Here is a 41,150-nt window from a genome sequence, read left to right as displayed (position 1 = left end):
GCCGGACGTCACGCGGGACGAGGCTTGGCTCGAAGCTCGAGACGACGCAGTGCGGCACGCCGAGCGCTACATGCGCGCCGGCTACCACAAGCAGATCTGCAACCGGCTCCTCGCCCCGTTCCTGCACATCGACGTGGTGCTGACCACGACGAACCTCTCGAACTGGGACGCGCTCCGCGACGACCCGGCGGCCGAGCCCCACATCCGCGACCTCGCGGTCGCGATGAAGGAAGCGCTGATCGAGCCTACGCAGCTGGAACGAGGCGAGTGGCACCTTCCGTACATTTCGGACGACGAGCGTGGCCCTGATCCCTCCGGCTTCGACTGGGCCGTGTTGAGGGCCTGCTCCGTCACCCGGTGCGCCCAGGTCAGCTACGTGCCGTTCCATGAGGCCCGGCTCACTATCGCCGAGGAAGTCGCCCGGCACGACGCGCTGATCGCCGCGCGCCCGATGCATGCCAGCCCGTGCGAGCACCAGGCCACGCCCGACACCAAGCTGCCGGACGGCAGCTGGGCTCACCCCGAGCTGGCGGGGAACCTCGGGCCGGGCTGGATCCAGTACCGCAAGACCCTACCCGGAGAGAGAGCATGACCACCGAAATCGACCGTGAAGCCGAGGAGGCCGACGTCGTGATGCCGACCGCGGAGAACGCCCCGCCGGCGCTCTTCCGCCCGCGCAACGGGATCACCACCACCGACGTGCTGGAGATCGCGCTGATGTACCTCCTCCAGCTCACCGGCAACCCGGGCACCTTCCCGCCCGGCGCCCTGCGGCACCAGCCGATGGATGCGGCTCGCGTCGCCATGCTTTCCCCCGAGGCTCAGCGTCACATGAGCCATATCCAGCAGGAGGCCACCAATGGCTGAGAAGAAGCTTACCCAACTCTCGGTGCCCAGTGTCGAGTACCTCCAGGGCGGCATGCCGATGTCGACCTTCACGAAGGGCGCCGATCTCTTCGAGAAGGTCCGCGTCGGCGAGCACGTCGAGGTCGTTCTCGACGACGGCACCAAGCGCCCGGCCCGGGTGCAGATGGTTCAGGTCGACGCCCTGATCAACCTCGTCACCGGCTACGGCGCCCAGGCCGCCATGAACCAGGGCCGTCCCTACTCGGCGCTCGCGGTCGTGCAGGGCCTCACCGACGCAGCGGCCGGCTCCGGCCCGCTCGACGTGACCAAGATCTACACGATGGTGCAGGTCCAGCTCGAGCCCGAGATCCCCACGATCGTCTGAGCCCCGAAAAAGAAGCCGCCGACTCTTGCTGTCGGCGGCTTCTCAAGGTACGAAACGTACCATGAAAAAGAACACCGGCAAGCCAACGGAGGCCCTGTTCGAGAGCAGCATCAACGCGCTCGGGAAACAGGGTTACTTCTACCGCATCAAGGACGCCGCCGCGATCAAGGGCCTCACGGGTTCGGTCGGTGCTGGCGTCGATGCAACGCCAGCCGACTACATCTGCGCCGTGCGCGGCAAGACGTTCTTCGCCGAGGTGAAGAGCACGCAGCACGACACGCTCTTCGAGTTCAAGCTCCTGAAGAAGGGGCAGAATGCCCACGGCGCTCAGATCGTAGCGGCCGGGGGCGCATACTGGGTGTTCATCCATCGAATGAGCACCGGCGACTGGTACTGCGTCTCGATGGCGTGGATCAGGCTGCACGAAAGCAAGACTGACCGGAAGTCCATGGCCTGGACTGAGATGGGAGAGTTCAAGTGTTCGACGGAGCTGACCCCCGCGGGAAGCCGCCCACAGTGGCCGTGACGGAGATCGTCCAAGTGGGTCCGCACGAGATCCCTGTCGAGACCGAACACCGGACGGCGTTCATGCCCCAGCCTGGCGCGCCGATGTTCGACTACATGATCGACGTCGAGACCACCGGGACGAACCCGGAGGAGAACGCGATCATTCAGATCGCCGCGGTTCGCTTCAACCGGCACACAAAGGAGATCGACCATCGGTTCTTCGATCGCGCCCTCACCGTGCCGGAGGGGCGCTACTGGTCGGAGAGCACCCGGGACTGGTGGATGGGCCAGCCGGACGTGCTGCGTGGCATCCTTTCGCGGGCCGAGCCGTCCGCGATCGTGATCAAGGCCTTCTGGGACTGGGTCGCCGAAGGTTCGAGCCTCTGCCCTCGAGCATTCTGGGGCAAGCCAACGACCTTCGACTATAACTTCATCGCGTCGTACTTCCGCCAGTACGGTCTGATGCAGCCGTTTCACTATCGCGAGGCGATCGACCTGAACAGCTATCTGCTGGGCCGTGGTCACGAGAACCGTCGCGACTTCTGGAAGACCATCGAGCCGGTCGGTGACGCGCACAACGCGCTGCACGACTGCCTCTATCAGATCCGGGCGATCTTCGCGTCATGAGCACCAAACCCGTCATTCTCGGTGACCCTCATCTCGGGCGCCGCTTCACCAAGGGCGTGCCGGTCGAGCGCCGGGGCCAACGCGAGCAGCTAGTGCGCGAGGACTTCGTCCGCCGCCTCGACCCGAAGGGAGCGTCCACGCACATCTGCCTCGGCGACCTCTTCGACAAGCCGCAGGTCGACTACGACACCCTGCTGTTCGCCGCCCAGGCCTACATGGCGGCGGCCTACGCGAACCCGCGCACCATCTTCTACCTCCTGCAGGGCAACCACGACGACAGCCGGGACCTCGCCGAGGTGACGGCCTGGGACGTGTTCGGGCAGTTGGTGCGCGGCGTCCAGAACGTGCGGTGCGTAATCGAGCCGGTCGCGGTGGCCGGCGTTGGCTTGCTGCTTCCCTGGCACCCGACCAAGAGCGCATCCGATCAGCTGGAGGTTGCCGCCAACATGGCGGGTGCCTTCAACAGGATGGGGATCAGTGTCGGGATCACCACCGCCTATGGTCACTGGGACGTCGATCCCCGGTCGCCCAGCCACAACCTGATCCCGACCAAGGAGCTGGCGGCCCTCGGTATCACCAAGGCCTACACCGGGCACGTCCATCTGCCCTCCACCTTCAAACGGGATGGTGTCGAGGTGGAGGTCGTGGGGAGCATGCAGCCCTACGCGCAGGGTGAGGACGGTGGCCAGTGTGCTGGCTCTGTCCAGTATCGGACATTCTGCATCAACGGCCTCGAGGACTTGCTGGTCGACGATCCGCAAGCGCTCAGCAATGTCTGCGTCCGCCTCCAGCTCCAGCCGGGCGAGCAGTTCGAGGGCGAAGTCCCGGACTGTCTATCTTTCGACATTCAGCGCGTGCGCCCGGTCGAGGAAGAGCCCGCCGGTGAGGTCTCCCTGGACGGCTTCGACACCACGGCCGCCGCGCGCGCCGCGCTCGACGAGCACGACATCATCCCGGAGGTCCGGGATCAGATCGACCAGCGCTGGAGGGAGACCTTCGGTGCAGAAGGGTAAGTTCTTCCTCACCGGGCTCGGACTTCTCATGCAAGGCGTGAAGTTCACGCCCGAAGAGAACGCTGTCCTCCATTGGCTCTGTGCAGCAGCCTCCGAGAGCGATGCTGTCTTCTGGGATCAGACCCGCGCTGTCGAGCCAGGGAGCCTCCGTTGGCATGCCCTGGAAGGACTGAAGAATACCTTCCGTCGTCTCGAAAAGCATCACATTCTGCAGGCCCACTATGATCGAGCAGCTCAGTTTCACGGTTAGGTTCCCGCCGACCGACCACTACCCGCTCGGCCGCGCGTTCGATCGCACCTTCGACTTCTCGAAGGGCATGACGGCGATCACCGGCCCGAACGAGAACGGCAAGACCCTCACGCTCGAGATGATCGAGTTCCTGCTGTTCGGCTCGGCCGCGCTGCGCGGCGCTGCCGCCGACTACAAGCACCTCAAGGCCTCCGGTCTGATTACCATCCGAGGGCACCGCTACTCGATCTCCCGCACGGTCAAGAACGCGGCGCTGGCGAGTGACCACAATGGCGAGACGCTCGCGGTCGGCACCAAGCCGGTGAACGCGCGCATCCTCCAGATCCTCGGCTATGGCCTCGACGTCTTTCGCGTCGCCAACGTCGCCAACCAGGGCGACGCCGAGCGGCTCTCGAAGATGAAGCCGACCGAACGCAAGGCGATGGTCGACCGCCTGATCGGCGCCGACGCGATCGAAGAGATCGCCCGTTGGTGCGGCGAGCAGGCGCTCGGTGTCTCGCGCGAGATCGCCGGCCTGGAGTCGGGCCTGGGCGCTGAGCCGGTGCGCCCTGTGAAGCCGGAGGGCTACCAGCCGGCGGACGAGCTGCGCAAGGAGATCGCGAACCTGCGCACGATGCGCGAGACCATCGTGCAAGGCGAGGCCTTCCTGGCCAATGAGCCGGTCGTGCCTGTAGTCGGCCCGGCGCTCACCGAGGTCCCGCTCGCGACGTTGGAGAAGGCCGACCAGATCCTCGGGCTGCGCACCTACGACTTCGACCTTGCCGAGGCCGAGGCCGGCTACGTCGCCTACGACCAGTGGTGTAGCCGGCAGCGGTTCGTCGAGCGCTACTTCCCCCAACCCACCGTGACGCAGGATCAGGTCGACCAGCAGAACCGGCGCAACGGCCTTGCGCGTGACCGCCAGCGGCTTCGGCAAAGCCCGGAGATCGTCTGCCCTTGTGGCAAGCCTTTCACGACGGCCGACGCCGAGATCGCTCGGATCGAGGCCGAGCTGGCCGGGATCCCGCAGCTCGAAGGCTACGCCCAGCCTGACCTCGACCGGGAGGAAAAAGCGATCCGTACCTGGAGCCTGGAGTCGGTGCGGGTCGAGTGGGAACGTCTGAAGGATGTTCCTGCTGTCCCCCGTCCGTCTCGCGAGCTGTCCGAGGCGAAGGGCGCCGTCCACGTCTCCGAGGTCGCTGCTGCGCTGAAAGAGCTGGGGCTCGCTGGCCGGAGTCGTGAGGACGTCCAGGCACTCGCCACGCAGGTTCGCCAGCGGGATGCCCTCCTGGCCGCTCAGGCCGAGGCACAGGCCCGGTTGACGACCTGGGCGGTGCAGGCCCGTGCGACGCGCGCCGCGCTCTCCCTGGCGCGCCGTGGAGCGCCTCCCGGCCGCCTCGAGGCGGCAGAGCAGCTCCTTACCGCCGTGAGCGTCTACGACACCCAGCAGGCCGCCTACGAGCGCGCCTTTACGGACTGGGCGCAGGGCCGTGATCGGCTCACCGATCTCCGGCGCGAGGAGGACAGCTGGCGCCAGGGCAAGATGGCTCTCAACGAGGTGCGCCAGGAGACCAAGACCTACCTCGCGCCTGCGCTCAGCCGGGTCGCCTCGCACATGCTCTCGCAGATGACGGGTGGTGCCCGCGGCCGGATCGCCGTGGACGAGGACTTCGAGATCCAAGTCGACGGCCAGCCGCTGAACACCCTGTCGGGATCCGGGAAGGTCTGCGCGAACCTCGCCGTCCGCCTGGGGCTCGGGCGCATTCTGACCAACGGCGTCTTCCCGGTCTTCATGGGCGACGAGATGGACGCGTCCATGGACGCCGACAGGGCAGGGCACCTCCACGACGCGCTCACTGCGCTCGACGGCAAGCTCCATCAGATCCTGGTCATCACCCACAAGACCCCGGTCTGCCCGCGGGTCATCAAGCTGGAGAACTGACGTGGTCGAGCAGCAGCTGCGCAGCCTTGGGCTGCGCCTCCGGGCGCCGGAGCGCCCACCAGAACTGCCGGACGATGTCCGAACGCCAACCGGGCGCCCGCCGGCCGCGCGGGTGGGGTGGGAAGGCCGCCTGATGGCCCAGAAGCCGGTGGGCGAGCCCTGGGAGGCCAAGCACCGCGCCGCCGTCAGCCTCGCGCGCCAGCGCTACGACGCCGGCACCCACTACATGGCGACCCACGTCACCAAGGACGGGTGGCAGCAGCTCTATTCCTGGCCCCGGCAGACCCCCGCCGCGCCCCAGGCGTACTTCAATCGCCCGGGGGTCGCGTGATGATGCACCGGTCTCCCCCGATCGCCGCGTGCCCGTATCCCGGCCCGCAGGTCTATTTCGGCTCCGGCCGGCGCATCGACGCCTATCACTTCGAGGCCAGCGACCTGCCGCCGCCGCTGATCGGGCGCGGCCTCGCACGCCTGGCCCGCTTCGGGGGCGCCGGCGAGCGCTCGGTGAGCGTCGCGCAGCACAGCCTGCTCCTCTCCCACGTCGTCGGCTCGTGCCGACACCGGCAGCGCGCGGCTCTGATGCACGACGTGCCTGAGCTGTGGACCGGCGAGATCCCTCGCCCCATCAAGAACCTCTGCCCGGGCATCCAGGCGGCCGACGCCTGCTCGATGCACCGGCTCGGTGAGGTCTTCGGCATCCCGTCCTGGGCCTTCGAGGCCATCAAGGACTTCGACAGCCGCATCTCCTACGACGAGCGGCTCTTCATGTTCGAGCACCTGGATGCGGCCGACCGCGCGGTCGCCGAGGAGAACAAGCTCGGCATCCACATCGTCCCGGTCACCGACGACGTGGCCGCGGCGTCGTGGGTGCGCCGCTTCTACCAACTCTTCAGGGAGGGTTTCACTGATGCCGCGCCCACGGCCAATTAGTCCGCTTTCGCCCGACTACTTATAGAAGGATACTTCTATGACTGAAGACTGGATCACGCGAGAACGGCCACCCAAAGCCGTGCCCGAAGCCACTGGTACGGAACGTACCACGCTGGCGCAGGATGGCGGGATGCTCCGCTTCAATAGCGGCAAGCTGCGCATGTCGCTCGTGCCGGCGAGCCTCGGTCGCTACACCGCCGCCGCCCTCGGCTACGGCGCAATCAAGTATTCCGCGAACAACTGGCGCCGCGGCGGCAGTTGGACCTCCGGCTACGAGAGCCTTCAAAGGCATCTCGATGCGTGGAGAGAAGGCGAAGACATCGATGACGAAAGCGGTCTTCCTCACCTAGCCCAGATCGCTTTCGGCGTGATGCTTCTAATCGAGTTCTACGACAAGGGAATTGGCACCGATGACCGCTTCCGATACCAAGGACAGCCTGAAGGATCACTGCAGCCCGGCCGGGTACTCGCATTTCGTGAGCCGCCTCGCCGCGAACAAGCCGGACACGACGTTGGTGCCGGCGAGGGTGATGCGGGCGGTGCTGACCCGAGCGCTGGCTGACGCCAAGCTGATCGATGACGCCAAGAAGGCCCTGATGTACGGCAAGGACCGGCCAGTCATCGCCGGCTTTCGGGCCGAGGTCGAGCGCACCCGGGAGCTGCATGCCGGTTCGGACTACTCGCAGGCGGACCTCGAGACCGGCCTCGCTCGCATCCACGCCGCCCTCGGCATGCGGACCGAGGCCGACGAGATCCTTCAGCAGGAGCTGGACATCCTCTGTGGCAAGCCCGTGAAGCCGGCCGACCAGGCCGACGAGCTGGGCGACCTGCTCTGGTACGGCCAACTCTACCTGAACGCGACCGGCTGGTCGCTGCTCGGAGTGGTGCAGCGGAACGTCGCGAAGCTGATCGAGCGCTTCAAGGGCCTCTCCTACACCACGGAGGGGGCCGTGAACCGGGACAAGTCGGCCGAGGCGCAGGCGCAGGAGGCGGTGTCGTGAAGCTCTCGAACCAACAGAGGGTCAAGGAGCTGATCTTCGAGCGTACCCGATTGCGGGAGAGCATCCAGGATGCTCTTTCCGACGAGGACATCAAGATCGAGATCCGGGGCCGCCCGGCGCAGGGGGTCCTACGAGAGCGCATTCGCGCTGCCCTCACCGAGATGTGGCAGGAGGACCTCCGCGAGAACACCGAGCGCTTGAAATCGCTTGGTGTCGAGGCGGATGACGGTCCCGTTCACAAGCCGAACAAGACCCGGCTCCCGTCCCTGGACGAGTGAGCGAGGCCCCGGTTATCCGTGCGTGATGAACCTCGTCATCTTCTTCGCGGTGCTGGGCGCTTGGTGGGGTGTCTGCCTCTACACCGAAGGGCAGTCCTGGGCCTTCGGCGGCCTGAGCTGGCTGCTGACGATCCCCGTCTTCATGATCGCAGGCTTCACGCTCGGACGCCAAGGCCTACCCTCGATCTTGGGGCTCTACGCGGCCGGCTGCGTGCTCAGTGCTTTGGTGCTCCTGCGGGGCAGGGACACGACCTGGACGCTTCGGGAGGTCCTGATCTGCGCGGCGCCCAACCTGGCGTTCGCGGCGCTGATGGACGGCGCCGTGACAGGTTGACCCGCGCCTAGAGGTCGGCGAGGTTGCCGGCCATGAGCGAACAATCTGAACAGCCTGAACAGACCCGCGAGGAGTGGCGAGCTTGGTTCCAACCGCTTTATGACGACATCAAGGAGCGGGCGGAGCGCGAAGGTCGGACCCCGGAAGAGGTCGCTCCCGAGGCTGTCACTCACATGATGCTTCATGCGGCGAAACCGATCGCCGTCGTCCACGGCCTGATCATCCTCGGCATGCTGCCGATCAAGCTGCCGGACGACTTCAAGCGATGAGCACCGCCGACGTCATCCCGTTCCGGGGCAGCAAGCCGCTGCCTGTCCGCCCCGGAGTCGACGCGCATCCGCTGCCCTGGGTCTACAGCAACGGCTTCATCTGGGACGCGAACCGACGCGTCGTCGGCTCGACGGTTCAGAAGGAGATGGCCGAGTGGATCGTGCGGAGCGTCAACGCCTCACACGGCCACGACACGCCTAGCCCAGAGCCTGGTTCAGGACCGGCTTGAGAACGCCGGCGCAGGCGTCCCACCCAGCGTCCTTCAGGTGAAGCCCGTCGCCGCTGTCGAAGATCGACTTGATCGAGGGCGGCGACCCGCCGTCTGAGATCAGGAGGTCGAAGTCCGCGATCAGCACGCCGTTGTCCCGGAGACCGCGTAGCTGGTTGTTCAGCCACTGCCGGGGTGCATCCTGGAGAGCTGTCCGCCCGTTGATGGGGAACGAGGTCCAGACGATCGGGATCGCGCCGGCTTCACGGCAGGCCTGCAGTAGCCGAAGGCAGTTCGCCCAGCCGTTGCGGGCCAGATCCATGGTGGTCGGGGCGTCGTTCGGGCTGAAGGCCGGGAACACGACCACCGAGGGATTGAAACGGCGGATGTCCCCGATCCCGCGATCGACGAACTGCTGCGTCGTCTGGGCGGAATAGCCCGAGTTGATGTGCGCGACAGGGCGATTGGCCCGGCTCAGCGCCGCCGTCGCGATGTGCAGGAAGTTCTTGCGCCCCGAAGTCGACTGGTTGCCTTCTGTCTCGCTGTCGCCGATCCCGAGCACGACCTGAACCATCTTGGGGCCGAGAAACTCGACACCCGCGATGTAGCAGCGGATGACCTCGGACATCGTAGCGGTCGGGTTCGCGGCCCCCGTCTGGTCGTTACCGCCGTCAAAGAGATCGATGATGCGACCGAGGTTGACGGCCGGATCATCCCAGACATCTTTGTCGACTTCGTTGTAGAGCGTCGTCGTGCCGGCGATGTAGGTACGAACCTGCAGCAATGGTCGAAAGGCGCCGTCTGCTCGAGGGCGCGACGCGACCTTCACCCAGTCCGTCCAGGCCTTGGTATCGTTGGCGGCCGTGCCCGCCGGGATCACCAGCGGAAGCGCGGTGCCCGTCAGCTCGCCGGGCTTGCTGTCCGCGCCGCCCGCGTTGGCGTAGGCCGGGAGCATCGGCAGGTTGGCGCCGGCCTCGTCCACGCAGGCCAGCGTCGCCATGCTGGCCGAGGCCTGGAGCGTGGTCTTGTCGATGGTGATCGAGGCACCGGTCTGGTTGGCGTAGAGGACGCGCGCCCAGGCGAAATCACTCTCGGCCGCCACCCAGGTCAGCCCGGTGCGGGGGCCGGTGAAGCCCGAACCACCACGGTTCAGGATGCGCTGGCCGAAGCGGCTGCGTGCAGGGGCGAAGTTGCGGATCTGCCGAGCGGTGATCGGGACGAGCTTGGCCATCTCAGGCTCCGGTCTTGACGATCACCGCGGCGCCGCTCGCCGAGCGCGCGTAGATGTCTCCGAGAGGGAGGCCGGCGGGGAAGTCCTCGCCACCGAGAATGGCCTCTCCGTAGGGGAGGGAGTTGCTCGGCGCCGGATCGCCGGCCGGGACGGAGACCCACTCGACGTCAAAGACGCTGGCGCTGCCGGGCATGCCGATCCGCAGGGCGCGCGTCGACTTGGTGACCGTGGCGACCTTGGTCCAGTTCGGCATGAGGACGTCTGCGTAGACCGTGGTGAGGGCGACCGGGTCGCGCAGGATGACGACGGCGTCGGCCCAAGAGCCGTCATCCAGGCGAACACCGGCCTGAACACGATCGAGACCCATCCCGGCGCTTCCAGAGAAGAGCCCCTTGTCGTACTTCGTCAGGCTCATCGCTGGCTCCACGAGTAGAGATCCGCCACATATAGCGACGAATGCTGTCGGATTAAGATCGAACTACTTCTTGCCAACGCTGGCGGATTTGACGCCGATCCGCGCGAAGGTCTCGGGCGGATCTTCTCGCACCGTGTCTTCAGCGAAGCTGAAGTTGAGCGTCCAGCTCTCGGCCTCAGACGGCTGGATGTAGTCGAGCCACGAGCACCAGCTGTAGGCCTTCGAGTACATGACTGCCGGCCCGAGCGTGGCGGCGGGATCGGTGGGGATGGGAAGCAGGTACTTGTCGCCGCCCAAGGGTCCGAAATCCTCCTCGAACGTTTGCTTGACCGGCATCCGTTGTCCGCTCGAGGTACGAATGACGCGCTTGACGACGACGTCGCACTGGTCCTTTCGATCGGCGTGTTGAGCCAGCATGATCGCCTCACCAGGCTTGACCACCGGAGTGAGGTTCACGCGCTCGATGATCGAGAGAGGATAGCCCTTGTTCTGGATCTTCGACCCGAGCCAGCCGCCGCAACCACCCACGGTCAAGATGAAGGTGGCGACAGCGAACTTGGTGATCCAGTGCTTCATGACTTGAACACCTTGAGAGCATTTGTGACCCAACCCCAGATCTTCTGAAGTTGATCGCCGGCAACAACGACTGCTGCGAGCCCCGCGAAGAAGGACGCCACCGACCATTTCAGCACCCTCCATAGAACCGCGATGACGCTGACAGCTTTGAGTGCAGCGCGAACCCGGGCAAAGTCTTCCGGCTCAAGGCGGACGAGGATATGAAGGCCGGTCTTCAAATTCTCGACTTGAGCCTCATCCATTCGGTACAGGATCTCTTGAAGATCCATGTGTAGATCCGAGAACTCGATGATGCGGGGTTGATTGCCCCGGGCATCGAAGGCGCCGTGTGACAGCAGCTCGCTGTCCCGATCACGCTGATGAAGCGGGACATCAGGCATGCTGCCGCGCCGAAAGCGCAGCTGCTTCACCGGCCTGCTCCTACTTCTTGATGACCTTTCCGGGGACCAAGACGGCCGGCGGCGGGCGCTGAACGACCCCAGCGAGCTTCTCCTTGGTCTGCTGCCAGGCAGTGACGCCGGCCACAGCGCCAGCCGGGATCAGCACGCCCGTAAGGGCGCCGCCGACGCTCACCAGGTGGGTGAGGGCGGTGGGGTCCTTCGTGACGATCGTGTTGACCGCGGCGGCCACGCAGCAAAGCCCGTAGCTCAGCGTGACGGCACCGACGCAGTACATGTTGAAGGGCCGCGCCCAGCGCTGGAACCGATCGCCCGCCGTGACCTCGGCGCGCAGCGACAGGTTCGCCTGCTCGATCTGAACCTGACGGGTCTTCTCGGCCAGCTCCTCGAGGCGCTCCCGATTATCCTGCTCGAAGGTGCGCGCTGCTTCCTGCGCACCCGGCTCCTGCAGCTTGGAGGACACGCTCTCAGGCGTCGGGTCCGCACCGATGGCATCGGCCAGCGATCCGATCAGCTGGCCGGCGAGCGCGCCCGGCAGACCGCCGATGACGGTACCGAGGACCGGTGCGCCGATCTTCATGAGCTGGCCGGCGACCGGCCCCCAATTCACCGAAGAGAAGTCGAGGTTCATGGCTCAGACCTTCAGTGCCTCGGCCTGGAAGGCCTGAGCGCGCTCCCCGTGGGCGCGGATGAAATGGAGGGCGATCAGCACCGCCACGGCGACGACGGCCACGGCGAGCCCGATCTGCAGCCAGTCGGTGCCCTGCGAGGCGACGGCGCCACCCGTGGCGGTCGTACCGGTCGCAGCGACGGTGCCCTGCTTGACCTTGGTCTGGGACAGCCCGGCCTCGGCCTGCAGCTGCTTGGCGACGAGCACCGGACTCGCGCCGGCGGCAGCGAGCGCCATCTTGATCGCGGCGGCCTCGATCTTCGAGACGCGAGCGAGCCAGCCCTTGCCGAACGTCTTGAACGTCGACAGCCCCTGGTAGAAGGCGCGGCGCTTGCCCGAGATCGCCTTGATGCGGGCGACAGCCTCGATCACGGCCTCGGTGGCCTTGCGAAAGGTGTTCGCCCGCCCGGGGCCGGAGTTCACCGAGACGTCGAAGATCGGCAGGTCCACGCCATCGGGCAGGAGCTGACACCCGGCCTGGTCCCAGTAGCGAGACCGATAGATCTCCGCGGCCTGGGCCTTGGTCAGGTTCTTGATGTCGAGGTCCGGGAAGGAGTTGGCCGCGATGCCGAACTTGGTACCCTTCAGGGTCCCCTTGCCGACCTTGCCCCCGGTCCAGTTGCCCGGATCCTTCGGGTTCGCCGTGTAGCCGCCTTCGCCCTCGAAGATGTAGGGGAGACAGCGCTCGAGGCGCTCAGCACTGGACGCGGGCATCGAGCTTCTCCGGGGGCGTCTCGCCGTAGACGGCGCGGTAGTCGTCCCGGATAAACTGAAGAAGATACTCGCTGATCGAGAGCTTCTTCAGCTTCGCCATAGCCGCAACACGCAGTCGATCCGACTGCGTGCCGTAGGTCATGATGGCTTTCCCGCGGGGCATGCCCAGATATAGGCGCCCCTACTAGCAGCCGATAGACTTCCCCTATCTCTTATGGGAAGAGTTCTGGCACTGGATCAGTCCGACGCTACGAACCGATCCTCGATCTGTTCTTCCGTTGTGATCGTGTTGTTCAGGATGTCGGACTTGACATCCTTGAAGACCGCGAAGGCGGCTGCGACGTGCGCGCCGAGGGCGCGGCCCAGCGCAACGATCTCAGCCGCTCCCAGCTCTTGCGAGGTCCCATCGCGGAACTGCCAGGTGGTCCGGTAGGTCGGGTCGAGCTGCGCGCTCATCACCGAGCCCATGATGAGGGTTTTTGCCCGATCGTCGGTGTAGACCGGGTGTCCGTCCCAAACCGTGCCGCCCGTCTCGCGGCGCCAGCGAAGATCCTCGGCGATTGCGATGAGCCGGGCCTGCTCGTCCTCGGGCGTATGAACCTCGACGGCATAGCGCGCGTCGTGGAACCCTGGTGCCCGAACCACCACCGCGTGCAGCCCAGAGCCGAGCACGGTGCCGGCGGCGGGCTCGCAGACGGCACCGGCAGGGGCGCCGGCCGGCAGGGCCACAGTGTAGGGGGCGGCGAGCGCCAGGTCGGCCGGCACCGGGAAGGGCATCGGCTCGCGCAGGGCGAGCCCGCCGCCGGGCGTCACCCACAGCCGCTCGATGGTGTCCGGCAGAGCACCCTGCCACTCCAGGTGAGGAACCCCCCGCTGCGTGAGAACAGTCTTGAGTCCCTCGACGTTGACGGTCTCGGCAGTGCCAACGATGGCTCGGGTCACGTTGTCATAGGATACGATCATCTTAGATGTCCATCACGAGCAAGTAGGCCGTACCGGTGAAGCCGTTCACAACAACAGTCATGTTGCTTGTCCCGGTCACAATGTAGAAGCCGTAGTTGACGACGCGACCCGCACCGAAGCGATTGTATTGCCCGAAGCAGGGTGCCGCGATGATCTCTCCGGTGTTGAAGAGGGTCTTTCCGTCCTGCACGACGCTCTGGGTGAGCCGGAGCGCCGCGAACACGATGGGGGTGACGCCAAACGTCGTGCCGTAGGATACGGTGTAGCTGTTCGTCGACAGACCGGGTGCGCTGACGGCCTGCTCGAAGTACAGCCCCTGTCCGTCGTCATAGACGCCGGAGAACATCACGTCCGGGTCGAGGACGTCGCTGATGCGGCCCGTGTTGGCCCCCTTCTGGACGCGGAAGAAGTCGGGGCCGTTCATGTCGAGGAACATCAGCCGGACAGCCTCTTGCGAAAGATCAGGTATGGTACTGTGGTCAGTGTGGCACTCACGACCTTGACCTCTACGAATAGATGGTCAGTATAGGAGACGACGGTGTATGTTGTTCCATCGTTTGTCACCACGCTGGTCGTGATCCCGAACCAGAAATCCGGGGCTGTTGCCTGCGTAGGGAACCAGACATTACTCTGGTAGGTGTTGATGGCGCCGGCCTGATTGACCAGAGTCATCGTCGCCTGACCACGCTGGATGATCTGGTTGTTGCGTGCTCCGAGCGACAGCAGGAGGTCTCGTTCCGAGGCTGTGTCGACATCATAGCCCGGCCGCGAGACCCGGATGAAGCCGGGCCGTATGATGACGCGCTTGGCCATCAGAGAAGCAGGACCATGTAGCGGAGCAGGAAGCCCGTCGAGGAGGGCGTCTGGCTGTTCAGGATCAGGAACTGAGCCGGGTTGCCGTCGACGAAGCGGTTGAAGAACTCGGTGTAGGCGAAGGCGTTGCCGGCGCCGTCGTTTTGCGTCCCGTAGAGGTTGTTCTGCCGCTCCTGCGTCGCGTTGTTCATCGGTCGATAGACGAGGGCCGGCGTGCCTCCGAGGCTGGCGAGGGACCCCGGCAGGTAGATCGGCGTGTTCGACGCGGTCTGCCCGCTGGCGAGCGTGCGGAACGGCCGGCGGCCCGCGAAGCTGGAGGAGAACAGGAACTTGGTGCGATCGGTGCGATCGTCGTTGACGCAGTCGTAGCCTGGCTTCGCAATCCAGAAGCCGGTCTCACCCGTCGCCGGGTGCCGCCCGCAGAGAAGACGCATCGTCATGGCGTCAGTCCCAGATGGCGAGGTAGCGGGCGTTGAAGTCGATCACGAACTTGCTATCACCCGAGCGCGCCCGACCCGCCGTGACCTCACCGAGGTCGACGGTGAAGGCCGAGAGCTGATTGACCGAGATCTTGTTCGCCGAGAGCGTGCCGACCTGCGCGTCGCCAATGGTCGCGGCCGCCATATAGACGCCGATGTTGCCAGAGTTGAGCTTCGCCATCTGGCCGCCGCCCGGCGACCAGGGGCTCAGCTCGGCCTGGTTCGGCAGCGCGACGCCGAGGTGGGGCTGGGTGAAGAAAAGATAGGGACTTCCCTGTCCATTGGCGTAGGCCTCTATCTGGATGCGAACGAACACCGTGCCGCCGGGCGCCAGAGCGAAGCAGCCCACACGCTTGTAGCCTGTCAGGTCGCTGCCGTTACTGTCATTGTTGACGACGTTGCTCGACGCCACCGTCGTGAGAGCGTTTCCGTTACCGTCCATGAACGCGATGACGACGCGAGCGCTGCAGCGATGAGGGTTCAGCCAGGCAGAAGCTTCCCAACGTTGGTTCGGCGTGGCCGGGTAGTAAATCCGACCATCGGCCCGGTTGGCATAAACGATGTAGACGGCGCCGTTGTCGCCGTTGGCGCCCCCGAGCCAGTAGGTGTGCCCGTTCGAGAGCGCGTAGGACGCACTCAGGTCGATGCCATAACCTGCGATGGTCGTGTTCGAGTAGTTCAGCCAGCCGGCCGTGCCGAGGTCGAACGTGGCGTTGTCGAGGACATTGGCGCTGCCGCCCGAGGCCAGCAGACCCGTGCCGGGAACGCCGATGCCCGCACCCCCGAGGCCCGTCGTGTCCATCACGATCTGGTTCTGCGCATTGCGGAAAATTGCGCCGTAGACGTTGCTTCCGTTGCCGCTCAACTCGCCCATCGCCACCCGGTTCACACCGTTGGTGTCGTAGACCATCAGGCGAGGACCGTTGGAGTTCTGAAGGTACATCCGGTCGTTGCCAATGTAGACGATCGCAGCCGTGATGGTGCCCGATGCGATCTTCTCGGCAACCAGGGAGCCGGCTGCGATCCGGTCGCCCTGGATCGAGTTCGCCTGCATGTGCTGCGTCTGGATCTGGTTCGCGGCAATCTGCGCAGCCGTGATCGACAAAGTCGTGATCTTGGTACCATCGATCACCGTGCCGCCGTAGAAGACGGCAAGACCCGTCGCACTCCCGGTGCTGGCCATGAGGACGAGGTCGGGGTTGGACAGGTAGCTCGGGTAGCTGTTAGTGTCGGCGGCAATGAAGACGCCTGCACCCTTCTGCCAGAAAATGTAGTAGAACCCGCCGCCCGTAGGCACACTACCAGCGCTAATCTGCGAGCTGGCGACCACACCACTATCGTTTATGTAGAGAACGTACCCAGCGGTCCACTGGATAGTGTTGGTCAGGTTCCCGTTGCCATCTCGTCCCATCTGGAACTCGATGCCGACGACGCTAATACCCCGAGCGCCAATCTGGATACTGTTGGTCCGGATCGAGTTCGCCTCGATAGCGCCACCGTTGATCTTGGTCGTGTCCGTGCCACCAAGCCAGGAGGAAAGCCGCGTCGCGCCCGAAACCGTGATGTTGGCCGCGGTCAGCACGCTCGCGTCGAGCATGCCGACCTTGATCGAGCCAGCGACAATAATCGCAGCATCGATGGTCCCCGCCGTGAAGCGGTCGGTCGTCATGCTGCCCGCGATGATGCGGTTGGCGTTGAGCGAGCCGGTGAAGAGGTTGGCGCCGTCGATCGCTGTGACGGTGGGGTCGACGTAGGGGCTCAGCTCGGTTTGGCCGGTACGAGCCCCCGCCCACATGATCGCCGAGACGAAGACGATGGGATTGACTGTTCCGTCCGCGATCAGGCGGAAGCTCGGCTTCGCGTAGACAGCGTTGGAGGGCGCAACAGCGATCAGGCCGACGCGCTGGAACGTCGAGATAGGGCCGCCCGTCGACTGATTATTGTAGACCGTCGCGCTGGCGGGCTGCGAGATGAAGTTCTGGCTGGCGTCAAGCCAAGAGATGTAGCAGAGCGCAGAGGACCGATGCGCGGAGACGGCGGCCGAGAACTCGTAGGTCTGGCCTCCCGTAACGCTGTAGAAGGTGTTGTTGCCGTTCCCGTCGATGCGATAGCAGTCCGCATCCATCACCTGACCGGAGGACGGTGTGCCAGTCGCATAGAGCTGCAGCTGCTTCGGGAGACCATCAGGCCCCCAGACGGACGGGCCAACCTGGACCCCGGTCGGGATCGTGATTGTCTTGTAGGCCACGGCGAAGCCGCGCATGCCCTGCGCGAGGTCACCGTTGAAGAACTGGTTGGCCGACTGGATGGCGAGCTTGGAAGCGGTGACTGCGCCCGCATCGAGCTGAGCGGCCTTGACGGCTCCGGCGGCGATAGCTCCCGCGAGGATTGAGTTTGCCCTGAGGTCGGCGCCGTCGACCTCTCTCGTCCAACCTAAGGTGCTGAAGCGGTAGAGCTTGCTGTCCGCGGTCAGGTAGGCCTGCCGACCGACGAAGTTGCCTGTCGTGGGGAGCACAGACACCGTCTCGACGAGCGCCAGGCTCGATGCGACCTTCGTCTGATCGATGATCCCGGCGCCGATCTGAGCGCCGACCAAGGCCACCGAGGTGGCGCTGACGGGTCCCGTGATAGAGGTCGAGCCGACCTTCGAGCTGTTGAACGGACGGACCCAGTAGAACTTGGTCCCGGTCGTCGACAGCGGATCCTGATAGGTCGTGTCGCGCGGGCTGAGCGTCGCGATCCGCGTCGCGTTGGCGAACACGTTCGAGGTGCCGGCGTAGACCTCGAGATAGCTCAGGTCGTTGTCCGTGGGATTGCTCCAGGACAGGTAGGCACGCTCGAAGCCCCCGACCGCCACGAGCCCCGTGATTGCTCCGGGCGGGGCCGTGTTGGCGGCCGAGGTGATCTCCGCGGTTGCCGACCACCCGGAGGCAGCGAAGCCGTCCTGGTTCACGGCACGCAGCTGAGCCTGGTAGACCGTACCCGGCAGAAGGTTGCGCTTCGTGATCGCCAGGCCGGCGCCCACGTTCTCGGCAGGCCCCCAGTTGCCGGTTGCCGTCTCTCGGAAGCGGACCTCGAAACGTCCGAAGTTCGTCGAGGGGCTTGCTGCCCAGGTCGCCGTGACCGAGGCCGAGACTTTGCCATCCACGCTCTTGTCGAGCGTGGTGCTGAGGCTCGGTGCGTCTGGAATGATGGGCGCGACGGTATCGATCAGGTCCGTGCCAATGCTGATCGACTTCTCGGCCGAGATATTGAGCCCTGACTTGCCGTAGCTGTCGTAAAGGGCCACCCGGACGTAGTAGGTCTTGCCCTTCTCGCCCTTGATGAAGACCGGGTTCAGCTCGCCGTCATAGGCAGGCACCTTCTGGAGCGGGTCGTAGCCGGAGGCCTGCTCCATCCAGACCAGGGCGCCTGCGATGTCGGTGGTCAGGGCAGGGCGCTCGTAGGAGACCACGACACTGAGCCCAGCCGGCTGGAGGTCGGGCACGACGGCAGGGGGAGCCGGCTTATTGACCGCGAGGGTGACCGGCTCGGAGAACGAGCCCGTCATGTCGATCGAGCGAACGCGAACCGTGAACGCGCGCAGGGCGACGCCGCCGTTCGAGGCCTTGTTCTGGGCGAGGGTGTAGGAGAAGACGAGCTGCCCCTCGACGCGCTCGGTGTAGAGCACGGCGCCGGCGCCGTTCAGCACCTCGACGATGTACTTGATGACGAGCGGGTCTTCCGCTGCCTCCCAGGTGAACTGGGGGTTGATGGCGTAGAAGAGCGGTGCAGCCGGCTCGTTCACGAGCCGAAGGTTCTTCGGCGGCGCGACCGATCGGATCGAAGTCGTGCTGGCGACGACGTAGCTCACCGTGACCGGCGGGCTCTCGGTCACGTTATCGAGGCCGACTGCGACGATGGACAAGATGTAGGTGCCGGCGGCCGGAGACTCGATCCGGTAGAGCGTGTCGCTGGGCTCGGCGACGAGGCTCATCGGCCCCTGATTGAAGGACTGGTAGACCCGGTAACCGCGGTTGAGCTTGGTCTCGGTCGGGTTCCAGGTGGCGAGCAGGTTGTAGCGTCCGTCCGCAGTGATCTCCGGCACGATCTGGGCGCCGGTGACCGGGTAGACATAGCGGGAGAGGGGGCCGGTCTGGAGCGCTACGAGATCGCGCAGCTCCACCGTTCCGTCCACGAAGGCCCACTTCAGGCGATTGACCTCGATCGCCGTGATCTCGATCTGGTCGGGCTCGTCCTTGTCCTGCGTGATGGAGACGATGCGGAACGGCTTGGGGGCACCGATCGAGAAGACGGCGTACTCGGGCAGCGGCTCCGAGAGGGCCTGCGAGAGCTGCAGCTGGCTCTGCAGGCCAGGGGTCGCCACCGTGAGCGGGTATGTGACGACCTTCAGACCCCCATTCCCGTTCGAGAGGGTGAACTGGATCGAGTAGGAAACCCCCGCCTCGAGATAGATCTGGTCGCGCAGCGGCAGGACCGAGGTCCCGGTTGGCAGCGCCGCCGAGTTCTTGACCCGGCCGGAGATGACGTTGGTCGACTGATCGTCGGCGATGAGGATGACTTGGAAGGGCAGCAGGTAGCGGCCCATCCGGTTCGTCTTGAAGGAGACGATGATCTTTTCGGTCAGCGACGTGGCGAGCCGCAGCCGGCCGCGCTTCACGGCCTCCTCGGGATCGCGACAGCCGACCGCGACGAACTCCTCGGCGTTGCGGCCGTTCACATCGATCGTGTTCTGGTCGTAGACCCGGACACGATCCTCTCGGTAGTTCAGGCCCGGGTTTTTGAACGAGACCTTGAAATCGTTCTTCCGCTCGGCCGCGTCGGTGAAGGAGTAGGAGAACGACCCCTCGACTGTGTTCTCGGGCGCGAAGATCGCCTGCGCGACCTGGTCATCCGCGTCCCAGATCACAGTCGAGTATCCGTCGCCGCGGTCGACGTATCGACCGCCGGCGATGCCGACGATGTAGTTGATCAGCTCGTTGGTGGAACGAGGGTCCTGGATATACTCGTTGAACCGAAAGCCGTGGGCCGAGCAGTGCTTGCCGAACTCATAGAAGTCCCACTGATCGGGGACCTCGGGGTAGTAGGCGTTCTTCCCGTACCGAGAGTTCTTGATGAAGTTGTAGGCGTGCCAGGAGGGGTTGTTGGTGTAGGCGATCTTGAATGTGCCGTCCCAGATCCCCGGGAACTCCGAGAGGTTCGTCGTCTCGTTGAAGACGTGGTTCGACGGCACCGGGACACGGATACCCCGATAGACGCCGGTGAAGTCGGGGACCTGCGTGAAGGTGTCGGTGGCCTTGATCGTCAACCAGGCAAGGGCGAGATCCGGGAACGACACGACGTCTCGCTTCACCTCCTGGATGCTCTCGAAGGTGATGTTGCGGACGACGGTCTTGTCCGAGACCGGGCTGATGCGGGTCAGGCGGACGTCATAGGGCTCGTTGATCCGCGCGACCGGGATCCGATAGTCTTTGGGGTAGGGCGACCGAGTCAGACCGGCGATCTGGATCACGCCCGGGGCCGCGATGGCCGGCGTGTCGAACTGCTTGGTCGAGACCCACGACGTGTCGTTGAAGGCGTAGACCTGCTCGCCGGACTGCGGCGTGAGCAGGAAGTCGCCCACGCCTAAGGTTCCCGGCGGCGGCGCGGTGCCGCTGGGGCTATACCAAGCGGTCCGCGAAGCGCCGTCGTAGTCGGTCCAGGTCCAGATCGCGTACCCGCTGCGGCTCCCGGAGGCCAAACCGTTCGGGACCTGCCAGGACGTGCCGTTCCAGATGCGCGGGCTCCAGGGCGTGAGGTCCGACAGGAACCACATCGCACCGGTTGCCTTGGGCACGGGCTGCGTGGCGGTACCAGGCGAGACGTAGGTCTCCCGGTAGCTGTCGTTGATCACCGTGCCCGGGGTCGACGCACCCGGACGATAGTTCGAGGCACCCGACGTGTTCTCGACGGGGGGAGGGGGCTGGTTGTCGAAGGGGATCTGCCAGGTCGAGGCCGAGCGCGGCTTGATCTCGATCTTGAACTCGACACCGGTCGGGAACTCGCCGCCTTCCGCCGAGAGCGACAGCAGCTGCTGCACGACGATGCGAATGTCGATGTAGTCGATCTGGGTCTTGTCGCCCTGCGTGACGATCGCCTGCCCAGCGGTGCGCAGCTCCAAGCCGACGTTCTTCGACGACGACAATCCGCCGAGGTTGAGCCGGATGCTGTCGGCCGGGTTCGTGCCGCGCAGCATGCGCAGCTCGAAGTTCGAGATGTTCGGGGTGTTGCTGCCCTTGTCGAGCAGAGGGACGTCGCCGACGTAGAAGCTCGCCGCCCCATCCACGAAGCCGTCGATCGGCCCCTCCGAGATCGCGAGCAACAGCTCGACGGTGTCGGTCGCGAACAGGGTGTCGTCGTGCCGCGTCGCCTTTCGGCTCGTCGTGGTCGAGCCCTTGCGCCCCTTCAAGCCGAGAGCCATCAGACGACTCCGGTGTCGACGGCGTCGATCTGGAAGGACAAGTAGTGGCCACCCACACGGTCCTGGCCACAGAGGATCGGAATACGCGTGCCGATCTCGACCGTGTTCTTGGGAGCGCCGAGATAGTGGTTCTTCTTCTCGGGGGCGTCCTTGTTGTCGCGCTTCGGCGTGTTGAACATCTGCAGGATGCCCCCCAGCACCATCAAGATACCGAGCTTCAAGAGGATCGGACCGAGCACGGGGCCGGTCACGAAGCTCGCCGCCACGAGCACAGCCCCGATGATGATCTGAAAGAAGCCACCGTTCTTGCCGCCGTTGAGCTGCGGGAAGATGTGGAGGTCCTGCGGACCGCCGGGCGAGATCAGCTCCTCGACGGTCTCGAGCCCCGCGACCTTGACCCGAAGGGGGCCGGTGATCGCGTTCCCGCCGAAGCCCGGGATCTGACGAGAGATCGCCTTCAGGGCTTCGGCGGGGGTGGCAGCATGGATCTCAAGGATCCCCGGATGAATGCTCTTCAGCGCGCCGTGAAGGTGGATACGTCGCAGCACGAAGCACTCGCCCTTGCTCTACGACGTAGCAAGCAACGCCGTCCGAGCCGACGATATAGTGCTGCAGGTGGGGGTAATTCAAGAATGAGACAAGATCATCCCGGGTGAGATTACAGTCTGTCCCGGTATGGGTGTGCCAGGATGCAGTCACAACATCTTCGTACTTCATAAGATCTTCGCCGGAGATGTCGAAACCATCGGCCGGCTCGTGGCACATGTTCTTCACCTCGACGATCTTGTCGTCCACGACGAAGCCGCAGCGCTCCGGGGCCAGTAGATCGTCCTCGTAGAGCACGAGAAGGTCCGCGATCAGGTCAGACATCGAGAGTCCCCTGTCTCGCGTCCTCGATCATGTCCCGGATCCGCTGAGGGACCAGTTCCATGGCGTCGATCTCGGTCTCCTGCAGGAACTTGGTGCCGTCGACCTGCGGGTGCCGCAGGACAGCAACCGTCGTGTCTCGCCACAGCGGCCGGCTGTACGGCTCGATCTGCGAGAGCGCACCCAGGAAGTGATGGAGGATCTGGCCGCGCGGCAGTAGGATGGCGCCATGGTTCGCCACCTCGGACCGGATGGCCATCAGGATCACGTCGCCGGGGAGCCAGTCCTGCGGGCGGCCATGGACAAGGCCGAAGCCGGCCCAGGCGTAGTGGTCGAGATAGAGATTGAGGCTCTTGCCGTGCGCGTCCTTGTCCCACCAGCTGTCCGGCCGGGCGAGGTCAGGCACGTCGATGCCGAAGTTCATTGCGTAGAAGCGGCGCATCAGCGAGTAGCAGTCGTTGACGCCGTGCTCGAACTCGAGCCCGAGAAGACCATCCGTCTTGATCATGGCAGGGATGTAGGTACGAAACGTACCGCTTCACAGGGTCACGAACGGGAAGCCGTCGCCGGGCGTGAACATGCGGGCCGGGATGAGCTGGTCAGGGACATCCGAGAGGGCACGCAGCTCGAAGCTGATCGACTGCCCGGAGATGAGGTCCATGACGCGGCCGATGAACCAGATCTCGTTGTTGGCGATCGGAAGCCCTCGCTCGACGTGATCGCGCAGGACCGTAAACTTCTGCAGGATCGCGCTATCGAAGCGGCCGGCGAAGGCAGCGTCGTTGAAGATGCCCAGCGGGTTGACGAGCTGAAGGGTCGGTCGATTACGCTCTTCCTCGGACGAGCGGGTGAAGCCCGACATCTGGCAGGGCAGGTGGTCCCACACCTTCCCGTTCCAGGTCGTCGTCTGTCCCTGCGGTCCATCGCGAAAGCGGATCACCGCCGTCGCGCCGTTCGGCACGTTCTTGAGGGCGATCTCGAAGAAGACGACCTCGCCGTCCGCTGTGAGCTTGAGGCCCTCGTCGACATGGGAGCTGGGAACGGGCATGTCAGGCGTCCAAGTACATCAGCTCGAGATCGAAGGGTTCGACTTGGTGCAGGCGGTAAGAGGTGCCGGCGACGGTCATGCCGCCAATCTCTCCCGGCGACGTCTTGATGGTCTTCGGCATGATCAGTGGCTTCGTGAACCGAACGATGACGTTCCCCTTCGTGGCGTGGGGATAGGTGAACGGCTCGTACATCCTCACCTTCTTGTAGAAGGTCTCCAGGGCATAGATGTTGAGCTGTGGGAAGACGGTCTTGTTGGGACCATCGCCGGCATTGAGCTGCCACACGAACATGCTGGGAAAGTTCAGGTGAACGAGGACCTCGTCCGGTCCAGGGGGCTTCGCCGCGAAGCGGTAGCCGCGCCCGAGCTTCAACGACGAGCTACCCGGGTACTCGTCGTTGGGGGTGTGGTAGGGGAAGTCGAAAATGTCGGAGACAGCCATTTCAGCCTCGCGTGGCCACGCTCTTGACCAGCTCCTTCAGAGCCCCGCCCTTGCGGATGTTGTTGCCGACCATGTGGACGATGTCCTTCTCGCTCGGCGGCGGGACCTGCTCGGGGGGAACGACGTAGACATTGGCGCTCGCCGAGGCGCCGCCCAGGCGCCTTGAGGTGTCGATCGGCGGCGCCCGGCTCACCATGGTGTTGCCCAGGGCATTCATCTGCTCGAGTTTGTCGCGGCCGATCGCGTCGACCGCCGACTTCCGCAGCATGAACTCGCCGGGCATGGCGTAGACCATCTTGCTGTCTCGGTTCGCCAGCGCGGCGTCGGAGACCGGCACCGTGCCGCCGCCGGCGCGCCGGATCACGCCACCGAGGGCGGCGGCCTGGGTGCCTCCGAAGAGCGACGAGAAGAAGCTCGTGATGCTGCCGCCGCTGCCTCCGCTCAACCCCTCGCCGCCGAAAATCGAGCGGAAGATGCTGTTCGTCAGGCTCTTCGAGATCGACGACATCAGGCCGCCGAGAATGTCGGTCGCAAACTTCTTCAGCGCATCGCCGGCCTTCATCGATCCGTTGAACAGGTTCGTCCAGAGGTTGTCGAAGGAGTTGCCGATGACCGTCAGGCTCTCTTCGATGCGCTTCTGAGCCTCGACCATAGGGTCGACGAGCCGACCCTGAAAATCGACGATCCCACGGCTCTTCATGAAGGAGTCGACGGCGCCGGTGCCCGCCTCGCCGAGCGTGCGCTCGGTGCGCGCCTGCTGACGAGCGAGGTTGTTGGTGGGCTCGAGCCGCTTCTGCTGCTCGGTGACGTCGCGCAGGCGCTCCCGGATCGCGAGGGTGTCGCGATCGGTGTCAAGGCCGACCGCCTTCATTTGCTTGAGGGTCTCCTCAAGCGCGATGATCTTGGCCTGGTTGGCGGCGTACTCGCCCTCCAGCTCCTTGCGCTTCTGGAGGGTGTTGATCTCGTCGTTGAGCTGGTTGATGCGCTCCGTGTTACCGGCACGAGCGATGTTCTCGGGGCGCTCGAACTCCTTGCGAGCAGCGATGAGCTGCTCGAGCCGGTCCGTGATCTCCTTCAAGCTCGCCTTGCCGGCGGTCTCGGCCTGGTTCAGGCCCTGCTGGGAGTAGAGGTCGGCGAAGCGTCGGCGCGTCGCGGCACGAGCCGTCTCGCGGTCCTCGTCGCTGCCGCGATCCGGCTGGTTCTCGTCGCGCTGGCGGGCATTCTGAAAGAGCTGGCCCAGGGTCGTGAAGGCGTCGCGGTTCGCGTCGATGACACGGGCGGGATCCTGGACCCGCTTCGCCAGGGTCAGCTGGGTGTCGTACTGCTCGCTCAGCGCCCGATCCTGCTTGCGCAGGTCCGCCAGCATGCGCTCGCGGTTCGCCTTCTCCTCGGCGCGCGCGTTGGCCTGCCGGCGGTTCTCGAAGTCCTCCGCGGTCCGGTCATCGGCCGTCTGCTGCCGGCGGGCAGTCTCCGTCGCCCGGCTCGTGGGGGAGGGGTTCCCGACAGTGGTCTCGGCGTTTCGGTACTTGCGCAGGATGTACTGGACGAACTCTTCCGCGGTGATGTCGGAGCGGAAGTCCTTGCCCATGTTCCCCCGGACGGCATCGAGCCCACGGATGTCCGTGGCCAACCGATCGCCGCCGCGCAGCAGGCTCAGGGCGCCGCCGGCGCCCTGCTGATGCATGAGGTAGAGCTCCTCGTTCGTCGCCTCCCTGCCCATGTTCGAGCGGAAGGTCCCGGCGTTGCGCTGAGTGAACTCCTGGAAGGCGCGCATCTGCGCCTCGAAGCCGACATCCACATTGCGGGTGCCGTACATACGCTCCCAGGTCGAGGGCAGGAACTGGAAGAGCCCGGTGGCGCCGGCCGATGAGCGGCGCTCGCCCGAGATCACCCGAGGATCATAGCCGCCGGTCTCGATCTGCCCATTCGCTAGGGCATAGCGGATGCGCTCCTCGCTGACGCCCTGCCCCCGGAGGGTGTCGACGATCCGCTGCTGGGTCGAGCCGCCCCGATAGGTCGTGCCGGGGACGACGTCCGGGATGCGGATGTCGCCCTTCTGAACCTGGAGAGCGTTGATGCTTTTGCCGATCGCAGCGACCTCGCCGAGGAGACGGTTGATCTCCTGCACGGCCGCGCGCATCTGCTCTGGGGTCGAGCGAACGTCGTCCCGAACCTTCTCCAAGCCCTTGATCTGGTTCTCGATCAGGCTCTTCCGGTCCTGCTCGCCCTCGATCTTGTAGTTGAGGATCTGGTCCTGGAGCCGCTTGTGGATCTCGCCGTAGGTGACCGTCAGCTGGTCGAGCTTCGCCTTGCCCTCACGCTGGATCTCGTCACGCCGGGCGCGTAGCTCGGGGTTCTTGTTGACGATCTCCTCGGGCGTGTTGCCCTGCTCGATCTGGAAGATCTGCTCGCGGGCCGCATTGATCTCGCGCTGGATCTGCTCGGCCATCGCGCGAAAGCCGGCCACCCGGGTGGGGTCGCCGGACGCTGCAGTCTGACGCTGGATGAGCGCGAGCTGCGCCTCGTCCGAGCGGATGCGCGCGTTCAGGACGGCCTTCTGCTCCGGCGCGCTCGCCGAGAAGCGATCCCGCACCTCCTTGCTCTGCCCACGGACGATGGCCTCGAGCCCCGTGGTGACCTCGCGATAGGCATCGTCGGCCGCCTTGCGGAGTTGCTCGCGCTCCTCGTCGCTGCCTCCACGAGCGACGATGGCGTCCTTCAGGACCTTGATCTGGTCCAAGACGCCCTGCGCCTCTCCCGAGACGACGCGGGCGGCGGCGCGCATGTCCTGGAGGCCACCGAAGCCGGCGCGACGGCTGGCCTCGGTGACGCCAGCGAGCTGCTGGCCCGAGAGGCGGTCGCGGGCCGAGCGGACCGCGGCGAACTCTGAGGTATCCTGCAGGCTGGCCGCGCGTTCGGCGGCTTGCGCCGTCCGGCGCTGCTGCTCGGTAGCCTGGATGTCGGTCGCCGTCGCCACGACCTCGTTGAAACGAGCGAGCGCCGCCTCGACCGCCTTGACCCGGGCATCCAGACGGTCGGCCCCTGACTTGTATCCGGCGATGAGCGCACGCGTGGCCTGGGTCCGCAGCTCATCGACCTCACGGAGCGCGGCCGTTCGGTAGGGGGCCGCGCCGCCGAGCGGGTTCTCGCCGAGGAGGCGCGGGTCACGGATGACCTGAGCCATGGTCGAGTAGATACCCGGGCCGTTCCGGTCGAGCCGCTGGATGTCGGCCAGCGGATCGACGTCGATGAGGGCGCCCATCCCAGCCACGTCGCCGGAGGCTGTCCCGACCGTGACCTGCGATCCCCGGGCGCGAGCGGCCTGAAGTCGGTTCAGCTCCTCGATCTTCTTGCTCAGGACCGAGATCTGCTCGGACAGCAGAGTGGGGAGCTGCGTGTTCAGCTCGACGCGCAACCCCTGCAGGCTCTTGATCAGCTCGTCGACCGAGGTACGGGCCGGGTCGGCGGCAAGACCGATGTCCCCGAACGCCTTCTGGGCCTCGATCACCGCCGTCTCACGCATCAGCGGATCGCTGTTGAGCTTCTCCCGGCGGTCGATCAGGGTCTGGATCGTGCGGTCCAGGTCGGTCGAGCGCTGCTGGAGCGTCGACTGCCGGGACGTCAGCTCGTTCTCGGACCGCTTCAGGATGTCGAGGGCGACCTGCGCCTTCTCGGCCTCCGACTGGAGCGTGGTGAGGTAGTAGATCAGCCCACCGGCGCCCGCCACCGCACCGGCCGCCAGGCCGACCGGCCCAGAGAGCAGCGCCAGAGCACCGCCCGCCCCGAGCATAGAGGTAAAGCCGGCCACGAGCTGGCCGATCTTCACGGCGGCGATGGCTGTGGCGATGGAGCCGAAGCCAGCGGCGATCACAGGCAGGATCGGGCCGAGCTGGTTCAGCTTCTCCAGCATCGTGCCGGTGCCGCCGGCCGCCGCGGTCAGGACCTTCACCAGCGGGGCAAAGGCGGTGTCCACGAGACCGAACACGATGTTCGTGAGACGCTGGCCGGCGGACGACAGGCTCTCGTTGGCCTTGGCCGCCCCTTCCGTCGCTGCGGAGGTGAGCAGAAACTCCTTCTGGAGGGTGCTGAGCTTGTCGGCCTGCCCGACGAGAGCCGAGAAGGCCGCCGCGGCGCGCAGATCCATGGAGCGAAGCGCCTCGGCGGTGCCGAAACCGGCCTTCTGCAGGTTCTGGAGGACGCCGGAGAAGCCCTGGGTCCGTAGGTCGACATCCGCGAGGTCGATCCCGACCTCCTTCAGGACGCTCCGCAGCTTGTCGGACGGTGCGGCTAGTTCCGTGATGAGCTGGCGCATGCCGGTGCCGATCGTCGACCCCGACTTCACGCCGGCCTGGGCAATGGCGCCGATCGAGGCGGTCAGCTCCGTGAAGCTCACGTCGCTGTCGCGCGCGATGTTCGCGGCGTACTGGATGCCCAGCTGGAGCTGGTCCATCGTCAGCTTGGTGCGGTTCAGCGCAGCGACGAAGACGTCGGCGACCTCGGCCGCGCGCCCGGCCTCCATGTTGTAGGCACCGAGCACGCCAGTGATGGCGGACACGCTCTCCTGCAGGGTCGAGCCCGACGCAGCCGCGAGATCCACGACGGGTTTGAGCGCCTTCGTGACCTCGCTGGCGGCAAGACCGGTCTGGCCGAGGGAGATGGCGACCTGCGTGAGATCGTTGACCGAGAACTTGCTGGTCGCGGCCACCTCGAGGAGGTTGGCGCGGAAGCCAGCCATCTCCGAGTTGGCCGCGCCGGTGATCGCTTGGAACTTGACCAGGTTCTCGTCGAAGGCGACGAGCGCTGCCATCGCCCCAGTGATCGCGCTCGTCAGCAGGCCGAAGGTCGCGTAGTTCGCGGCGAGCTGCGCCTGGAACGCGAACTGCTGAGCCCCACCGTCCAGATCGAAGGCAGCTCGACGCGCCCGGAAGCCCTCCCGGGCGCCGAACTGAAGCTGCTCGTCCGTCTTCGGTGTCGCGGCGCCTACCGCCGCGCGACGCTCGGACGCCCAGGTGCGCAGCAACGCCTTCTGGTCATTGATCGACAGGTTCTCCTGCGCGATCATGCGCTGGAACTCGCCCCGCTCGACCCCGTAGCGGTTCACGAAAGCGGTATCGCGCGAGACCTGCCGAAGAGCGGTCTCCCCTGTCAGCCGGCGGTCACGATCCTTGTTCTCGGTCTCGGCGTTGGCGCGCTCGCGCACAGCCTGCAGCCGGCGGATCCGATCCACCTCTTTGTTCTCGGCTTCCGCGGTCTCACGCTCCCGGCGCGCGCGCAGCCGATCGGTGGCGTCACGGTCCTTGTTCTCGGCCTCGGCCGTCGCCCGCTCCCGCAGGGCCTGGACACGAGCGATGGCCTGCCGATCAGCGAAGGCGTCGCGCTCTGCGAGCGTGCTGCCTTCGCCCAGCCGCCGGACGGCGCGCTCCGTAGAGATGCGCGCATCAGCGATAGCCGCGTCGGCCGAACCAGGCACGGCCTGCCGGACAGCTCGGATCTGGACCCGCTGCTGGGCCGCGACCAGGGCACCCTCGACGGCCTGGCTGGTCGACGTCAGCAGGCGCTCCATCGCCTTGCCTGTCGCCAGGGCGAGCCGCGCGGTGAGCTGATCGGTGGTGGTATTGATGCCGGTGAGGGCATCCTTCAGAGCGTTCTCGGCAGCACGAGCCTGCCCGACCGTGCGGCCATCGGCGACCCGGCCCTCGGAACGGACCCGATCCACGGCGCCGCGGGCTACGCTCAGCTCCCGCTGAAGCTGAACCTCCTTCGCGAGGCTGTCGTTGTACTTGGCCTGCTCGGCGTTGAGCTTCTCGATCCGGCCGAAGGCGCGGGTCTCCGCGGCCGACCCGGGCGCCGCCTTCTCGGCGGCCTTCTGCGCTGCGACGAGGTTGTCCTTGTAGTCGGCCGAGGCCTTGACGGCCTTCTCCATCGTGGTCCGCATCGCCTCCGCGGCGCGCAGACCAGCCGTCATCGCCTCGAAGGTGCGCCGGAGAGAGGCCTCCAGCTCGTTCGAGCCGACGTCGAGGTCGACATTCAGATGGTCTTCACCCGCCATTGACCATGCGCGCGAACGCCATCATGTCGTCCACGCTCTCCAGCTGCTTGGGCTCGGACTTGGAGCCGCTGAACATGCGGCCCACGACGAAGAGCAAGCTCTCAGTCGTGGACATGGCCTTGACCATCTCGAACCGGATGAACAAACCGGACACACGACGAAGATCATCGAGTGTCTTTGACCAGTACAGTTTGGTCAGGTCGCTCGGGTGACATCTGAAAGCGAGGATCAGGCTGTCTTCCCAGCTGAGTTCCCCGAAGAAGTCAGAGATGATGCGACAGCCTGTAGCTTCGCCGCGTTGCTCGCCAGGAGAGTCGCGCTCTTGTCGAACCGGCGGACGAAAAAATCCAGCGCATGCGCCCCGATCCAGTCCAGGATCTGCTCGGCGACCTCGGGCTGGATGTGATGAACCGAGATCGCGTCCGATCCGGCCTCCGAGGCCGACAGTACAGCGCCCCGCTCATCCCGCGGCGCGAGCACGATCTCCAGCGCCGTGAGCGCCGTCTGTGGGTCGAACGAGAGGTTCGGGACGCCCTCCACCCCTCCGACGAGCGCACTGATCTCGTTCAGAAGCCCGAAGCTCATGAACAGCTCGCGGCTCTCATCCTTGTCTGGGTCGAGCTTGATCTTCAGACGAGGCGGTGGCGCGGAAGTTGATACTGACACGATCAAGGCCTCATCTGCTGGCTTTCTCCAATGTGGGTGCGAGTGGTCAAAAGAAAAGGCCCCGTTTTCACGGGGCCTTTTCTCGACATGATCGATTTTGTTCTTACCGGTTGAAGATCTGCATCCGCTGCCGGAAGTCCGCATCGTAACCGGGGTCGGTCGCGACGGGGACCAGCGGCGTCCACTCGAACGGGAGGTTCGAGAAGTTGTCGGAGCTGAAGCCCATCGCGAAGCCCTTCGTGATCCGGCACTTGGGGAAGTGCAGCACGACGGGCGTCGAGAGATCGACGGCGATGCCGACGACACGAACGGCGAAGTAGTTGTTCGCCTTGGCCGGGTCGGCGTCGATCTTATTGAACTCGCCGACCCGGGCGTTGGTGGTAAAGGACAGACCGGTGGGGACCGGATAGCCGGTGAAGGTCACGGTGTTGGTCGAGATCGCCGACACCTTGAAGATGTGGATCTGGTCGTCCAGGGCCTCCTGGATATAGCCCCAGTCGCCGACAGCGAAGGTGTTCGCGGCGGCGGTCGTGAAGGACGTGGCACCAGCGGCCACCGCAGCGGTGATCGCCTGGGGCGGAGCCATGTCGACGAGGCCGGTCGGATCCTGCGACAGGCCGTAGGCGAGGTTCCGGGAGGTGTACTCGTACACCTCACCGGAGCCCGTGATCGGCATGCCGTTGTTCACGCTCGCGACAACATCGTTCATGATGCCCTGAGTCAGGTCCACTTTCGAGGGCGTAGCCTCGACGCGGACGTTCTTGACCAGGCCGACCGAGTGCGTGAGCGGGTTCATCGCCTTCTGCTGCGCCATGGGCGCGATGAGCAGCGAGGCGGTCGAAAAGTGGAAGCGACCCGTGAGGGCGGTGCCGGGTACCATGGAGAAATCTCCGTCTCAGGGTCTGAAAACTGTCGCTTGCAATATTGGCTCTGAGCCCCATTTTTCCAAAGCAGAGCCCCTAAAATCTATGGGAAGATCAAGATCTATGCCCAGGCAGAGCCAATCGAACGTCGAACGTCCTCTGACTGTCATGGTCAAACCCGATCTTGATGCTGTTCTTCGGGCACGCGCCGTCGCGAACCATCGGAGCGTCACGAAGGAGATCGTGTTTCTGATCGAGACGGCTCTCGGTTGTACCTCAGAGAGCGTCCGGGAGACCGTGCATCTGCTCTACAAGATGAATGCCGAGGTCACGTCTGAGCCGGTAGCGTCCCCGCTCGCGTGACGCGCGCGCTGACCTGGATGTCGAACGTCGGACGATAGTCCACGCGCGTCATCGGCGAGACGGAGGTTCCGTCGAAGATCACGGCCTCGAAACCGGTCCGTGATCCATCGTCGTTGAACATCGGGAACCGCTTCTGCGCCTGAAGACGCTGATAGAAGAGGTCCGCGTAGTTGGTCGCTCGGACAAGGCTGGGGTCGTCGATGACCATGATGCCGATCCCGAAGTTCAGGTCGTGGAACTTGTCGTTCTCCGTACAAGAGAAGCCAACAAGACCGACGAGATCCTTATTCGGAAGCTTGAAGTCTTCGGCATGACCATCCCACTCCGTGTACTGAACGTCGGAGCCGAACTGAGCTGCCGTGTCGATGATCATTCGGACCGTCGATAGGCGAGCGATCTTGAACATCTTAGGTCACCTTCTTGACACGCCGGCTCAAGGCCTTCCGCAGGGACTTGTCCAGGACTATGGGGAGTCGATTGCTGATCCAGAAGATCAGGGTGTTCTGGAAGAAGGGACGATGGGTGCCATGCGGGTTCTCGAGCTTGTAGAGCAGGGGATGCTTGGGATCGCGGTCCGGTGCGCCGACCTTCTTGAGGTATCGGACGAACAGGCTCTCGCTTCGAGCGCCCCCGTCACCATAGGCCCCCGGAAGCGATTGAGGGCTCACGCCGGCCTTCTCCTTGCCGGACGCCTGGGCAAGGATGGAGAGTGACACGGTGACCTTCCGAGGACCTCGTCGCACGATGATCTTCGGGTCGACGAGCGAAGCCAGGGCAGGGCCGAAGTAGTCGAGGAGGACCTTGCGCAGGTTGCCGGTGTCCACGAAGAAGGTGTCCGGCTGGCCGGCAGAGACCGCGCCCCGGCGCCGCCGGCTCGACACCATCCGGCGGCGCTTGTTTTCCAGCGTTCGCTTGGTGAGAGCTACCCACTCGACGGTCGTCTTCCCCTTAAGGCGTGAGGAGGCGCTATCGGTCGAGGAGACCGCCGATGCCCGGCTGATGCCGTCGAGCGCCGTCGTGATGGTGCCGCTCGCCGGTGACCGGATCTTGGTGAAGACGCGGGCGGCCTGCGAACCGAAGCGATCGGCGTCTTGAGCAATGTCCCGGACGATGTCATCTCGAGCGGCGAAGATGCCTTCGGCGGTCCGCTCGACGCCTTTCTTCTCCGCCTGAGCACGCAGCAGCTCTACGCTCTTCGCGGCTACGAAGCTGGGGTCTTGGTCGACTGTGTTGGCGCGCCTACCGCCGACCCTGAACAGGAGGGTGAAGTCAGGCACGGCATCACTCGATCTCGGCGATCGAGACCCCCAGCGCCGGGTTCAGCCGCTTCACGGTCTTGCCGTTCACGACGTCGCCAAGCTGCACGCGGGCGCCCGTGATCAGCCGCAGCCGGTCGGTGGGCACCCGCAGGCCCGGGTCCTCGTTGCCATGCGTGTAATTCTCGATCGACACCCAGATCGGTCCCAGCTCCACGAAAGCTCCCGCCGCCTGGGGGAGTCCGGTGACAGGGTTCATCGTGGCGCTAGCCCGCCGCTGCCAGGAGACCTCTGCGGTCATCTGGAACAGCACGAAGCAGCGCGACACGACATCGTCGTGGGCGAGAGGCAGCTCCCAATTACCGACGAGCATGATCCGGTTCGCTGGGTCCTGGAAAAGATCACGCGCCTTGACGGGCTCGCGCGGGCGCGTGCGCAGACCGAGCCGCGGTAGAACGAAGACGCTGGTCGGCAGGGCGGTCGGGTTGACCGGAAAAATGACGCCGCGAAAGCGGGTCGCCTTGCCGAGCTTCTTGAGCCAGATCTCATTCTGCGCCTGAAGACGCGACAGCAGCTTCGGCACGGGCTCAGCCCCCGATGCTGGTGGCGGGCGCGACGCCGGTGACCGGATCGGTCGTGACGATGCCGAGCTGCAGGGCCGGGATGGCTCCCACATCGGGTCCGACGTAGCCCATCTCGACGGCGATCCCGGTCAGCTCGTCGGCAGTCGCCGCCACCAGCGCATCGAAGGTGCCAGCCTCTTTTAACCGCTCGAACTTGAGGGTCCCGTCCGTCTTCGACTGCGCGATCCGGTATCGCAGGCCCGGGAAGAGCAGCTGAGCGGCCGACAGCACGACGGCGCGTGTGGCGCGCACCTCGGCCAACGTGCCAGACGTCAGCGCCGCCTCCAGGCGATCCTTCCCTACGAGGCCCTCGAGGACCAAGCCGGCCGCGAAAAGATCAACCTCGTCGTCGCGCAGCTCGTCCTCGTTGATGCCGAGGTAGGCTCGGACATCGTCCGGCACGACGCTGTGCAGGGGCAGCTCGACGACGCGGTAGGCGAGGCGCTTCTGGTAGCCACAGCCTTCGGCCGTGAAGGTCACCACGACCTGCCGGCGCTCGAAGCTACGATCCAACGCGATGGTCTGGTGAATGGCGAGGATGGGGATAGAGACCCCGGTGGCGTCCGCCTCCGGGGCCAGAGCCTGAGCGATGGTCAGTGGGGCACCCGCGCCATCATACAGGCTGTACTTGACCGAGCCGACGTCCGGGACCACCAGCCCCTGTGGCGCCTCGAAATCGACCCAGAGCGTCACGGGGGTTGAAGGTAGGACGTCCACAGGTCACTCCTGCTTCGACGCTGCGGGGCTGGCCTGACGGCCCTTCTTCGGCGCGTTGTGCTCGACCTGCTTGGTCGAGGGCGGGACGGGCTTGCTCTCGGGCCGCCGGGCGCTCTCGGCGTCCACGGGGTAGCGATCCAGGAAGCTCGCGAGAGCCAGCTCCTCGTCACCATCGCTGGCAGCGAGCGTCTCCAGCCATTCCGCATCCGTCGCCTCGTCGTTGACCTGAGCGTGAACCTCGACCTTCCCGAGCGAGATGAACTCGGACCAGTGCAGGGACTTCTCGACCACGGTGATGCCGTCAGCACGGACCAGCTCCTCGCGGGCCGAGTTCATGAGCTGGAACGGGCCGTTGGTACTGACTAGGATCTTCATAGGTGCGACCCTCCGCGAAATAGTCCCGCCGCACACAACTGCGCGGCGGGTGCTCGAGACAGCGCCTACAACTTACGCGTTGTAGTTGTAGATCTCGCGGGTGTCGCCGAAGACCAGGCGGAAGCCGGAGACCTCCGACTTGACGTAGGTGATCGACTGCTCCTGGATCGCGCGCTCGCTCTCGTTGATGAGCGAGCCCGCCTCCGTCAGCTGCTCCAGGGTCTCGGACCGGCGGATGCCGATGAGCTGTCCGGCCGGCGCCGTGGTGGAGAGCACGAAGTTGATCTGGCCGTTGAGCAGCGGCACACCACCGATGCGGAAGCCGGTCGCCGCGAGGTTCTCGGCGTCGGTCGTGGTCGCCGCGCCCGCGGTCGGCAGGGCGAACATGAACAGCCACTGGATGTAGCTGTCCCAGTTGCCGACGACCGTGTCGATCGGGACACCGGCCTTGGCCCGCGACACGAGCCACTGCAGGAGGTGCAGGTAGGAGATCCGTCCGGCGGTCGCGTTCGGGACACCGGGCGTGCCGTTGAAGGACGACTGGGTCTTGACGACGGCGGCCGGGTTGACGGTGTCGCCGTTGACGAGCAGCTCCGTGGCGAGGCCGACCTTCGACAGCTCCAGCTCACGCATCATGCGCGCCGCATAGGGCGTGAGCAGGTCGAGGCGGGAGCGCCGCTGGAACTCGTAGGAGGTCCGGTAGCCGCCGCCGATCTTGTACATCTTGACGCGCTTCTCGCTCGTCGAGATGGACCCGATGCGGAACCGGCCGAACTCGGTGACCGGCCCGATGACCTTGAAGTCGTCGGCGTTCTCGTCGTTGATGACCGTCGAGATCATCTCCACGCCGTTGATGGTCCGGCTGGAGCCGACGAGCGAGGGCAGGGTCTCGTAGTCGACCTGGCGCGAGGTCGAACGGATGAGGTCGTCCACGACCTCCGGGAACAGCGCCCGGGTGCCGGGGCTGTACTGGAAGGTGTCCGAGGCGAGGTCGAGGGTGACGCCGCTGTCGAAGTCGTCGCCGATCGGCAGGTTGAGGAACTTGAGCGCGGCCTCGTAGCCGTTCAGCTCCTCGTAGTTGTCGCGGTTCTCCGACTTCGTCGGGTCGATGGCGAGCCGCAGGTAGTCGCGCATCTCCAGGCCGTAGGAGCGGGCGCTGGAGATCAGCTGCTTGCCGGCCCGGATCGAGCCGTCCTCGTCGTTGCGCAGCGCCAGACCGGCCAGAAGGCCCTCAGGGGACTGGCGAGCCGCGGCAAGCTCATGCAGGGGGCGGATGGTCATTGTCCCGTACTCCTCGGGCTGTTCTTGGTACGGAACGTACCACTAGGGTTGAACACAGTTGTTGCGTTGGGCCGACCGAGTAACGACCCGGTCGGTATTGATCAGAGCTTGACGATGGACGCGTACTTCACGCCCTTGATCGTCAGAACCTCGGCGACGAAGACGCCGGGGCTGTTGCCCGCGACACCCTTCTTCACGAAGCCGTTACCGGCGCCGACCACGGGATCGCCCTGAGCGAGGGTGTCGTTGGCGAGGATCGGGACCAGCTCGGAGAACCGGAACTGGGCGGTGATCATGCCGCGATCCTCGTAGACGTCGATGCGAGCCACGCTGCCGTGGATCTGGGCACCGTCCGTCAGGAGCTTCATCCCGCAGGGGACCGCCGGGTCCGGCTCCACGAGGCGGCCCAGAACGTCGGTCTTGCTGATGCCGTTGGGCAGCGTGAAGACCATCGTGCGGTTGAAGGGCTCGTTCTTGATCGAGTGGACGTGAACGGTCTTGTGGAAGGGGGCGGACATGGCCGTTGGCTCCTGTCAGATCGTGTTGCGGGGCGGCGGGAGCCGGCGCTTACGAGGCGCGCCGCTTGAAGCCGGCGTTGCTGTTGGAGCGGGCGGGCGCCGAGCCGAGCTGAGCGAGGCCGCCGGACAGCCGGGCGCCGATCGCCTTGACGCCGTCGAGCGCCTCGCGAACCTGCGTCACGGCCTTGTCCGGGTCGGCATCGAGCGTCGCGCTCGTCTGGCCGAGCATGGTGAAGAGCGGGGCGACGAGCTTGCCGGGGAGGGCGAGCGCGGCGTCGAGCTTGGTCTGGAGGTCGGTCGCCTTGGCCTCGGCGGCGGTGAGCTTCGCGGCCTGGTCCGAGCCCTTCAGCTCGGTCAGCTCCGACTGCGCCGCGGTGAGCTGCGTCTGCAGCGCGTCGGCGCGCTCCTTCTCGGTCTTCGCCGCGGCCTCGGCGTTGGCCAGCTTGGTCGCGTTCTCGGCGATGATGCCGGCGAAATCCTTGGCGTCCATGTCGAATAGGTCCTTCTGCGGGTCGGTCTTGATCGGCGTCGGCGCCGCCGACCCGGTGGAAAGCTCGAGGGTCAGCTGGGGGACCTCCTGCCCTGAGGCCGAGAGCTGAAGCCGGTTGCCCTTGATGCGGGCACCCTGCGCGCCGCCCTGGCCGACCAGACTCATCTCAAACCAGCTGTCCAGTTCGTCGACAATCACATGCGCCCCGTCGTGGCCCATGCGGTTGCCCTTGTCGTCGACACCGCCCCAGATGTTCTCAATGTCAGCCTTCGGCCCCATGAAGTCGAAGCCGGTCTTGTTGGACTTCGCCGACTTGCCCAGGATCGCGACGCTCACCTGGTCGATGGTGCCCGAATTGACCTTCGCGATCAGATCCGAGTGGGTGTTGTCGATCCAGAACAGGGTCAGCAACTCGGTCGCGCCGTCGATCCCCGTTCCCTCGGAGATGTTGCCGGCGAAGACCCGCCCGATAGGGAGCTGATCTCCGTCCGAGCTGCCGTGCATGATCTGCAGCGGCCGGCTCTCCTTGGTCAGCTCGCCCAGCATCTGGGCGAGGAAATTCGTCGTGTGGACCGCACCCATGTAGACCGGGTGCTTCTTGCGGACGGGCGCCGTGGAAAGCGCCGCGGCCTCGAAAATCGCCACCTTCTCCGGGTCGACGTCCGGCGCCGCGGACTTGACGCGGGCCTTCAGTTCGTCGTTGAGGGTGAGCTGCTTCACAACAAGGGGTCCGTGTTGAGCTTGCAGCGAGATAGGAATAACCGCCTTATGCTTCAACACGACAGCAACGTACGTGCCCCTAACAATTAGGGGTCAGTACGTTGCTCCTCGATCATCTTGTAGGCTTGCCCGGTGAGACTTGCCATCGCCAGGCGTCGCGTCTGCCGGCGGTTGGCGGCCGTGGCGCGCGTGCGCGGCGGACTCGAGGCACGACCGACACTGTCCGTCTTCGGGCTGACGTCCTCGGGCTTCGCCTTGGTCGTGCCCGAGGTATCGCCGGCCGGCGCGCTCTCGATGGCCGACAAGAAACCGGTCCCTGAGAGCTGCGGAGCGCCCGGCGGCGGCAGTCGCTTGTAGACCCAGAGATGGTACTCGACGTCCGTGATGAGGCCGTCCGAGAGGTCCTGGCGCAGGCGCTGCGAGCGAAGCGTGAGCTGCGGCTCGAGTTCGGTCCATGGGCGCAGCTCGGCAGGATCGAACTCGACGCGAGCGAAGCCCTGGTAGCCGTCCTGGTGCAGGACGAAGGAGAACATCCGACCGTAGAAGTCGGCCAGGGGCTCGTTCAGCTGGTCGGCGTAGAGAGCGGCCAGGCGCGCCTCGACGGAGCCCGTGTTCACGCCCGAGCTGCCTCGACCTAGGATCGTGCTCATGGTCTTGAGTGCGGCCTGGTTCTGGGCGTTCAGCACCTCGATGATCGGCGTGATGTTGAGCGCCGTCCCCGGCGCCTTGTCATTGAGCATCTTCAGCTCGACGGCATCCGAGTGGACGAGGCTCTGGTCTACCGCGATGTTGTCGAAGGCGGACTGGATCTCGCCGTAGCGCGCATTCAGCCAGTCCTGCTTCTCCTGCTCCCTGCCAGGCTGGCGATAGGTCGCCGGCATGTTCTTGGTCAGGATCTCCTCGAGCACCTTGATCTCGATGCGCGGATACCCGGTCGCGCGCATGATGCGGTAGAGGTCGTTGATGACCTGCTGTCGCGCGGCGATGGTGTTGATCGCCGAGACGAACGGGGAGACGGTGTAGATCGCGGTGGGATCGCGCCGATAGAACGCCACCATGAAGGCGGGCGTGTCGATCGGGACAGGATCCGAGACGCCGGGCACGACCTGGCCCGGCTTGTAGTCGCCGGGCTTCTTCTCGACCCAGCGGATGCCGGCCATGTCGACATTGCGAATATGGTCGGGTGTCCCGGCCTTATCGAAGACCAGCTCGCCCCCGATCGCGCCCCGCATCAGGAGCATGTAGCGAAGCTCTTCAGCCTGACGGTAGATGCCCTGCCGAAGCTGAAAGCCGAGGGTATAGTCCGTCTGGTGAGAGAGCTTCGTCACGAGCTGCTGCAGCTCGCGGCTCTTCTCCTCGTCGACATTGCCGTCCAGATCCTCGGCGTAGACGATCATCTGGGTGTCGGCGAGCGTCAGGTAGCCGTTCACGGTCCCGGACATGTCCGGGTCGTTCTGCATCATCTTCTTGATGAGGCTCTGGCTGTTGTCCGCCAGACGGTCCTGAAAGAGATCGTCCTGGTGGTCACGGTACTGCGGCAGCGTCAGGACCTGATCCGCGTTCTGCGGATTGTAGGTCGGCGTGTTCGCAGTACCGCCGGCACGCGCCTTCTTCTTGAAGGGTACGATCGCCAGCAGCTTCGATGCAAGATTGTCGGCCACTAGCGTAGAACCCCGGCATGATCAGCGCCACGAAATATGGGTCGACCGACAGGCTGGAACAACCGTGAGCCGCCTCCTAAGAAAACAGAAGATCTTTGATCGGTCGAAAACTCGATGCCCGCACGCAGACGAACTGCCGTCTGCTGCAAAGCAGCGGCATGCAGAAAGTGATCATCTCCATTGATCTTGTTCCAGACCGGAGGCTCGTCGGGAGCCTCGATGCGGATCATGTCACGGAAGTGGGTCTTCACGAGCGAGGCGAAAGGACCGTATCCGGCCAGCTGCCAGGTGCGGAGCCGGCACTGCTTCGCGACCAGATCGAGAGCCTGCGTCCGGTTGATGGTGTAGTGGGTGATCACCTCGAACTCGTCGACCTGCTCCTTCACCGCCGGCGCGACCTTGGACGTCGAGTAGGCCATAGGCATGATCACGCCGTTCGTGACGTCGCGGATCGCCTCGGCGGTCGGGGTATAGGGGTACATGTCGATGCCCCCCTGGATGATGCCCAGCGTCTCCACGCGGCCCTTCACGAACTCGACGATGTCGTGCTGTGGAACCTGGTGGAACTCGAGGAGAGCGTTCGGCTTCCCGATGACGACGTGACAGGTCTGCCCGACGTCGCAGCCCAGGAAGAGGTCGCCCGATCCCAGCTCGCCGGCCTCGACCTGCCGAGGCGTCATGATGGCGATGAGGTCTTCCTCGCTGATCCGGGCGTTGCTGTCGTTGAAGGCCTCGCCGATGACGGTGTTGTGCCAGCCCTTCAGATTGTCCTTGCGCTGGTACTCCAGCAGCATGCGGAAGATGTAGGGGATCGTGATCGTGGTGATCGAGAAGGGCCGGACGCGATAGCCCCGGGCTCGCCGCGAAGGGAACTCCGGGATCCACTCGCGCCCGGGCGCGCCGAGATCGAGCGGCCGGGAGCACTTCTCGCAGCGGACGTAGGTGCCGTCCATGTCGATGGCATCGACCTGCTCCTGAGAGAGCTTCGAGAGATCCTCATGGTCTCCTCGCAGCCCCGGCAGGCAGAGGAACCGAGGATGGAAGATCGGCACCTGATGGTGCCCGCAGGCACAGCGGATGAACCACTCGTGCTTGTCGGACGCCTGGTAGGCGGCGTCGATCCCGTAGCCGAGGTAGGTGGGCGTCGAGAAGCGCTGCGTGATCTTCCAGAGCGAGCCCTGGAGGCGCGACTGGAAGAGCGAGCGCATGGACTGGTCGGCCAGATCGACCTCGTCCTCCATGAGGATGTCGGCCGAGATTGAGGTCGCCTCGCCCTCGGTGGTGCCGGTGATGTACCCGAAGCTCTCGTCGACCTGATAAAGCCCCTTGTGACGCACGGGCTTGGCGACCATCGGCCCGTTGAAGATGGACTCGCCATCGATCAGGGTCTTGATCCGGGTCTGCGATAGGCGGTCGCGCATTGGAAGCGTGGGCATCGAGAAGATGCCGGACGTTCCGACGTTGCGCTTCAGGAAGCCGAAGAACTTCCGCATCTGGACCTCGGTGAGGCCGATCTGCGAGAGCTTCATGCACGTCAGGTCGGGATGCATGTCGTCCACGATCTGACGCTGGAACTCGAACCCCTTGAAGCTGAACGGCCGCTGCCGGAGCTTGGTGTTCGATCCGATCCACTCCGACATCGACATGGTCGTGCTGTCGTCGGGAAAGCGCTCGTCGAGCCCCGCGATGAAGGTCGTCAGGTGCGGGTTCACGGCCGAAGGCTCTCCTCGGCCAGCTCTCGCTGGAAGGCCTCGAGCAGATGGTCGGGCGGCGCGCTTTCGCTCCACAAGGCCGGAGCGGGGGCCACAGAGGGCTCGAAGATCCAGGGGATCTCAGGGATCAGGAAGGCCTGGGCGAACTGCCCCGCGTCACGCCGCCGCCCGAGGCCCTTCAGTTCGGGCGTCGGCGTGACGCGGGGCAGT

General features: G+C 65.3%; 48 protein-coding genes. 16 read left to right on the top strand and 32 right to left on the bottom strand.

Translation table 11 applies throughout. The features are described 5' to 3' along the window. The 16 genes from MFF04_RS16855 to MFF04_RS16780 all read left to right on the top strand — a co-directional run. Positions 1-592 (top strand): hypothetical protein (locus MFF04_RS16855; RefSeq protein WP_238277462.1); only part of this gene is annotated, 592 nt, incomplete at its 5' end. Next, positions 589-867: a hypothetical protein gene (locus MFF04_RS16850; RefSeq protein ID WP_238277461.1), complete on the top strand. Its 279-nt coding sequence runs from the start codon at positions 589-591 to the stop codon at positions 865-867. The genes MFF04_RS16855 and MFF04_RS16850, both read left to right, overlap by 4 nt. Beyond that, positions 860-1,231: a hypothetical protein gene (locus tag MFF04_RS16845; RefSeq protein WP_238277459.1), complete on the top strand. Its 372-nt coding sequence runs from the start codon at positions 860-862 to the stop codon at positions 1,229-1,231. The genes MFF04_RS16850 and MFF04_RS16845 overlap by 8 nt, the downstream gene beginning before the upstream one ends. A gap of 61 nt (positions 1,232-1,292) precedes the next feature. Continuing rightward, a complete protein-coding gene (locus MFF04_RS16840) occupies positions 1,293-1,757 on the top strand; it encodes a Holliday junction resolvase RecU (RefSeq protein ID WP_238277456.1) in 465 nt (154 codons plus the stop codon). Next, positions 1,754-2,365 (top strand): 3'-5' exonuclease, encoded by a 612-nt coding sequence (locus MFF04_RS16835; protein WP_238277454.1) that lies wholly within the window; start codon positions 1,754-1,756, stop codon positions 2,363-2,365. Before MFF04_RS16840 ends, MFF04_RS16835 begins: the two co-directional genes overlap by 4 nt. Continuing rightward, positions 2,362-3,378 carry a metallophosphoesterase gene (locus MFF04_RS16830; RefSeq protein WP_238277451.1) on the top strand — a complete coding sequence of 339 codons (1,017 nt, stop codon included), beginning with the start codon at positions 2,362-2,364 and terminating at the stop codon, positions 3,376-3,378. The genes MFF04_RS16835 and MFF04_RS16830 overlap by 4 nt, the downstream gene beginning before the upstream one ends. Beyond that, entirely contained in the window at positions 3,365-3,628 is a 264-nt protein-coding gene (locus MFF04_RS16825) for a hypothetical protein (protein WP_238277449.1), read from the top strand. The genes MFF04_RS16830 and MFF04_RS16825 overlap by 14 nt, the downstream gene beginning before the upstream one ends. Then, positions 3,600-5,549, top strand: coding sequence for an AAA family ATPase (locus tag MFF04_RS16820; protein ID WP_238277447.1), 1,950 nt, complete (start codon positions 3,600-3,602; stop codon positions 5,547-5,549). Before MFF04_RS16825 ends, MFF04_RS16820 begins: the two co-directional genes overlap by 29 nt. 133 nt (positions 5,550-5,682) lie before the next feature. After that, positions 5,683-5,880 carry a hypothetical protein gene (locus tag MFF04_RS16815; protein WP_238277445.1) on the top strand — a complete coding sequence of 66 codons (198 nt, stop codon included), beginning with the start codon at positions 5,683-5,685 and terminating at the stop codon, positions 5,878-5,880. After that, positions 5,880-6,479, top strand: a complete 600-nt coding sequence (locus tag MFF04_RS16810; RefSeq protein ID WP_238277443.1) for an HD domain-containing protein — start codon at positions 5,880-5,882, stop codon at positions 6,477-6,479. The genes MFF04_RS16815 and MFF04_RS16810 overlap by 1 nt, the downstream gene beginning before the upstream one ends. Before the next feature lie 37 nt (positions 6,480-6,516). Continuing rightward, a complete protein-coding gene (locus MFF04_RS16805; protein ID WP_238277441.1) occupies positions 6,517-7,041 on the top strand; it encodes a dATP/dGTP diphosphohydrolase domain-containing protein in 525 nt (174 codons plus the stop codon). Beyond that, complete coding sequence (locus tag MFF04_RS16800) at positions 7,010-7,480, top strand: nucleoside triphosphate pyrophosphohydrolase family protein (protein ID WP_238277439.1); 471 nt, start codon at positions 7,010-7,012, stop codon at positions 7,478-7,480. The genes MFF04_RS16805 and MFF04_RS16800 overlap by 32 nt, the downstream gene beginning before the upstream one ends. Continuing rightward, positions 7,477-7,758 (top strand): hypothetical protein, encoded by a 282-nt coding sequence (locus tag MFF04_RS16795; RefSeq protein WP_238277437.1) that lies wholly within the window; start codon positions 7,477-7,479, stop codon positions 7,756-7,758. The genes MFF04_RS16800 and MFF04_RS16795 overlap by 4 nt, the downstream gene beginning before the upstream one ends. Positions 7,759-7,783: 25 nt before the next feature. Then, positions 7,784-8,092 carry a hypothetical protein gene (locus tag MFF04_RS16790; RefSeq protein WP_238277436.1) on the top strand — a complete coding sequence of 103 codons (309 nt, stop codon included), beginning with the start codon at positions 7,784-7,786 and terminating at the stop codon, positions 8,090-8,092. A 32-nt stretch (positions 8,093-8,124) separates the two neighbouring features. Beyond that, positions 8,125-8,361: a hypothetical protein gene (locus tag MFF04_RS16785; protein ID WP_238277435.1), complete on the top strand. Its 237-nt coding sequence runs from the start codon at positions 8,125-8,127 to the stop codon at positions 8,359-8,361. Next, complete coding sequence (locus MFF04_RS16780; protein ID WP_238277434.1) at positions 8,358-8,591, top strand: hypothetical protein; 234 nt, start codon at positions 8,358-8,360, stop codon at positions 8,589-8,591. The genes MFF04_RS16785 and MFF04_RS16780 overlap by 4 nt, the downstream gene beginning before the upstream one ends. On the opposite strand, the gene MFF04_RS16775 is transcribed toward MFF04_RS16780, so the two are convergent. The 32 genes from MFF04_RS16775 to MFF04_RS16625 form a co-directional block, all read right to left on the bottom strand. Beyond that, positions 8,560-9,801, bottom strand: a complete 1,242-nt coding sequence (locus tag MFF04_RS16775; protein WP_238277433.1) for an SGNH/GDSL hydrolase family protein — start codon at positions 9,799-9,801, stop codon at positions 8,560-8,562. The genes MFF04_RS16780 and MFF04_RS16775 overlap by 32 nt on opposite strands. A gap of 1 nt (position 9,802) precedes the next feature. Beyond that, positions 9,803-10,216: a hypothetical protein gene (locus tag MFF04_RS16770; RefSeq protein WP_238277432.1), complete on the bottom strand. Its 414-nt coding sequence runs from the start codon at positions 10,214-10,216 to the stop codon at positions 9,803-9,805. Positions 10,217-10,279: 63 nt separating this feature from the next. Then, positions 10,280-10,792 carry a hypothetical protein gene (locus tag MFF04_RS16765; RefSeq protein ID WP_238277431.1) on the bottom strand — a complete coding sequence of 171 codons (513 nt, stop codon included), beginning with the start codon at positions 10,790-10,792 and terminating at the stop codon, positions 10,280-10,282. Next, the gene (locus MFF04_RS16760; RefSeq protein WP_238277430.1) at positions 10,789-11,202 is read right to left on the bottom strand and encodes a hypothetical protein; all 414 of its coding nucleotides are present in this window, start codon (positions 11,200-11,202) and stop codon (positions 10,789-10,791) included. The genes MFF04_RS16765 and MFF04_RS16760 overlap by 4 nt, the downstream gene beginning before the upstream one ends. Positions 11,203-11,212: 10 nt before the next feature. Beyond that, positions 11,213-11,821, bottom strand: a complete 609-nt coding sequence (locus MFF04_RS16755) for a 3TM-type holin (protein ID WP_238277429.1) — start codon at positions 11,819-11,821, stop codon at positions 11,213-11,215. A gap of 3 nt (positions 11,822-11,824) precedes the next feature. After that, a complete protein-coding gene (locus MFF04_RS16750) occupies positions 11,825-12,574 on the bottom strand; it encodes a glycosyl hydrolase 108 family protein (protein WP_238277428.1) in 750 nt (249 codons plus the stop codon). After that, complete coding sequence (locus MFF04_RS16745; protein WP_163363716.1) at positions 12,555-12,716, bottom strand: hypothetical protein; 162 nt, start codon at positions 12,714-12,716, stop codon at positions 12,555-12,557. The genes MFF04_RS16750 and MFF04_RS16745 overlap by 20 nt, the downstream gene beginning before the upstream one ends. 95 nt (positions 12,717-12,811) lie before the next feature. Continuing rightward, positions 12,812-13,537 (bottom strand): DUF4376 domain-containing protein, encoded by a 726-nt coding sequence (locus tag MFF04_RS16740; RefSeq protein ID WP_238277427.1) that lies wholly within the window; start codon positions 13,535-13,537, stop codon positions 12,812-12,814. A 1-nt stretch (position 13,538) separates the two neighbouring features. Next, complete coding sequence (locus MFF04_RS16735; RefSeq protein ID WP_238277425.1) at positions 13,539-13,973, bottom strand: hypothetical protein; 435 nt, start codon at positions 13,971-13,973, stop codon at positions 13,539-13,541. Beyond that, positions 13,973-14,350 (bottom strand): hypothetical protein, encoded by a 378-nt coding sequence (locus tag MFF04_RS16730; protein ID WP_238277423.1) that lies wholly within the window; start codon positions 14,348-14,350, stop codon positions 13,973-13,975. Before MFF04_RS16730 ends, MFF04_RS16735 begins: the two co-directional genes overlap by 1 nt. Beyond that, positions 14,350-14,790 carry a hypothetical protein gene (locus tag MFF04_RS16725; RefSeq protein ID WP_238277422.1) on the bottom strand — a complete coding sequence of 147 codons (441 nt, stop codon included), beginning with the start codon at positions 14,788-14,790 and terminating at the stop codon, positions 14,350-14,352. Before MFF04_RS16725 ends, MFF04_RS16730 begins: the two co-directional genes overlap by 1 nt. Before the next feature lie 4 nt (positions 14,791-14,794). After that, complete coding sequence (locus MFF04_RS16720; RefSeq protein ID WP_238277420.1) at positions 14,795-21,289, bottom strand: phage tail protein; 6,495 nt, start codon at positions 21,287-21,289, stop codon at positions 14,795-14,797. Continuing rightward, complete coding sequence (locus tag MFF04_RS16715; protein ID WP_238277419.1) at positions 21,289-21,837, bottom strand: tail assembly protein; 549 nt, start codon at positions 21,835-21,837, stop codon at positions 21,289-21,291. The genes MFF04_RS16720 and MFF04_RS16715 overlap by 1 nt, the downstream gene beginning before the upstream one ends. Further along, positions 21,779-22,159, bottom strand: coding sequence for a hypothetical protein (locus MFF04_RS16710; RefSeq protein WP_238277418.1), 381 nt, complete (start codon positions 22,157-22,159; stop codon positions 21,779-21,781). The genes MFF04_RS16715 and MFF04_RS16710 overlap by 59 nt, the downstream gene beginning before the upstream one ends. Continuing rightward, entirely contained in the window at positions 22,152-22,664 is a 513-nt protein-coding gene (locus tag MFF04_RS16705; protein ID WP_238277417.1) for an NlpC/P60 family protein, read from the bottom strand. Before MFF04_RS16705 ends, MFF04_RS16710 begins: the two co-directional genes overlap by 8 nt. Positions 22,665-22,694: 30 nt before the next feature. Continuing rightward, complete coding sequence (locus MFF04_RS16700; protein WP_238277416.1) at positions 22,695-23,204, bottom strand: phage minor tail protein L; 510 nt, start codon at positions 23,202-23,204, stop codon at positions 22,695-22,697. A gap of 1 nt (position 23,205) precedes the next feature. Continuing rightward, positions 23,206-23,646 (bottom strand): hypothetical protein, encoded by a 441-nt coding sequence (locus MFF04_RS16695; RefSeq protein ID WP_238277415.1) that lies wholly within the window; start codon positions 23,644-23,646, stop codon positions 23,206-23,208. A gap of 1 nt (position 23,647) precedes the next feature. Beyond that, positions 23,648-29,695, bottom strand: a complete 6,048-nt coding sequence (locus MFF04_RS16690) for a phage tail tape measure protein (protein WP_238277414.1) — start codon at positions 29,693-29,695, stop codon at positions 23,648-23,650. After that, positions 29,685-29,810: a hypothetical protein gene (locus MFF04_RS21950; protein ID WP_283206381.1), complete on the bottom strand. Its 126-nt coding sequence runs from the start codon at positions 29,808-29,810 to the stop codon at positions 29,685-29,687. The genes MFF04_RS16690 and MFF04_RS21950 overlap by 11 nt, the downstream gene beginning before the upstream one ends. A 113-nt stretch (positions 29,811-29,923) precedes the next feature. After that, the gene (locus MFF04_RS16685) at positions 29,924-30,367 is read right to left on the bottom strand and encodes a hypothetical protein (protein WP_238277413.1); all 444 of its coding nucleotides are present in this window, start codon (positions 30,365-30,367) and stop codon (positions 29,924-29,926) included. Between the two features lie 97 nt (positions 30,368-30,464). After that, positions 30,465-31,241: a hypothetical protein gene (locus MFF04_RS16680; RefSeq protein ID WP_238277412.1), complete on the bottom strand. Its 777-nt coding sequence runs from the start codon at positions 31,239-31,241 to the stop codon at positions 30,465-30,467. A 311-nt stretch (positions 31,242-31,552) separates the two neighbouring features. Further along, positions 31,553-31,993 (bottom strand): hypothetical protein, encoded by a 441-nt coding sequence (locus MFF04_RS16675; RefSeq protein WP_238277410.1) that lies wholly within the window; start codon positions 31,991-31,993, stop codon positions 31,553-31,555. Between the two features lies 1 nt (position 31,994). Next, on the bottom strand, positions 31,995-32,864 hold the full coding sequence (locus tag MFF04_RS16670) for a hypothetical protein (protein ID WP_238277408.1): 870 nt from the start codon (positions 32,862-32,864) through the stop codon (positions 31,995-31,997). A gap of 4 nt (positions 32,865-32,868) precedes the next feature. Beyond that, on the bottom strand, positions 32,869-33,426 hold the full coding sequence (locus MFF04_RS16665) for a hypothetical protein (protein WP_238277407.1): 558 nt from the start codon (positions 33,424-33,426) through the stop codon (positions 32,869-32,871). A 4-nt stretch (positions 33,427-33,430) separates the two neighbouring features. Beyond that, positions 33,431-34,159, bottom strand: a complete 729-nt coding sequence (locus tag MFF04_RS16660; protein WP_238277406.1) for a hypothetical protein — start codon at positions 34,157-34,159, stop codon at positions 33,431-33,433. A 27-nt stretch (positions 34,160-34,186) separates the two neighbouring features. Next, positions 34,187-34,558 carry a hypothetical protein gene (locus MFF04_RS16655; protein ID WP_238277405.1) on the bottom strand — a complete coding sequence of 124 codons (372 nt, stop codon included), beginning with the start codon at positions 34,556-34,558 and terminating at the stop codon, positions 34,187-34,189. 72 nt (positions 34,559-34,630) lie between these two features. Further along, positions 34,631-35,839 carry a hypothetical protein gene (locus MFF04_RS16650; protein ID WP_238277404.1) on the bottom strand — a complete coding sequence of 403 codons (1,209 nt, stop codon included), beginning with the start codon at positions 35,837-35,839 and terminating at the stop codon, positions 34,631-34,633. A 101-nt stretch (positions 35,840-35,940) separates the two neighbouring features. Further along, positions 35,941-36,357, bottom strand: a complete 417-nt coding sequence (locus tag MFF04_RS16645) for a hypothetical protein (RefSeq protein ID WP_238277403.1) — start codon at positions 36,355-36,357, stop codon at positions 35,941-35,943. A gap of 49 nt (positions 36,358-36,406) precedes the next feature. Beyond that, positions 36,407-37,567, bottom strand: coding sequence for a hypothetical protein (locus tag MFF04_RS16640; protein ID WP_238277402.1), 1,161 nt, complete (start codon positions 37,565-37,567; stop codon positions 36,407-36,409). A gap of 86 nt (positions 37,568-37,653) precedes the next feature. Continuing rightward, complete coding sequence (locus MFF04_RS16635) at positions 37,654-39,228, bottom strand: hypothetical protein (protein WP_238277401.1); 1,575 nt, start codon at positions 39,226-39,228, stop codon at positions 37,654-37,656. Continuing rightward, complete coding sequence (locus MFF04_RS16630) at positions 39,228-40,940, bottom strand: phage terminase large subunit family protein (RefSeq protein WP_238277400.1); 1,713 nt, start codon at positions 40,938-40,940, stop codon at positions 39,228-39,230. The genes MFF04_RS16635 and MFF04_RS16630 overlap by 1 nt, the downstream gene beginning before the upstream one ends. Further along, positions 40,937-41,150, bottom strand: a 214-nt coding sequence (locus MFF04_RS16625; protein WP_238277399.1) for a hypothetical protein, incomplete at its 5' end; no start/stop codon positions are given. The genes MFF04_RS16625 and MFF04_RS16630, both read right to left, overlap by 4 nt.

Source organism: Methylobacterium jeotgali (assembly GCF_022179345.1).
In the GTDB taxonomy this organism is placed as follows: domain Bacteria; phylum Pseudomonadota; class Alphaproteobacteria; order Rhizobiales; family Beijerinckiaceae; genus Methylobacterium; species Methylobacterium jeotgali.
The sequence above is the reverse complement of the archived record's forward strand: the minus strand, read 5'-3'. Positions and strand labels throughout refer to the sequence as shown.

What these genes read in the sequence shown, in the direction of transcription:
- MFF04_RS16705 (WP_238277417.1), bottom strand. Translation starts at nt 22,664, where the DNA reads ATGATCAAGACGGATGGTCTTCTCGGGCTCGAGTTCGAGCACGGCGTC.
- MFF04_RS16675 (WP_238277410.1), bottom strand. Translation starts at nt 31,993, where the DNA reads ATGTTCAAGATCGCTCGCCTATCGACGGTCCGAATGATCATCGACACG.
- MFF04_RS16740 (WP_238277427.1), bottom strand. Translation starts at nt 13,537, where the DNA reads ATGATCGTATCCTATGACAACGTGACCCGAGCCATCGTTGGCACTGCC.
- MFF04_RS16710 (WP_238277418.1), bottom strand. Translation starts at nt 22,159, where the DNA reads ATGTCTGACCTGATCGCGGACCTTCTCGTGCTCTACGAGGACGATCTA.
- MFF04_RS16810 (WP_238277443.1), top strand. Translation starts at nt 5,880, where the DNA reads ATGATGCACCGGTCTCCCCCGATCGCCGCGTGCCCGTATCCCGGCCCG.
- MFF04_RS16650 (WP_238277404.1), bottom strand. Translation starts at nt 35,839, where the DNA reads ATGACCATCCGCCCCCTGCATGAGCTTGCCGCGGCTCGCCAGTCCCCT.
- MFF04_RS16695 (WP_238277415.1), bottom strand. Translation starts at nt 23,646, where the DNA reads ATGGCTGTCTCCGACATTTTCGACTTCCCCTACCACACCCCCAACGAC.
- MFF04_RS16840 (WP_238277456.1), top strand. Translation starts at nt 1,293, where the DNA reads ATGAAAAAGAACACCGGCAAGCCAACGGAGGCCCTGTTCGAGAGCAGC.
- MFF04_RS16765 (WP_238277431.1), bottom strand. Translation starts at nt 10,792, where the DNA reads ATGAAGCACTGGATCACCAAGTTCGCTGTCGCCACCTTCATCTTGACC.
- MFF04_RS16735 (WP_238277425.1), bottom strand. Translation starts at nt 13,973, where the DNA reads ATGTTCCTCGACATGAACGGCCCCGACTTCTTCCGCGTCCAGAAGGGG.
- MFF04_RS16645 (WP_238277403.1), bottom strand. Translation starts at nt 36,357, where the DNA reads ATGTCCGCCCCCTTCCACAAGACCGTTCACGTCCACTCGATCAAGAAC.
- MFF04_RS16785 (WP_238277435.1), top strand. Translation starts at nt 8,125, where the DNA reads ATGAGCGAACAATCTGAACAGCCTGAACAGACCCGCGAGGAGTGGCGA.
- MFF04_RS16800 (WP_238277439.1), top strand. Translation starts at nt 7,010, where the DNA reads ATGCGGGCGGTGCTGACCCGAGCGCTGGCTGACGCCAAGCTGATCGAT.
- MFF04_RS16680 (WP_238277412.1), bottom strand. Translation starts at nt 31,241, where the DNA reads ATGGTACCCGGCACCGCCCTCACGGGTCGCTTCCACTTTTCGACCGCC.
- MFF04_RS16655 (WP_238277405.1), bottom strand. Translation starts at nt 34,558, where the DNA reads ATGAAGATCCTAGTCAGTACCAACGGCCCGTTCCAGCTCATGAACTCG.
- MFF04_RS16755 (WP_238277429.1), bottom strand. Translation starts at nt 11,821, where the DNA reads ATGAACCTCGACTTCTCTTCGGTGAATTGGGGGCCGGTCGCCGGCCAG.
- MFF04_RS16750 (WP_238277428.1), bottom strand. Translation starts at nt 12,574, where the DNA reads ATGCCCGCGTCCAGTGCTGAGCGCCTCGAGCGCTGTCTCCCCTACATC.
- MFF04_RS16790 (WP_238277436.1), top strand. Translation starts at nt 7,784, where the DNA reads ATGAACCTCGTCATCTTCTTCGCGGTGCTGGGCGCTTGGTGGGGTGTC.
- MFF04_RS16815 (WP_238277445.1), top strand. Translation starts at nt 5,683, where the DNA reads ATGGCCCAGAAGCCGGTGGGCGAGCCCTGGGAGGCCAAGCACCGCGCC.
- MFF04_RS16850 (WP_238277461.1), top strand. Translation starts at nt 589, where the DNA reads ATGACCACCGAAATCGACCGTGAAGCCGAGGAGGCCGACGTCGTGATG.
- MFF04_RS16820 (WP_238277447.1), top strand. Translation starts at nt 3,600, where the DNA reads ATGATCGAGCAGCTCAGTTTCACGGTTAGGTTCCCGCCGACCGACCAC.
- MFF04_RS16845 (WP_238277459.1), top strand. Translation starts at nt 860, where the DNA reads ATGGCTGAGAAGAAGCTTACCCAACTCTCGGTGCCCAGTGTCGAGTAC.
- MFF04_RS16780 (WP_238277434.1), top strand. Translation starts at nt 8,358, where the DNA reads ATGAGCACCGCCGACGTCATCCCGTTCCGGGGCAGCAAGCCGCTGCCT.
- MFF04_RS16690 (WP_238277414.1), bottom strand. Translation starts at nt 29,695, where the DNA reads ATGGCGGGTGAAGACCATCTGAATGTCGACCTCGACGTCGGCTCGAAC.
- MFF04_RS16770 (WP_238277432.1), bottom strand. Translation starts at nt 10,216, where the DNA reads ATGAGCCTGACGAAGTACGACAAGGGGCTCTTCTCTGGAAGCGCCGGG.
- MFF04_RS16700 (WP_238277416.1), bottom strand. Translation starts at nt 23,204, where the DNA reads ATGCCCGTTCCCAGCTCCCATGTCGACGAGGGCCTCAAGCTCACAGCG.
- MFF04_RS16830 (WP_238277451.1), top strand. Translation starts at nt 2,362, where the DNA reads ATGAGCACCAAACCCGTCATTCTCGGTGACCCTCATCTCGGGCGCCGC.
- MFF04_RS21950 (WP_283206381.1), bottom strand. Translation starts at nt 29,810, where the DNA reads ATGTCCACGACTGAGAGCTTGCTCTTCGTCGTGGGCCGCATGTTCAGC.
- MFF04_RS16775 (WP_238277433.1), bottom strand. Translation starts at nt 9,801, where the DNA reads ATGGCCAAGCTCGTCCCGATCACCGCTCGGCAGATCCGCAACTTCGCC.
- MFF04_RS16730 (WP_238277423.1), bottom strand. Translation starts at nt 14,350, where the DNA reads ATGGCCAAGCGCGTCATCATACGGCCCGGCTTCATCCGGGTCTCGCGG.
- MFF04_RS16745 (WP_163363716.1), bottom strand. Translation starts at nt 12,716, where the DNA reads ATGACCTACGGCACGCAGTCGGATCGACTGCGTGTTGCGGCTATGGCG.
- MFF04_RS16725 (WP_238277422.1), bottom strand. Translation starts at nt 14,790, where the DNA reads ATGACGATGCGTCTTCTCTGCGGGCGGCACCCGGCGACGGGTGAGACC.
- MFF04_RS16805 (WP_238277441.1), top strand. Translation starts at nt 6,517, where the DNA reads ATGACTGAAGACTGGATCACGCGAGAACGGCCACCCAAAGCCGTGCCC.
- MFF04_RS16720 (WP_238277420.1), bottom strand. Translation starts at nt 21,289, where the DNA reads ATGGCTCTCGGCTTGAAGGGGCGCAAGGGCTCGACCACGACGAGCCGA.